We start from the raw sequence: 47,054 nt of genomic DNA on the forward strand, positions 1-47,054 counted from the left end.
AGGTTGTCCATGAACAGCACCGAGCCGAACACCGTGGCCGGAACGCCCGAGCGAAACAGCGCGTTGATGCCCGCCGTGTTGCCGGCATAGGTGAAGGCATCGCCCGGCTTGTCCGGGATCCAGCTCGACGTGTTCCAGACGAAGCGCTTGGCGTCGACTTCCTTCGCCGCCTCGCCGATCCAGCCGGCGAGTTCGGCGCGCGAATCCCGCAGTTGCAGCGGGTGGTTGTAGAACACCGCGTCCGAACCCTCGAGCGCCTTGGTGTAGGTCGACCGGTCATAGAGATCGATCACCCGCGTCTCGATATCGGCGTTGGTCGGCCCGAGATCGGGCTTCTCGTTGCGCGAAAGTGCGCGGACCTGATGACCTGCGGCGACAAGCTGGCGCACCTGCGCCAGTCCCTGCCGGCCGGTTGCGCCCACGACGGATACCAGAGCCATTTCGCATCTCTCCTCTTTGGGTAGAAGCTGCCCGGCTCTCTGGCCCGGTGCAGCCGGAATTTCTGGGCCTAGCTGCGGATTGCGCTGGCCCCGTCGACGTTGAGGTCGGTCCCGCTGGTGAAACTCGAATCCTCGCAGGACAGGAACAGGATCGCGCGGGCCACTTCGTCCGGCTCGCCCACGCGGCCCATCGGGTGCGCGGAGGCCATCACGGCCTCGATCTGCTCAGGGGTCGCGCCGCCGGCGTTGAGGTAGCGGTTGTACATCGGCGTGCGGATCGCGCCGGGATGCACGGTGTTGGCGCGGATCTTCAGCCCCCGCTCGGCGCAATCGAGCGCCACTGTCTTCGTAAGGTGCGTCACCCCAGCCTTGGACGCGCAATAGGCCGCCATGCCCCCCGCTGCGCGGTGCGCGAGCATTGAGCCGATGTTGACGATGGTGGCAGGTTCATCGGATGCCGCAAGCGCCGGGAGCGCGGCACGGCAGCCGTAGAAGCTGCCCGTGAGGTTGATATCAATATGGCGGTGCCAGCTGTCGAGATCGACATCGACAGTGTTCCCCGGCTCGGAAATCCCTGCGATATTGCACAGCGTCGTCAGCTTGCCGAAGCGCGCCAAGGTTGCCGCCACGGCAGCTTCCCATTGCCCCAGATCGCGCACATCAAGCTGCACCGCATCGGCATTGGGGCCGAGCGTCGCGGCATGGGCCTTCGCCTTGTCGAGCTGCAGGTCGCCCAGCATCACGCTGCCGCCCTCGGCCACGAAGAGCGCCGCAACCGTGCCGCCAATGCCTTCCGCGCCGCCCGAAATCAGGGCGACCTTGCCAGTCATCTTCCCCATGCGTCAGCGCTCCAGGATGCAGACACCGGACAGGCCGGGTGCGCCGTAGACATGGCTGTAGGCGGCCTTCGGATTGTTCGGCACCTGCCGCCCGCCGCCACGTCCGCGCAGCTGCACGGTGTTTTCATAGACCTGACGCAGGCCCGAAGCGCCGATGGGTTCACCGCAGGCAAGGCAGCCGCCGTCGGTGTTGACCGGCAGGGTGCCGGTCACCTCGGTGCGGCCCTCGCGCAGCCACTGCTCCTGATCGCCATCCTTGCAGAAGCCGTTCTCGGCCATGTGCATGATCTCGGCGCCGGATTCCGTATCCTGCAGCTGGGCGACCGAAATATCCTCCGGCCCGATGCCCGCCTGCTCGAACGCCGCCTTGGACGCGAGGATCGTGGGCTTGCCGCCGTTCTCGATATCGACCGAGGGCGCAAACACCTCGAACGAACCCGGTGGGCGCGTGCGGACGGCAACGCTGGCGATTTTCACCGCATCGGCGCCCAGTTCGCGCACCTTCTTGCCGCTCGCGAGGATCAGCGCCACCGCGCCTTCTGCGGGCGCGCAGAACATGTATTTGGTCAGCGGGTCATTCACCATCGGCGAATTGAGGATCGTCTCCAGATCGACCGGCGAACGGCGCCAGGCGTGATCGGCATGGACGCCGTTGCGGAACGCCTTTTCGGCCACGCGGCCCAGCGTTTCGCGGCTGATCCCGTAGAGCTGCATGTAGCGCTGGATCTTGAGCGCGAAGAACTGCGTCGTCAGCATCATGCCGGTCTGGCCGTACCATTCGGGCAGGCCGTAATCGCGCGGCTTGGCATTGAACGCGCCGCGCGGGTGCTTGTCGAAGCCCACCGCGAGCGCCACGTCGAACTCGCCCGCAGCAATCGCATTGCGGGCCGAAGCCAGCGCGCTGCCGCCCGTTGCGCAGCCATTCGCCACGTTGATGAAGGGCAGGCCCGTCAGCCCAAGCTCGTTGACCATGATATCCGCGCTGCCCGCTGCGGCCGAACCGCCATAGGCGCAGCCCACGTCGGTCCATTCGATCCCGGCATCGGCCATCGCCTGCCGCACGGCAAAAACGCCCTGATCGCGCCCCGAACGACCATCAGTGCGGCCGAAGGGGTGAATGCCAGCCCCGATGATATAGACGTCTTCCATCACGCTTTCTCCGGACGAAACGCATAAGTTGCGCGGGTCGCGTCAAACGGCGCGACCACGAATTCCATCGGCATGCCGAGCTTCAGGTCCTCGAGCACGCAATCGACGATGCGGGTCTCGACGATCACCTCGCCGGGCAATTCGACATAGCCGAGGAGGTAGGGCTGGAACGGTTCCGGACCCTCAAAGGGTTCCTTGGGCTGGAAATCCTGCCGGGTCCACGACCACAGCGTGCCCTTGCGCGAAAGCCGCCAGGGCTCCACGCCCTCTGCCGCATCGCCACTGGGATAGGGAAACACGATCTTGCCCGAAGGCAGCCGTCCGCCGATCAGCGCGGGTTCCGCCTCGTTGGTCCACAAGTTTTCCGCAATGGGCTCAAGCTGCACTATATTGCCTTTCCCGCTGGGTCGGACCGGTTGTCCCAAGGTCCCGTTGTTGCGAGCATCGTGGCACCAAATCCCGGCACCTACGATCATTGAAAATGGTAGGCAGGCCCCACGCCCCTCCCCCTTTGTGTTAGTCGCCCCCGGCCCCGCGAATGCCTAGCCCTGTTGCAAAGAAGGAGCGGGCGTCTTGGGAGAGCATCGCCACTACCGCCATTTCGTGCTCGCCGTGATCACCTTCGGCGGCATGCTCAACATCGCCGACCGGCTGATCCTTTCGATCATGCTCGAAGACATCAAGCATGCCTTCACGCTGACGGACACGCAAATCGGCCTGATCACCGGCTTCGCCTTCACCGTGCTCTACGTCGTCTGCGGGCTCCCCATCGCCTGGCTGGCGGACCGGATGAGCCGGCCGCTGATCATCGCGGTGTCGATCGCCTCGTGGAGCCTGATGACTGCGCTGTGCGGCGCCGCTACCGGCTTCTGGACCTTCTTCCTCGCGCGGATGGGCGTGGGCATCGGCGAATCAGGCAGCGGCCCCGCCGGCACCTCGCTCCTCACGCAGACCTTCAAGGGCCACGAGCTTGGCCGCGCGATGGGTATCTATTTCCTCGGCCCCACACTCGGAACCGCCGCCGGGCTGATCCTCGGCGGCGTGCTGGCCCATGCGGTCGGCTGGCGGATGACCTTCATGCTGCTCGGCATCCCCGGCATCCTCTTCGCGCTGTTCGTCTTCTTCACGGTCAAGGAACCCGGCGGCCGCCCGATCCCGCCCAAGGTCGGCCTTGCCGAGGGGCTGGCCGCGTGGTCAACCGGAGTGCGCGAACTCCTTGCCAACCGGGTCTTCCTTGCCGCCTCGCTCGCCTTTGGCTGCATGATCGTGACGGGCTATGTCTTCGCCACTTGGCTCGCCGCGATCATGCTGCGGGGGTTTCCGGTCTCCACTGCCGATGTCGGGTTCTATCTCGGTCTGGCCTTCGTGCTGGGCGGCATTCCCGGCCCGGTGCTGGGCGGCTACCTGACCGACTGGCTGGTGAGGCGCGATGCCCGCTGGCGCGCCTGGCTCCCGGCGATCGCCACGCTGGGCTGCCTGCCGTTCTACCTCGCGGCGCTCATGAGCACGCAGTTCTGGGCCTTCCTTGGCCTGTTTTCCTGCGGCTATCTCGTGTTCCTCGTTGCCCAGGCACCCACCGTCTCGCTGATCCAGCTTGCCGTGCGCCCGGATGAGCGCGCGATGGCGATGGCGGTCGCGATGATCTTCAACAACCTCATCGGACAAGCGCTCGGCCTCTTCCTCGTCGGATTTGCCAGCACCAGCCTCACCCCCATGTTCGGCACCAAGGCACTCACCTGGGCGGTGATCGGCGTGAGCACCGCCTTCGCCATCCCTGCTGTGCTGTTCTATCTCATCGCCGCTGGCGGCATTGCGCGGAGTCCCCTCAAAATGATCAATGGCCCCGACTCCCCGCAAGCGTAGACTGACGCCCAAGTCCAAGGGAGAGCGGACAAATGGTTGAAACCAAGACCGGACACGACCGCACCGCCGGCGTGACCTACAACGATGTGATCAAGGCGGACACCGTTCCGCCGCCAGCCGTCTACCTGGAAGATTCGCCCTATCCCGGCGGCGTCACCAAGGTCCCCACGCACCGCTACTGGACCAAGGAAGAGCACGAACGCGAAGTCGAGCGGTTGTGGAAGCGCGTGTGGCAGATGGCCTGCCATGAGGACGACCTCCCAAATGTCGGCGATACCTATGTCTACGAGATCGCCGGCCTCTCCTTCATCCTCGTGCGCAATGCTCCGGGTGACGGCCCCGGCGCGGTCAAGGCCTTCCCCAACGCCTGCCTCCACCGCGGGCGCCAATTGTGTGAGGCGCACAAGAAGGGCCTCAAGGTCCTGCGCTGCCCGTTCCACGGCTGGTCGTGGCATCTCGATGGCCAGCTCAAGGAAGTGCCCAGCCACTGGGATTTCCCCTCGGTCACCGAAGAGGAATACTCGCTCCCCGCGATCTCTGTCGGCCACTGGGGCGGCTTCGTGTTCATCAATCCGGATCCGAACGCCGAACCGCTCGCCGATTTCCTCGGCGATATCGACCGCCACTTCTCGCTCCCGTTCAAGCGCCGCTACAAGGCCGCGCACATGGTCAAGCGTCTGCCGTGCAACTGGAAAGTGGCGCAGGAAGCCTTCATGGAATCCTACCACGTCGTCGGCACGCACCCGGAACTGCTGCCGATGTTCCTCGATACCGGCTCGAAGTACGATGTGTGGCCCAATATCTCGCGCGCCATGTCCGCCTCGGGCCCGCCGAGCGCGCACACCGATCTCGATGCGCCCGATCCATCCGCCTTCCCGGAGGGCCAGGCGTTCACCAGCTTCCGCCATCCCCTCAGCGGCCACGTCTACCGCCGCATCGAGGAAAACCGGGTCGAAGTGACCCGCCCGGATGGCAAGACCGGCCTGTTCGACATGACCGGCGCCCACGTCGAAGGCGAAGTCGTCAGCGCCGACGCGCACATGTGCAACTGGATCGGCGGCAAGATCGCGCCGGGTGACGAAAACATGCCCACCCGCTTCGCCTCGGCCTCGACCGAGGACTTCCGCGCCGATGCCGCGCGCGACCGGCGCGAGCTGATGCGCCCGCAATGGGGCGATGCGATCGATCAGTTCAGCGATGCCGACATGATCGACGCGATCTTCTATTCGGTCTTCCCCAACCTCCACCCCTGGGCGGATTTCAACCCGATCTTCTACCGCTTCCGGCCGGATGGCGACAATCCCGAGCAGTCGCTGCACGAGGTGATGTACATGGTGCAGGTGCCCGAGGGCGCCGAGCGACCGGCACCCGCCAAATGCACCTTCCTCGATCTGGAGGACGACTACACCAAGGCCACCGAGTTCGGCAGCTACCTCAACAAGATCTTCAACCAGGACGGGCTCAACCATGCTGCGGTGCAGAAGGGCCTGCACAATCATCCCAAGGGCGAAGTGATTTTCGCGAGCTATCAGGAAAGCAAGATCCGCGATTTCCACAACAAGCTCAATCTCTGGCTCGACAGCGAAACTCCGCCCAGAAGCCGATAAAAACTAAGCCGGGGTCTCCTCCTTTTGCACGGAGGAGACCCGATTGTGCGCCTGGCCTGAGCGCCGAAAAAGCGGTTCGCCGAGGTCATTCAAATCCTGCCTGACCCTACGGAATCCCTGCGTTTTTGCGGTCACACCGCGCACAAAAAGCAACACTTCGTCACCCTTTTTGATAGTTGCTGTTCGCCCCCCGCACCCTAGCCTAGCATTTGGGATTGTGGGCGCAAAATCACGCAATAACAGCACGATAAACGCCTACTGAAAGTTGGGAGGATTGCTATGGGGTTGAGGACAAACGCGTCGCTGTTTCGCGTCGCGCTTTTTGCAGGTGTTGCGGCGACGTCGCTGACGCTGCCAGGACTGGCGCACGCCGCGGATGCTGCGGCGGCAGAAGCAACGGGCGGTGCCACCGTCGATGATGGCAACGCGATCACGGTTATCGCGCGCAAGTCCACGGAAACGCTGCAGAACGTGCCGGTGACGATCACCGCGATTACCGCCGATGCGATCAACCGCGATCAGGCGACCAAGGCCGAAGCGCTCGGCACGCATGTCCCCACGCTCAACATCTACTCGGGCGGCTCGGGTTCGGGCGGCTCGATCGCGCTGCGCGGCGTCGGCTCCTCGGCAATTTCCGCCGCTTTCGACTCTGCCGTCGCGCTCGATATGGACGGCATCCAGCTCTCCTCGATGCGCCTTCTCCAGGCCGGCTTCTTCGACATCAAGCAGGTCGACGTGATGAAGGGGCCGCAGACGCTCTACTTCGGCAAGAGCGCCACGGCGGGCGTGCTCGGCTTGCGTTCGAACGATCCCACCAAGCAGTGGGAAGTGGGCGGCAAGGCCAGCTATGAATTCGTCGAGGACGGCTATGTCATCGGCGGCTACATTTCCGGTCCGATCACGCCGACCCTCGGCATCCGCGTCGCGGCGCAGTACAACGATATCTCGAAGTACACCCAGATCCAGCCGGGCATTCCGGCCAAGATCCGCAACCGCGGCATGCGCGATTTCAACAGCCGGTTGACGCTGCAATGGGATCCCTCGAGTGCGTTCACCGCGAACCTCAAGGTGAACTACATCACCAACCGCAACGATGGCGCCATCGGCCACCAGGATATCGACTGCGGCAAGAATGGCCGTGCTGACGAAGTCGTGCTGCTGGGCGGCGCTGTCGCAATCCCATCGGGCGCGAACTGCAACATCGGCGACCGCTACTATGCGATCAGCGATCCCTCGCCCACGCAGGCCGGCGGCTATCCCACCGGCAGCGCTGCGGGTGACGGCCGGTATCCGGGCCACCCGTTTGGCCAGACCGATATCTGGCTCACGCGCCTGCGCATGGACCTTGATGTGACCGACAACCTCAAGCTGAGCTCGGTGACCGGCTACTTCGATATCAACTCGGTCGATTCCGATACCTACAGCTCGGTCGGCGTCGGTCCCGCGTTCAATCCGAACGGCGTTCCGCTCAATCTGATCGCGCCGCGCCTTGCCGCCGTGAACACCCCGGGCTCGGCCCAGGGCTTCGGTTCGAGCGACCCGCTCAACGCCACCAAGCAGTGGACCCAGGAAATCCGCCTGACCAGCAGCTTCGACGGTCCGTTCAACTTCATGGTCGGCGGTTTCTACGAACACCGCAACATCGATTTCAACACCTCGCAGCAGGGTGTGAACATCTCGATCATCGCGGCTGATCCGATCACCGGCAGCTCGTTTGACTGGTACAAGAAGCACCACACCACCACGAAGGCTTACTCGCTCTTCGCCAGCGGCAACTACAAGCTGACCGAACAGCTCGAACTTTCGGGCGGCGTGCGCTGGACCAAGGAAGACAAGGTCAACACGATCTCCGTGCCCTATGTCCATGCCTTCCTTTCGGCGACCCCGGCGTTCATCAGCAGCGGCTTCTTCTCGGGCCCGATCCCGTTCAAGGATCACAACGTCTCACCGGAAGTCACGCTGCGCTACAAGGCGAGCGACGACCTCAACATCTATGCCGCCTACAAGACCGGCTACAAGTCGGGCGGCATCGACAACAGCGCGCTGCCTTCGAACAGCCTGCTCGGCTTCAACAACCCGGCCACCCGTGATGCCGTGGCGCAGGGCCTGATCTTCAGGTCGGAGCGCGCCAAGGGCGGCGAGCTTGGCGTGAAGTCGCAGATGGCGGGCCGCACGATCACTCTCAACGGCTCGCTGTTCTACTATGTGTTCAGCGATATCCAGCTGCAGGTGTTCGATGCGACCAAGGTCCAGTTCAAGACGTTCAACGCCTCGGAACTGACCACCAAGGGTGTCGATATCGACTTCTCGTGGCGGACCCCGGTCGAGGGGCTGCGCTTGAACGGTGCGCTCGCCTACACCAAGGCGACCTTCACCAAGCCGCTGGCTTCGGCGATCGACGGATCGCCGCTCCAGGGCCGTGCAGCTTCGCGCGCGCCGGAATGGGCAGGCAACGTCGGGTTCGACTATAACGTGCCGGTCAGCGACTCGCTCCAGATCGGCACCCACTCGAACCTCGCGTTCTCGAGCAGCTACTACACCGACACGACAAGCGTGAACGATCCGATCCAGAAGGGCTGGGCGACCATCGACGGCAGCATCTCGATCGGCGATCCGGACGGCAAGTGGAAGCTGTCGCTGGTGGGCATCAACATCACCGACAAGCGCTTCGTCCAGTCGAGCGGCGCGCGTCCGTTCCTCGCCGGCCCTGGCGGGCTCGGCACTCCGGGTTCGGCAACCTACGTGCCGCAGGGCGACGACCGCAACGTGCTGCTTAACCGCGGCCGCCAGGTCTTCGTGGAAGCCAGCTTCAAGTTCTGATTTCCACACATCGGAACGAAAAGAGGAAAGGCCGTCCCGGGAAACCGGGGCGGCCTTTTTCTGTTTGGGATTGGCCGGGTCAGCGCGATGGGGCTCTGAATTCCCGCCTTCGCGGGAATGACGAGAATTATGTCAAAGTCAGTTCGTCATCCCCGCGCAGGCGGGGATCCAGAGCGGCAAACGCGGCGTTAAAATGCCGTCAGGCAGCCACCACCCGCACCGGGATCGCACTCTGCAGCACCATGCCGGTGATCGGATCGGCATCTTCGGCATCATCGATCAGGCGGTTGGTCGAAGCGCCAACCGTCATCACGTCGTCCTTGCCGGAATCATCGTTGCCCCAGGCGTGCGACATCGAGATCACCCCGCGCCGCACTTTGTCGCTGGCGCTGGCCACCGCGTGGATCGAGGCAACGCGCGAGGCAATCTCGATCACCGCACCATCCTCGACGCCAAGCTCGGCCAAGTCCTCCGGATTGAAGTAGGCCGGGTTGGTCGGCATCTTCTTCTTGAGGAATTCGGAGATGTGCCCGTTGCTGTTGTAGCGGTGCTTGGACCGGCGCGAGATCAGGCGGAAATCGAAGCCGTCCGCCTCTGGCCGCTGCGCCGCATAACCTGCAAACGCCGCCGGCATTTCACCTGCGCCCAGCTGGAACCGGTTTGCTGCATCGGGATCAGCTGGTTCGATCACCGCATGCGCCTCGGGATAGAACATCGCCCCGCCCGGGGTTGCGCTCGCCAGCGAATCCGCGCGCGCCTTGCTCGGCTTGACGAGGCAGCCGTGCGAGATGAGGTCGAGCATGGTCATCTTGTCGGGCACCGCGTCCATCGAGCAGGGACCGCCCGGCAGCTTGAGTTCCAGCCCCAGATGCTTGGCGAGCCACCACAGCATCTCGTACTCGTCCATCGTGTCGCCCGGCGCCGGCACCATCGCCTCGCCGTAATGCGCATAAGGCTCCTCGCAGAACGGCTGCGAGACATTGTTGATATCCTCACGCTCAAGGCACATCGAAGGCGCCAGGATGACGTCGGCGCGCTTGGCGCTGGCCGACATATAGGGATCCACCTGGACAAACATCTCCAGCGTTTCGAGCGCCTTGCGCACCTTGCGCTGGTTGGGGAAGGCGATCTCCGGATTGCCGCCGATCGAGATCAGCACCTTGATCTGGCCTTCGCCGGGAGTGAGGATCTCGTCCGCCAGCACCGGGCAGGGCATTTCCTGCCCCAGCTTGCCGATGCCGCGAATGCGCGACTGGGCAAAGCCTTCGCCGAACATCGGCATCGGCGGCGCGACTTGCGCCTTCTTCGGCCCAGCGGCAAACGGCATGAACACCATCGGGTTCGCCACTTTGTCCCCCGCCTGGTTGAACCGCGCGCAAACCACATTCAGCGCAGTCACGAGGTACTCAGTCAGCGTGCCGCGCCCGGCCATCTCCGGCCCCGTCCCCGTCACCACCCGGCCCTTGGCGGCACGGGCGAACATGCGGGCTGCCGCCACGATCTGCTCCGCCGGAACCCCGGCGCGCGTTTCGGCGAGCTCGGGCGTGAAGTCCTTCACAGCGTCCGCCAGCGCGTCGAACCCGTCGACGTGCGCCGCCACGAAGTTGCGGTCGTAGAGCCCTTCCTTGATGATCACGTGCAGCATGCCGCCCAGCAGCGCCGGGTCTTCGCCCGGCTTCACCTGCAGGTAGAGATCGGCGAGGTTGCCGGTGTCGCTCTGGCGCGGATCGGCCACGATCACCTTCATCCCCCGCGCCTTGGCATCGCGAAGACGGCGTGAGGGCGAGAACGGCGGCACGCCGCCGCCGGGCGTGTAATGCGAGACCAGCGGGTTGTTGCCGACGAACATCACGACGTCGGACTCTTCGAAGTTGTTGCCCCCGCCCATCCACTGGCCGTAGCGCGCCGTGGTGAAGACCTTCGCGGGCTGATCAACCGTCACGCTGGTATAGTAGTTGCGCGTGCCGATCGCCTCGGCCAGCGCGTAGGACGTGCCGAGTACCGCGCTGTTCTGGAACGCATTGGTGCCGCAATAGAGCGCGACGCTGTGCGGCCCATGCTCGGCGATCACGGCGCGGATCTTGTCGGCCACCAGCTTGAGCGCCTCGGCGGTCGAAGTCTCCACGAACTCCCCGCCCTTGACGCCGTCCTTGCGCACCAATGGCCGCAGGTGCCGCTCGGGCAGGTTGTGCATTTCGGGCATCTGGCGGCCCTTCACGCACGTATAGCCATTGAACAGCGGGTTCTCGGGATCGCCCCGCACCGCCGTGACCTTGTCGCCTTCGACATCGACCAGCATGGCGCAGCTGGCATGGCAGAAGCGGCAGAAGGTACGCAGGGTCTTATCGGCCAAGACACGTCTCCCAGTATTTTGAGTGCGGAGGCTATCGGCATTCCTGCCCCCGGCCCACTGATGAAAGAGAGGGGGCCAAAGAACAGATGCGCCGCTCATTTCCGCCAGTGGCCTTGGGGGCGAAAGGCGGGCTTGATGCACGGCAGCCCCAGCCGAAGGACACCGAATGAGCACCGCAAACCGCCACTGGATCCTCGCCCACCGCCCTGTCGGCAATGCTTATGCCGAAGCCTTCGCGCTGGAGACCGAAACGCTGCCCGCGCTTGGCGAGGGCCAGATTCTCGTCGCGAACAAGGTGCTCTCAATGGACAGCGGCACCCGCATGTACATGACCGACCGCGAGGATAGCTACCAGCCCGGCACGCCGCTTGGCGCCAAGCTGATCGGCACGGTGCTGGGCGTGGTCGTGGACAGCCGCCACCCCGAGTACAAGGCGGGAGACCGCGTGCGCTGCTACGGCCAATGGGCGGACTTTTCGGTGGTTGAGCCCGATACGACTTACTGCACGCGGCTGGACGACGCGCATTCCGATCTGAAAGAATACGTCGGCATCTATGGTGCGAATGGCTGGACGGCTTGGGTCGGCGTGGTTGAAACTGGCGCAGTGAAGGCGGGCGAGACTTTCGTGGTCTCAGCTGCGGCGGGCTGCACCGGGCTCATGGCCGGCCAGATCGCCAAGGCGCACGGCTGCCGCGTGATCGGCATCGCCGGGGGCGCGGCCAAGTGCGACCTGCTGACGGAGGAATACGGCTTCGACGGCGCGATCGACTACAAGTCGGCCAATGTCGAAACCGAACTCGCGCGGCTCTGCCCGGATGGCATCGACGTCTATTTCGACAATGTCGGCGGCGAAATCCTCGATGCGGCGCTCGCCAATATGGCGCTGTTCGGCCGCGTCGCGGTCTGCGGGCTCATCACCAACTATATCGCACAAGGCCCCGTGCCCGGTCCCTACCGCTTCGATCAGGTGTTGATGAAGCGCCTGCGCATCGAAGGCTTCTTCTCGCCGGACTTCTACGCCCGCGAGCCCGAATTCAATCCGCAGCTCGCCCGCCTAGCCGCCGCCGGCCAGCTGCGCCTGCCCTTCGAGGTGAGCACGGGCCTAGAGGAAACGCCCGCGGCTTTCACCAAGCTCTTTACCGGGGCGAATGTGGGCAAGGTGGTGGTGGAGCTTTAGCCCAAACCTTCGTCATTGCGAGCGCAGCGAAGCAATCCAGAGCGCAATGCAAGCTGCTCTGGATTGCTTCGCTGCGCTCGCAATGACGAAAGAAGGAGTGCCGGTGCTTCCCTACTGCGCCGTCCACCCGCCATCGACGACAAGTTCCGCACCCGTCACGTAGCTCGCATCGTCCGACGCGAGAAAGGCGATGGCGGGCGCGATCTCCTCCGGTTCGGCGATGCGGCCCATCGGCGTGCTCGCGCCCAGACCCTCCATCAGCGCCTCGACCGAAGTGCCCATGCCTTTTTCCACCCACCCCGCCATGCCTTCCTCAAGCAGCCGCGTGCGCACGAAGCCGGGGTGCACGGAGTTGACGCGGATCGGCATGCGCTTCTGCGCAAACTCGATCGCCACCGCCTTGCAGAACAGACGCACCGCGCCCTTGGAGGTGTTGTAGGCCGAGGCATCGGCAATTCCGACGATCCCCATGATCGAACTGATCGCGATGACCGAAGCACCGCCGCGCGTGGCCCGCCCGGTCTCTTCCATCAGCGCCGCGCAGTGCTTCACGCCGAGGAACAGCCCATCAACATTGACCGCCATGACGCGGTGCCAATCGGCTAGGCTGATCTCCTCGACCCGCGAAGTGCAGTCAGTCCCGGCGTTGGCGACCAGCACATCGAGCCGGCCATGATCGGCACGAACCTGCGCCGCGACCGCCTGCCAGTCCGCCTCCTGCGCAACATTGAGCGGCAGATAATGCGCAGATGGCCCCAACCGGCCGAGCACGGCGACAACTTCCGTCGCGCCGGGATCGGGAAGGTCGGTTAGAACCACTGACGCCCCTTCGGCCAGCAGCCGCTCCACCGCCGCAAGGCCAATGCCGCGCAGCGCGCCCGTCACGAGCGCGACGCGCCCTTCCAGCCTTTGCATCACGCCGTCTTGGGCAGTTCGCCGGAAATGTACTTGTCCATGGTCTTGTGGAACTGGCGGATGCGGGTTTCCTGATAGTGGCCGAGCTCCAGCCGCTTGTTCTTGCTTGCCTTCATGCCCGCCTGCACGTGCGGCAGGTTTTCCATGTCCTGATCGAACACCCCGGCCAGCGCCGCACCGATGAGGTGCGAGGCATAGGTGAAGGGCTCGCCATCCGGGATCATGAACATCTCGGGGCCGCGGCCCGGCTTCTCGCCCTTCTGCGCGCGCATCAGGATGCGCACTTCCATCAGGCAGTGATCGGCATCCTTCCACGGCCGCCAGCGATAGACGATGTTCGGCACGAAGCCGCCCCAAGGCGACCAGTTGGGGAAGATGTTATAGGTCAGGTTGTCGAGCATCTCGCTGTCCGAAGCCTGAGAGTAGTCATGCCCGTTCATCGCCGCGAAGCCTTCGCGGTTGGCCTGCGCCAGCACCTTGCGCGCCAGCAGCGGATCATCCGCATCGAAGCCCATGAGGTCGGTCGGTTCGGCCGCATTGCGCCGACCGCGCCCATCGCCCGCGCCAAGGAACTCGGCCAGCTTGTTGATCACATAAAGCTGATCCTTGCCCTTGAGGTGGGGCGAAAGCGTGCCATTGGGCGTGATCGCCCGGTTCATGTGATCGCCGTAGAGATCGTAGCGCGTGTTGGCGTCCGCCGTGAACGGCAGAATCTGCGGATGCGTGACGACCGAGTGCCACGCTTCCATGAACGCTTCGGAAACGGCCTTCCAGTTCGCTGGCACCACCTTGGCCACCCAAGCACCGGTGGTGCATTCGTCGAGCCGCCAGTTGTCGTAATGCTCGACACCGGGGCCGATCCAGTCGCGGAAGTTGGGCAGATCCTGGTTCTCGGTCACGAGGATGAAGCCCTGCCAGCGCTCGACCTTCAGTTCGGGGAGCGAGAGGTCCTTGTCCTCAAGGTGCTTGAAATCCCACGCGCAGGGGATTTCCTTGAGGCTGCCGTCGTTGTTCCAGGTGAAGCCGTGGAACGGGCAGCGCAGGTTGATCGCGCGCCCGCTTTCCAGCCGCAGCTTGCGCCCGCGGTGGAGGCACACGTTATAGAACGCGCGCACGCCGCCGTCAGGCTGCCGGATCAGCAGGAACGACTTGTCGCCGATCTCGTAGACCACCGTGTCGCCGGGTTCGGGCATGTCCTCCTCGCGCGCGGCGAACTGCCACACGTTGGGCCACATCTTCTCGTCTTCCAGCGCCATGAAGGCGGGGCTGGTGTAGCGATCCGGATCGAGCGGTTCGTCGCCCAGTTCCTGCGTCGATTCCATCACGAGGTAATCGGGCGCGGGCCGCGTATCGACGGCCAGCATGTCGGTATAGGTGATCCCCGGGCAGCGGTCGGAGCGGTCGATCTGGGGGTCAATATCAGCCATGACGTGTCCTGGTTTTGAAGCGCGTCAAGTGGGCGGGTCGAGCATCACGAGACGCAAAGATTTAGCACGACAAACATATTGCCATGCTGACGCCCTCCAACAAGCTGGCGCATTGAATAGGAGCGCAAAAAAGCCCCCATCCGCCGCGTGTTTGCGCGGGACGGATGGAAAATCTGCGCGCCCGACCTATTGCTTTTCGAGCAGCGCCGCGCCTTCGGGAAGCGTCACCCAGTTCTGCTTGCTCGCCGTCCAGAAATGGACGGTGGGCGACAGCTCGTCGGGATTGTCCAGCGTGCCCGCCTTGATGAAGATCATCCCCTGCGCCATCCCGTCCGGCGTTTCGCTGAATACGGGCGAGCCGCATGTGCCGCAGAACTTGCGCATCACCGGGTTGCCGGATTCGCTGCCGTCCTCATAAGTGGTAAGCTCGCCCGAACGCTCCAGCGCGGCGAACGGCACGGCGACGAGGACCGAAAACGCCGTGCCCGCCTGCTTCTGGCAATGGCGGCAGTGGCACACACCCGTCAGCAGTGGCGGCCAGGCGGTTTCATAGCGCACCGCTCCGCACAGGCATCCGCCCGAACGCCGTTCGCCTGTCGTTTCTGCCTCGCTCATCATCCCGTCTCCCCAATTCCTGTCATACCCATCGCACAGCCTTCAGCCCGCGCCATCTCACGTTTCTGCCAGCCCGGAAGCCGTCAGCATGGCCTTGAGCTCCTTCTTCAGGATCTTGCCGTTGGCATTGCGCGGCAGGGTCTCAGCCGTGAAGGCGATCCGCACCGGAACCTTGAACCCGGCCAGCCGTGCTGCCACGAAAGCCTTGAGTTCGTCCTCGCTCGCTGCCGCTCCCGGCGCGAGATAGACGACGGCTGCCGGTTCCTCGCCCAAGGTGCGGTGCGGAATGCCGACCAGCGCCGCGTCGGTCACGGCGGGATGCTCGTAGAGCACGTTCTCGACCTCGATCGAGTAGATGTTCTCGCCGCCCCGGATGATCACGTCCTTGGCGCGGTCGACGATCGTGCAGAAGCCCTCGTCATCCAGCTTCGCAAGGTCGCCAGTGCGCACCCAGCCATCAACGAAGGTCTGCGCTGTCGCCTCGGGCCGGTTCCAGTAGCCCGCCACGATCATCGGCCCGCTCGCCCAGAGTTCACCCACGCTGTCCGGCGGCAGGACCGTCGCCCCGTCGTCGGCGCGGATTTCGAGGCTGGCGACCGGCGCCGGCGGGCCGCAACTGGAGGGCCGGTTGAGGTAGTCCTCAGCCATGTGGTGGGTCACCGTGGCGCTGGTCTCGGTCATGCCCCAGCCGTTGCCGGGAAGCGCGCCGAAGGTCTGCCAGATCGCGGAGACAAGCTCGGGAGCGGAAGGCGCGCCGCCATAGGAAATCGCCTCAAGGGTGGAGAGGTCGAACTTATGGCGTTCTGGATGCTCGATCAGCTGCCAGGCGATAAACGGTACGCCGCCGGTCATCGAAACGCGCTCCTTTTCGATCAGGCGCATCGCCTCCAGCGTATCCCACTTGTGGAGCAGCACGAGGCGGCTGCCGCCCGCGAGCGAGCCCATCAAGGTCGCCGAAAAGGCCGTGGCGTGGAAGAAGGGCACCGCCAGCAGGATCACGCGTGAGCGCGGTTCGGGCAATCCCTCGCCGCGCCGCCTTGCCGATTGCGCGGCGCTCCACGCGCTCGTCATGATATTGGTCGTGAGGTTGCGATGCGTACCAAGCGCGCCCTTGGGCCGGCCGGTCGTGCCGCTGGTATAGAAGATGCCGGCGGGATCATCGCTGGCGATCTCAGCTGGGGGCAGTTCTGCATCAGGCAGCGCGGACCAACTGCCAGGCGCGCCAATCATGTCCTCCAGCCGCTCGGCGCCTTCGCCAGCCCCGCGCGATACGACCACATTCTGCAGCGGCAGTCCCTCGGCGTGGGGAGCGATCCGCGCCCAGCGATCGGCATCGGCGATCAGCAGCTGCGCGCCACTATCCTCCAGCGCAAAGGCCAGTTCCTCGCCCGTCCACCACGCGTTGAGCGGGACGATGATCGCACCGAGTGCGCAGACAGCCATGAACGCCACCGGCCATTCCGGCAGATTGCGCATGGCCAGCGCCACCCGGTCGCCCTTGCCCACGCCGCGCGCAGCCAGCGCCGACATGAGCACCGCGACTGCGCGGTGAAAGGCATCGAAGCTCACGCGTTCTTCGCCGTAGACAAGGAAATCGGCCGGGCCATGCGTGCGCGCCGCCGCCATGACGCCGCGCAGATCGGGCAGCGCATTCTTCCATACCCGCGTCGGCACGCCCCGGATCGTGACGGTTTCCATCTCGAACGGCATGCCCGACGCGCAGAGTTCGGCGCGGATTTCCGGCAGCGTATGCACGGGCCAGCCGGCGGGAATCGCGGGAAGTGCGCCTGTTGGTTCTGGGCTCGGTTCGGTCATGGCATCCTCATGGGCACCGCTCGTATCGGCGGCACCTGCTTGCGGCGAGACTAGAGCCGCGCCCGGTTTGCAGCAAGTGCCCCGAAAGGCCCGGATGCCGTAACGGAAGGCACCGAATCCGGCGGAATTGCTGCATTTTTTCGCCTACGGGCCCCGCGCAAAGCGCTTCCCTGATCCCTCTCGATGACCTAATCCCGCCGCATAAGCAGATTCGTGGGAAGGACGCAGATTTGCCGGAAGCCGAGCACCCGGATGCTGTCACCAATGGCTCTGCCGAAGCGGATATGAGCTTCGGCGCGCTGGCGTCACGGCTCGAACCGCTGGGCAGCGGGCGCTTCAAGCTGGATGGCGCGGCAGGCTGGATGCAGGGCCGCACGATGTATGGCGGCACCGCCGCGTTCATCGCCTATTCCGCCGCGAAGCTGGCATTCCCCGATCTGCCACCGCTGCGCGCCGCGCAAGTCGGGTTTGTCGCGCCGGTGGGCGAGCATCTTGAAGTCGAGGTGGTGATGCTCCGGCAGGGGAAGAGCGTCGCGCAGGTGGAAACCTCGCTCACCTGCGAAGGCGCATTGGCGCAGCGCACGCTCTGGCTGTTCGGCGCTGGCCGGACAAGCAACGGGACCGTCGCGGCCGCCGTGTTGCCGAACCTGATCCCGCCAGAAGATTCCCCCCGCCTCACGTCCAACGACATGGCCCCCGCCTTCACGGCGCGGATGGACATGCGCCGCGCCGATCCGCCCGGCGGTTCGCCTCCGGGCACGATCCGCCGCTGGGTGCGTCTCAAGGATCGCTCCGGCCTCGATCCACAAGCCGAGCTCGTTGGGATCGGCGATGCGCTGCCGCCCGGTTCGGCGCGCGCGATGGAGCGGATGGGGCCGATCAGCTCGATCACCTGGGCGCTGACCATCCTCGGCGAAGTGCCGGAAACGCGCGATGGCTGGTGGCTGCTCGAAACCAGCTCGAACCATATGGCCGACGGCTTCAGCAGCGAAACACTGCGCCTGTGGAACAGCGAAGGCGTGGAAGTGATGCACGGCCTGCAATCGGTCGCGGTGTTCGGCTGATGGAAATTGCCGATCCCGCAGCCCATGGCTTCGATGCCGCCCGCCTCGCCCGCATCGGTGCGTTTCTTGAGGAGCGCTACGTCGCCCCCGGCCTGCTCCCGAATGCCGATCTGCTGATCGCGCGGGATGGCCAGCCCTTCCACCGCGTGACACTCGGCGAAGCCCGCGCGGACGGCACTCCGCTGGCAGGCGACGCGATCTTCCGCATCGCCTCGATGACCAAGCCGCTCACCAGCCTGGCGTTCATGATGCTGCTGGAAGAAGGCAAGGTTGCGCTCGATGATCCAGTCACCAAGGTGATCCCCGAATTTGCCGGGCTCGGCATCTACAATGGCGGCGGCGGCGATGCGCCGTTCTTTCCCACGCGCGCTGCGACCAACCCGATGCGGATGGTGGACCTGCTCACCCACATGTCGGGCCTGACCTACGGCATCCAGAACCGCACCAATGTCGATGCCGCCTATCGCAAGGGCCGGCTCGACGGGCATGCCTCGCTTCCCGGCAACGGCCACTTCATCGCCGAACTCGCCAAGCTCCCGCTGGAATTCGATCCGGGCACGAGCTGGAACTACTCGGTCAGCACCGATGTGCTCGGCGTGATTGTGGCGCGCCTCTCCGGCATGAGCCTCGGCGAATTCTTCGCGAGCCGCATTTTCGCGCCGCTCGGCATGGTCGATACCGGCTTCCACTGCCCGCCCGAAAAGGCGCATCGCCTCACCGACAGCTGGGCGTGGAACCCGCTGGGCGCACCCACGCTGATCGATCATGCGGACAAGTCGAACACGCTGCGCCCGCCCCGCTTCGAAAGCGGCGGTGGCGGCCTTCTGTCGACAACCGCGGACTACCACCGCTTCTGCGCCGTCCTGGTGAGCGGCGGTGTCCCGCTGATCTCGCCCAAGACGCTCGCGCTGATGACCGCGAACCACCTCCCCGGCGGTGCAGACCTGACCACGCTTTCCAAAGCGCTGTTCAGCGAATCCGGCAACGCGGGCGTCGGCTTTGGCCTCGGCTTCGGCGTGGTCGTCGATCCCGCGAAGACGCTGATCCCGGGCACCAAGGGCGAATTCCACTGGGGCGGCATCCATTCCACCGCCTTCTTCATCGATCCGGTGGAAAAGCTGCACATGGTCTTCATGACCCAGCTCTTTCCGTCCTCCAGCTATCCCATCCGCCGCCAGCTCAAGACGCTGGTCTATTCGGCGATGACGCACAGTTACGCCTGATCGCATCCAAGGAGACAACGAAATGTCCGATCCCATCCCCGGCGCCAAGGACCACATCGACGCCGCGCGCAAACTCGCCGCGACGATCGACGATATCCCCTCAGACACCGCTCTGCTGCCCATCAACAAGGTCGGCGTGATCGGGGCCGGCACGATGGGCGGCGGCATCACGATGAACTTCCTGACGGCGGGCATCCCCGTCACCATCGTCGAAATGACGCAGGAAGCGCTCGATCGCGGCGTCGCCACGATGCGCAAGAACTACGAGAACACCGTCAAGCGCGGCAAGATGGACGCCGCCCTCGCCGAAGCCGCGATGGGGCGCCTCACCCCCTCGCTCGATTTCGGTGCGCTGGCCGATGCCGATCTGGTGATCGAGGCGGTCTACGAAAGCATGGACGTCAAGAAGGAGGTCTTCGGCAAGCTTGACGGTATCGTAAAGCAGGGCGCGATCCTCGCCAGCAACACCAGCTACCTCGACGTGAACGAGATCGCCGCCAGCACGAAGCGCCCCGAAGCGGTGCTCGGCATGCACTTCTTCTCGCCCGCGAACGTGATGAAGCTGCTCGAAGTGGTGCGCGGTTCCGCCACTGCCAAGGATGTGCTCGGCACGGTGATGGCGCTCTCGGTGAAGATCGGGAAGGTCCCGGTGGTCTCGGGCGTGTGCCACGGCTTTATCGGCAATCGCATGCTCGGCAAGCGGCAGGAACAGGCCAATGCCCTCATCATGGAAGGCGCGGACTTCGCCGAAGTCGACAACGCGCTCCTCGAATTCGGCTTCCCTATGGGCCCGTTCCAGATGGCGGACCTTGCGGGCCTCGACATCGGCTGGCACCGCGACCCGAACCGCATCGAAACCCTGCGCGAGGCGCTCTGTGCGCTTGGCCGCTGGGGCCAGAAGACCGGCAAGGGGTTCTACGACTACGATGCAAACCGCCAGCGCACCCCCAGCGACGTTACGCGCGGCCTGATCGCCGAATGGGCGGCCAAGGCCGGCAAGCCCCAGCGCAGCATTGATGCGCAGGAGATCCTTGAACGCCTGCTCTATCCCATGATCAGCGAAGGTGCCCTCATCCTCGAAGAAGGCATTTCGCAGCGCGCGTCCGATATCGATACCGTCTGGCTCAACGGCTATGGCTGGCCGGCCTGGACCGGCGGCCCGATGTATTGGGCGAGCCATATCGGCCTTGCCACTGTCGTCGCGGGTCTGGAAAAGCACGGCCTCCCGGTCGCCCCGCTGCTGGCAAAGAAAGCCGCTGCGGGCGAAGCCTTCGACTAAGGGCAGCACCGGCCATGCGCATCGAGGATATCGTCGAAGCCCCGTTCATCCCGCTGAGCGTGATCCTGCGCGCCCATGCGGCCCGGCGGGGAGAGGCCATCGCGCTGGCGGATGAAACTTCGCGCCTGTCGTGGGCCGAACTCGATGCGATGCTCGACCGCGTGGCCGCTGCGCTCCAGCGCGAAGGGGTTGAGGCGAACGAGCCCGTCGCCATTGCGGCGAGCAATTCGGTGAACACCGCGCTAGCCTTCCTCGGCGCCCTGCGCGCCGGGGCCGTCGCCGCGCCGCTCACCTCCACCGCCGCGCCGCCGACGGTGCTCGCCATGCTGGCAGACAGCACCAGCCGCGTGCTGCTGCTCGACAAGGCCATGGCCGAGGGGCTCGCAGACCTGCCCTTCCCGGATCACGTCAAGCGCATCGCGCTCGACGATAGCGATGCGGGCATCCCCTTTTCGGAGTGGATCGCCCCGAACGGCGCGAAGCCGGAAGAGCGCCTCCCTGCGCCGGAAGACCCGTTCAACATCATCTATTCCTCCGGAACCACCGGAGTGCCCAAGGGCATCGTCCAATCGCACCAGATGCGTTATGAATATGCCCGGCGCACGATCATCGGCGGTTATGACGACGATACGGTAACGATCAACTCGACCCCGCTCTATTCAAACACCACACTCGTCAGCTTCCTCCCCACGCTCACCGCGGCGGGCAAGGTCGTGCTGATGAAGAAGTTCGATGCGCGCACCTTCCTTGCCCTCAGCGAGCGAGAGCGCGTCACCAATGCCATGCTCGTGCCGGTGCAATACCGCCGGATCATGGAGCTGCCGGACTTCGACAGCTTCGATCTATCGGCCTACCGGCTGAAGGGCTGCACCTCAGCGCCATTCCCGGCCTGGCTCAAGGCCGATGTGCTGAAGCGCTGGCCCGGCGGCCTTGTCGAAGGCTACGGCCTCACCGAAGGCGGGGCTACGACCACGCTCATTGCGCACAAGTTCCCGGACAAGCTCCACACCGTCGGCCAGCCCTCGCCCGGCCACGTGATGAAGATCATCGACGAGGACGGCAACGAACTGCCGCCGGGCGAAACGGGCGAGATCGTCGGCCGCTCCCCCATCATGATGAACGGCTACCACGGCCAGCCCGCCAAGACGCGCGAGATGGATTGGTTCGACAAGGACGGCGTGCGCTACATTCGCCACGGCGATATCGGCAAGTTCGACGAGGACGGCTTCCTCATCCTGATGGACCGCGCCAAGGACATGATCATCTCGGGCGGGTTCAACATCTTCCCCACCGATCTTGAAGCCGAACTCACCCGCCAGCCTGCCGTGAAGGAAGCCGCCGTCGTCGGCGTGCCCAGCGATCAGTGGGGCGAAACCCCGCTTGCCGTGATCGTGCTAGCCGATACTTCCGCCGATCCCGAAGCAATCCGGCTTGAAGCCAACCGCGCACTCGGCAAGACGCAGCGCATTGCCCGCATCGAAGTGGTCGATGAATTGCCGCGCAGCCCGATCGGCAAAGTGCTGAAGCGCGAGCTGCGCGATCACTTCGGCGGTAACCCGATTGCCCAGAACCCCGTACCCGCATCCGATTCCAAGGAGACCAACCATGCGTGATGCCGTTATCGTTGCCGCCGCCCGCACCCCCATCGGGCGCGCCTACAAGGGCGCGTTCAACGCCACCGCCGGCGCCACGCTCGGCGCGCTTTCGCTGGAGGCCGCGGTCGCCCGCGCCGGGATCGAGGGCGGCGAGATTGACGACGTGCTGTGGGGCTCGGCGCTCCAGCAGGGCGCGCAGGCCGGCAATATCGCGCGCCAGGTTGCGCTGCGTGCGGGGCTTCCCGTCACCGTTTCTGGCATGAGCATGGACCGCCAGTGCTCCTCGGGCCTGATGACCATCGCCACCGCCGCCAAGCAGATCATCGTCGACCGCATGGATGTGGTCGCTGCGGGCGGGCAGGAATCGATCAGCCTCGTCCAGACCAAGGACATGCGCGTCGCCCCTGATCGCAGCCTCATCGCTATGCACAACGCCGTCTACATGCCGATGCTGCAGACCGCCGAGACGGTGGGCAAGCGCTACAGCATCAGCCGCGAGTCTTGCGACGAATACGCGCTGCAATCGCAGCAGCGCACCGCCGCCGCGCAGGCCGCCGGCAAGTTCGATGCCGAAATCGTGCCGACCACCAGCTCGATGGGCGTGCAGAACAAGGAAACCGGCGAGATCACGATGCACGACGTGACGCTCACCAAGGACGAAGGCAACCGCCCCTCGACCACGCTGGAGAACCTGCAGGCGCTCAAGCCCGTGATCGAGGGCGGCATCGTGACGGCAGGCAACGCCAGCCAGCTTTCGGATGGCTCCGCCGCTGTCGTGCTGATGGAAGCTGCCGTCGCCGCGAAGAAGGGCCTCGCGCCGCTGGGCCGCTATGTCGGCATGGCGGCTGCGGGCACCGAGCCTGACGAAATGGGCATCGGCCCGGTCTTCGCAGTCCCCGCGCTGCTGAAGCGCTTCGGCCTCAAGATGGATGACATCGGCCTGTGGGAGCTGAACGAAGCCTTCGCGGTGCAGGTGCTCTATTGCCGCGACAAGCTGGGCATTCCGAACGAGCTGCTCAACGTCAACGGCGGCGCGATTTCCATCGGCCACCCCTATGGCATGACTGGCGCGCGCGGGGTCATGCATGCCCTGATCGAAGGCAAGCGCCGGGGTGCGAAGTACGTCGTCGTGACGATGTGCGTGGGCGGCGGCATGGGTGCGGCGGGGCTGTTCGAGGTTCTCTAGGCCCACCCCCAACCCCTCCCGCAAGCGGGAGGGGAGGAGAAGACCTTGCGCCCTCCCGCTTGCGGGAGGGCGCAAGACTTGGCGAACGCAGTGAGCCTGGTCGCAGCGGGGTGGGTTGCCCGAAGCGCACACCCCGCCTACCCTTAAAACCATGACCGAAGACACTCGCCCCTGGCCGCAGGAAGGCCGCGAACGCCTGATCTACCCTTCGCCCGTCGGCTGGAAGGGCACCGAATTCGTCGACAACGAGGGCGAACTGCTAAAGCGCCTGAACCCGAAGACGGTGTTCATGATGGGCGACAATCCCGCCCTCCCGCGCATGCCCGAACGCCCGCGTCTCATGGATTTCTTCCGCTGCCGCTTCGGCGATATCACCGTGCGGCACCTCCTCGTCAGCGCCAAGCGCGCGCTTGATGACGGGCTGCCGGAAAAGGTCGTGATGGCCTGCCTGCTGCACGATATCTCCAACGGCTGCCTGATCCGCTGCGACCACGGCTACTGGAGCGCGCAGCTGGTCGAGCCCTACGTCGATCCCGAAGTGGCCTTCGCGGTGAAGTACCACCAAGCGCTGCGCTACGTGCCCGATGAAGCGGCGGGCTACGCCTACCCCGAAAGCTACCACGCCTTCTTCGGCCCAGACTATCAGGTGCCGGCCTACCTGCTGCGCGATGCAGAATATGCGATGGGCCACAAGTGGTACGGCACGGCGCGGCAGATGACGCTCTACGACACCTACTTCTTCGACGATTTCCCGGTGGTGGTGCCCGAGGAACTGGAGGACGTGATCGGGCGGAATTTCAAGGAGCCGGCGGAAGGGCTCGGCTTCGATGGCTCACCCACGGCGCACATGTGGCGGACGATGATCTGGCCGAACAACTTCCTTTAGGCCACCCCCGCCTCAACCTTTCCCGCATGCCCGGCGAAGCCCTGCATGCCAAGCCACCACTGCAGCGCAATCACGCCGCCCTTGGCGGGGCGCAGGATGGCGGCGATCAGCGCGGCGGCCATGGTCAGTGCGATCAGCATCATCGCCCACTCCGGCAGGCTCTCGATCTTGCCGAGGCCGATGATCACCGGCGCCATCAGGTGCCCGGTGAGGAGGATCGCGATATAGGGCGGGAAATCGTCCGCCGCGTGCAGCGTCCAGTTTTGCCCGCACATCCGGCAGCGTTCGACAGGCTTGAGCCCGCCAGCGAACAGATGCGTGCCGCCGCAGCGCGGGCACGTGCCGCGCATGCCGCGCAGGATCGCGCTGCTCACAGTGTGCGGCAGGATCGCGGGGTCTAGCGGCAGGGCAGCATTGGGCATGGTGGAACCTCAAAGGTCGAAACAAACGTCGGCTCAAAACATCACTTGTCACCCTGAACTCGTTTCAGGGTCCATCTTTCCGCGCGCAAGGTCAGCGTTCAAAACGCAACGACGCCGCGCCGTGCCCCACCGAATGCACCGTGCTTTAGGGCGCGATGGACCCTGAAACAAGTTCAGGGTGACGAAGTGGGAATACCTGGGAGACTTGGCTACTTCTTCGCGAACGGGTTGGTCGGGCTACGCAAGGTCAGCCGGATCGGCACCGCATCGAAACCCAGTTCGCGGCGGATGCCGTTCACCAGATAGCGCCGATAGCTTTCGGGAAGCTGATCGAGCCGCGTGCCGAACATCACGAAGCTCGGCGGCCGGATGCGCGCCTGCGTGATGTAGCGCAGCTTGATGCGCTTTCCGCCCGGTGCCGGCGGCGGATTGGCGGCGAGCGCATCGTCGAACCAGCGGTTGAGCGCCGAGGTCGGCACGCGCTTCGACCAAGCCGCGCGGATATCGAAGGCGGCGGTCAGCATCTGGTCGAGCCCCTTGCCCGTGCGCGCCGAAACCGCCAGCAGCGGCACCCCGCGTACTTGCGCAAGGCCTTCCTCAAGTGCGGCGCGGATCCCATTGAACAGGCCGGAGGGGTCCTCCGCCACGTCCCACTTGTTGATCGCGATCATCAGCGCGCGGCCTTCCTCCAGCACCATCGAGGCGATCTTGAGGTCCTGATGTTCCAGCCCGCGCGTCGCATCGAGCAGCAGCACGACCACTTCGGCAAAGTCGATGGCGCGGCGCGCATCGGCGACGGACATCTTCTCCAGCTTTTCGACGACTTGCGCCTTCTTGCGCATCCCCGCCGTGTCAATCAGCCGCACCGGGCGGTAGGCGTCGCTCGTCGGATCGAACCACTGCCAGTCAATCGCGATCGAATCGCGTGTGATCCCCGCCTCCGGCCCCGTCAGCAGCCGGTTTTCGCCGAGCAGCTTGTTGATCAAGGTGGACTTGCCCGCATTGGGGCGCCCGACGATGGCAAGCTTGAGGACCGATTCGGGATCGAACTCCTCTTCGTCTTCGATCTCGGCGTCAGGCCCGGCATCGCCTTCGCCGTCCGTGCCTTCGATATGCGGGCGCAGCGCCTCGAACAGATCGGCGAGGCCCTGCCCATGCTCGGCGGAAAACGCCACCGGCTCGCCAAAGCCCAGTGCGAAGGCATCGTAGAGCCCCGGATCGCCCGCGCGCCCTTCGGCCTTATTGGCCATGAGCACGATGGGAATGCGGCTTGAGCGCAGATATCGCGAGATTTCCTCGTCGAGCGGGGTCACGCCCGCGCGCGCATCGATCACGAAAAGCGCGACGTCCGCGCCCACCAGCGAAGCTTCGGTCTGCTGGCGCATGCGGCCCGGCAGGGTCTCGGGATCGAGATCTTCCCAGCCTGCCGTATCGACGATGGTGAACTTCAGGCCGAGCAGATCCGCATCGCCAAAGCGGCGGTCGCGCGTCACGCCGGGCTGGTCGTCGACGAGCGCGAGCTTCTTGCCGACAAGCCGATTGAACAGAGTCGACTTGCCGACATTGGGGCGGCCGATGATGATAACCTGGGGCAACATGGCCCTCCCGTGGCCCCAACGCGCCCGGAACGCAAGCGCAGCGTGGACTCGCCGCGCGCGCCTCGAGGCCGAAATGGTTCGTTAACCAGCTTCGCTTGAGCAGCTTTAACCACGCCGCGGGCAAAGCTGCCTGCATGATCCCGGTACCCCTGCGACTCGCACTCCTCTTTCTGCTCGCAGCAGTGCCGCCCCAGGCGCAGGCACGGCCGATCGCGCCGGATCCAGCCGGTGCGAGCGACGATAACGCCGAAGATATCGGCCGAGATTTCGCCCTGCCCTACATCCAGTGCGTGCCCTATGCGCGCAAGGTCACCGGCATCCAGCTCTATGGTGACGCCCACACCTGGTGGAATCAGGCCGACGGCCACTATGCGCGCGGCTCCCTACCCAAGGTCGGCGCGGTCATGGCCTTTCGCCCTTACGGAGCGATGCAACTCGGCCATGTCGCCGCCGTCAGCCGCATCCTCGATTCGCGCACCATCCTGCTGCGCCACGCCAACTGGTCTCCCATCGAGGGGCGCCGTGGCCAGATGGAAGACAATGTCCGCGCGGTGGATGTCTCACCCGCGAACGACTGGAGCGAAGTGCGCGTGTGGTATGCACCGCTTGGCGGGCTCGGCACGACGCACTGGCCGGTCGAGGGCTTTATCTACAACCGCAAGCCGGCAAAGACCCTCGGACCCAATGAACGGCTGACTGTGCTTGCTTCGGCTGACGCACCCAAGGCCGCCTACACCTCACGCATCGGGCCCGACTTCCTCAAGGGCATCGTTCCCGAAACGAGCCGCACGCCCGCGCGGCGCCCGCTGGCTGCGCGGGAAACGGTGAAGGTCCCGGTCAAGGAAGACCGCACCCTTGCGGTCTCCCCCAACCTGGCCCGCGATCCCATCGGCCGCATCATCGCCAGCCGCGTGCGCTGAGCAGGCCTTCAGACCCACCTTCTCCGGGTGGAGGCCATCAAAGCGTCTTGATGATCGCCGAGAAATCGAGCCCGCCGTTGCCCGCATCGGCAAACGCCGCATAAAGCTCCGCCGCGCGCGCACCCATCGGCACGTCAGCCCCGGCACCCTTGGCCGCTTCCATCGCGAGCTTCAGGTCCTTGAGCATCAGCGCGGTGGCAAAGCCGCCCTGATAGCCATTGTCCGCCGGAGTCGTCGGGCCAACACCCGGCACCGGGCAATAGCTCGTCATCGACCAGCATTGGCCCGAAGCCTTGCTGGAGATGTCGAAGAACGTCTGCAGGTCGAGCCCCAGCTTCTCGGCCATGGCAAAGGTCTCGCAAGTCGCAATCATCGAGGCGCCGAGCAGCATGTTGTTGCAGATCTTCGCCGCCTGCCCTGCACCGCTGTCACCCGCATGGATCACCGCCTTGCCCATCGCGGCCAGGATCGGCTCACCGCGCGCGAAGGCGTCCGCGCTGCCGCCGACCATGAAGGTCAGCGTGCCGCCATTGGCCGCCGCGATCCCGCCCGAAACCGGCGCATCGACCATGGCGTAGCCCGCGTCTGCCGCCAGCGCGGCAACTTCGCGCGCGGTGGCAACGTCGATGGTTGAACAATCAAGCAGCAGTGCGGAAGTCGGCGCATGGCCGATCACATCGGCGGTGTAGACCGCCTTCACGATGGCGCCGTTGGGCAGCATCGAGACGACGGCATCGGCGCCCTGCACCGCCTCCTTCACCGAGGTGTACGTGGCGCAGCCGCTTTCCTTCGCGCGCGCCAGCGCCGCTTCCGCCAGATCGAACGCGTGGACGTCATGCCCCGCCTTGACGAGATTTGCGGCCATGCCGCCGCCCATGTTGCCGAGGCCGATAAATGCGATTTTCATGGCCTTACTTCCCCTTCCACACGCCGGGGCGCTTTTCGATGAAGGCGGCCATGCCTTCCGCCTTGTCTTCGGTCGCGGTGAGGATCTGGAACACGCGGCGTTCGAACAGCAGGCCCTGATCGAGCGTCAGTTCGAACGCGGCATTGACCATTTCCTTGTTGGCGATCACGGCCACCGGCGGCATCGCGGCGATGGCTTCGGCGGCGGCGACCGCTTCGTCGATCAGCGAGGCCAGCGGCACGACGCGGCTGACGAGGCCCGAACGCTCGGCTTCCACCGCGTCCATCATCCGGCTGGTGAGGCACATGTCCATCGCCTTGGCCTTACCCACCGCGCGGGTCAGGCGCTGCGAGCCGCCCATGCCGGGGGCGACACCGAGCTTGATCTCGGGCTGGCCGAACTTTGCGTTTTCCGAAGCGATGATGAAGTCCGCCATCATGGCAAGCTCGCACCCGCCGCCGAGCGCGAAGCCGTTCACTGCCGCGATCCACGGCTTGCGCGTGGTCTTTACCAGGTGGCTGGTCCAGCGCGAGAAGAAGTCGCCGGTGTAGAAATCGGTCGCGGCCTTGTCGGCCATTTCCTTGATGTCCGCGCCGGCGGCAAATGCCTTCTCGCCCGAGCCGGTGAGCACGGCGCAGCGCTGCGCCGGGTCGGCCTCATAGGCCGCAAACGCCGTGATCAGCTCCTCGAGCACCTGCGAATTGAGGGCATTCAAGGACTTGGGGCGGTTGAGCGTGATCAGCGTGACGGCGCCGCGCTGTTCGACCAGAATCGTTTCATACGTCATAGGGGGCTCCATTCTGCGCTATCAGTCAGGGGCGCGAAGATCGCGTCCAGCATGTCTTCGGTCACGCCTTCGGGCGTCGCCGGGTTCCACTTGGGGGCATTGTCCTTGTCCACGATCACCGCGCGCACGCCCTCGGCAAAATCGGGGCGCACCAGCACGCGGCTGCAGATGCGGTATTCCATCACCATGTTTGCGGCGAAATCGGGCAGGGTCAGGCTGGTCGCCAGCTGGCGCAGCGCGACCTTGCATGTCTGCGGGCTCTTGGTGTGCAGTGTCGCGAGTGTCGCAGCGGCAAATTCGCTGCCATCGGCTTCGAGCGCGGCGAGAATGTCTTCGTAGCGGTCCGAAGCGAACAGCCGCGCGATATCGTCCGCCTGCGCCGCGATCTTGGGTTCGGGCGGCACGGCGGCGAAGCTGTGCAGGATCGCTGGAATATCGTCCGGGTTCGCCGCGATCTTGGCCTTCACCTCGGCCAACGCGGCAGACGGCAGGTAATGCGTGGCCGAACCCGCCCAGAGGCATTCGGCCCCGTCCATCCGGGCGCCGGTGAGCGCGAGGTACTGGCCCAGCCGCCCCTTCATGCGCGAAAGGAACCAGCCGCCGCCCACATCGGGAAACAGGCCGATGCCGGTCTCGGGCATGGCGAGGCGTGTGTTTTCGGTCGCAGCGCGATAGCGCGCCGGATCGGCGATGCCCACGCCGCCGCCCATGGTGATCCCGTCCATGAACGCCACGATGGGCTTTTCATAGGTCATGATCAGGTGGTTGAGCCGATACTCGTCGAAGAAGAACTTGCGGCCCGAAACGCCCTCGTCAGTCAGCGCGGAATTGCGCAGAAACGCGATATCCCCACCCGCGCAGAAGCCGCGCCCTTCGGAATGGTCGATGATCACCGCGCCGATCGCGGGATCATCGCGCCACGCTAGCAGCGCGGCGGTCATGCCGTCCACCATCGCCCGGTTGAGCGCGTGGATCGCCTTGGGGCGATTGAGCGAAAGCACGCCCATGCCCCCTTCGGTGCGGACCAGAATATCGTCTGTCATGCAGCCTTCCCCATTTCAAGCGGGACCAGAGCTTCAATAAGATCCCAGCGGTTGCCGAAGGGATCGCGGAACACCAGCACCGCGCCATAGCTTTCGCGCCGCACGGGCGCCTCGATTGTCACGCCTCGCGCACGCAGCGCCGCCTCGCTTGCGGCAAGATCGGAGGTGTGAAGGAAGAAGCCCACGCGCCCGCCCGCCTGTCGCCCGATTGCGGCGGCCTGCGTTTCATCGGCAGCCCGCGCCAGCAGAAGGTTCGCACCCTCACCGATGGAGACGACCACCCAGCGCTTGCCTGCGCCAAGATCGGTGTCTTCGGCCAGATCAAAGCCCAGCGTCCCCACAAAGAACGCCAGCCCCGCGTCGTAATCGGGCACGACAATCGTCACCATGGCGAGGCTGTGCGCAATCATTGGCGCAGCAAATCCCGGCCCACGATCATCTTCATCACCTCGTTGGTGCCCTCCAGAATGCGGTGCACGCGCAAGTCGCGCCAGAAGCGCTCGATCGGATAGTCCTTGAGATAGCCATACCCGCCAAACACCTGCAATGCGCGGTCGACCACCGAAGAGCCGGTATCGGTCGCCAGCTTCTTGGCCATCGCCGAAAAGCGCGTCTTGTCAGGCGCATTGCTCGTCACCTTGGCGGCCGCGAGATAGAGCAGCGCGCGCGCGGCCTCAAGCTCGATTGCCATATCCGCCAACTGGAACTGGGTGTTCTGGAAATCGGCGATTGGCTGGCCGAACTGGCTGCGTTCCTTGGCATACTTGATCGCTTCATCAAGGCAGCGCTGCGCTCCGCCAAGCGAGCAGGCGCCGATATTGAGCCGCCCGCCATCCAGCCCGGCCATGGCAAAGCGGAAGCCGTCGCCTTCCGCGCCGACGCGGTTGGCCACGGGCACTTTCACGTTCTCGAAAATCACTTGCGCAGTGGGCGAGGCGTTCCAGCCCAGCTTGCGTTCCGGCGCGCCGAAGCTGAGCCCCGGCGTGCCCTTGTCGATCACCAGGCACGAGATACCCTTCGGTCCCGCCTCGCCTGTGCGAACCATCGTCACGTAAATGTCGCTCACCCCGCCGCCCGAGATGAACTGCTTGGTGCCGTTCACGACATAATGGTCGCCTTCCAGCCGAGCCGTGGTGCGCAGCGCTGCCGCATCGGAACCCGAGCCGGGCTCGGTCAGGCAATAGCTCGCGATCTTGTCCATCGTGATCAGCGAGGGCAAATAGCGGCCCTTGATTTCCTCCCCACCGAAGCGGTCGATCATCCACGAGGCCATGTTGTGGATCGAGATGAACGCGCTGGTCGTGGGGCAGCCATAAGCCATGGCTTCCATGATCAGCGCCGATTCCAGCCGCCCGAGCCCAATTCCGCCGCTTTCCTCGCTCACATAGATCGAGGCGAAGCCGAGTTCCGCCGCCGCCTTGATCGTATCCAGCGGGAAGCTGTGCTCCTCGTCCCACTGCGCGGCAAACGGCGTGATCGCATCGGCGGTAAAGCGGCGCGCCATTTCCTGAATGGCGATCTGGTCGTCGGTGAGCTGGAATTGGTCGGTCATGCTCTGGCCTTGCATTGCAGGAAGGGTAAAACGGGGAGCCGGCGCGCGGCCTCTGTCGGTCCTAGCCGAAGCGCCGGGGCAGGCAAGGTTTGGCGCAAGCCAGCGCCGCGAACGGTGCGCTCAGCCCGCGAAGGGCGCCCCCGTTTCCGGCTTCGGATGCGGCCAGCATCACGCCTCCATCACCTCGGCTTCGATCTCGACCTTCCATTCCGGACGGACGAAACCCGATACGATGAGCGTTGTCGTCGCGGGCCGCGCCGCGCCAAACCACTTGCCATGGACCCGGGCCACGGCATCGAAATCGGCCCGGTCGGTGAGGTAGATGCAGGTCCGCACCGTGTCAGCGATATCGCCGCCAAGGTCGGCAATCGCCCGCGCCACGATCGCGCAGCAGCGCTCCATCTGCGCCGCCGCGTCGCCGGTCGTGGTCGATCCATCCGGCTCGATCGGCGCCGTTCCAGCCACCATGATCTGCTTTCCCGTGCGGATTGCCCGGGAAAAGCCGATCACCGGTTCGAGCGGCGAACCGCTGGAAACGCGCGACTTGGACAAGGTTTACGCCATCGTCGGGATAACAAAGGCATTGCCGCTATCGGGCAGCCCGTCCGGCCAACGCTGCGTTACGGTCTTGACCTTGGTCCAGAACTTCACGCCTTCCATGCCGTGCTGGTTGGTGTCACCGAAGGCCGACCGCTTCCAGCCGCCGAAGGTGTGATAGGCAACCGGCACGGGGATCGGCACGTTTATGCCGACCATGCCGACATTGACCCGCGCTGCAAATTCGCGCGCCGCGTTGCCGCTGCGGGTGAACAGCGCCACGCCGTTGCCATACTGGTGCTTCGAAGGCAGCGCGAGCGCTTCCTCGAAGTCCTTCGCGCGCACGATCTGCAGCACGGGGCCGAAGATCTCGTTCTGGTAGCTTTCCATGTCGGCCGTGACGTGGTCGATCAGCGTCGGGCCGACGAAGAAGCCGTTCTCATGGCCCTGCAAGGTGAAGCCGCGCCCGTCGATCACGATCTCGCCGCCCTCCGCCTCGCAGCGGTCGATCCAGCGCTCGATGTTCGCCTTGTGCGCGGCGGTGACGACCGGTCCGTAGTGGCAATCGGCATCTGTTGAAATGCCGACGCGCAGCTTCTCGATCGCCGGGATCAGCTTGGCCTTGAGCCGCTCGGCGGTTTCCTCACCAACAGGCACGACCACCGGCAGCGCCATGCAGCGCTCGCCCGCCGAGCCGAACGCAGCACCCGCCAGATCGTTGACGACCTGATCGAGATCGGCGTCCGGCATCACGATGCCGTGGTTCTTGGCCCCGCCCATCGCCTGCACGCGCTTGCCGGCGGCGACGCCGCGATTGTAGACATAGTGCGCGATATCGGACGAACCGACGAAGCTCACCGCGCCGATCGCCGGATGGTCGAGGATCGCGTCGACCATTTCCTTGTCGCCATGGACGACCTGGCAGATGCCTTCGGGCAGACCTGCCTCAAGGAACAGCTCGGCAAAGCGCACCGGCACCGAAGGATCGCGCTCGGAAGGCTTGATGATGAAGGCATTGCCGGTGGCGATGGCGACGCCTGCCATCCACAGCGGGATCATGCCGGGGAAGTTGAACGGGGTGATGCCTGCGCCGATACCGATGGGCTGGCGCATCGAATAGATGTCGATGCCCGGCCCGGCGCCTTGCGTGTATTCGCCCTTCAGCACATGCGGAATGCCGCAGCAGAACTCGATCACCTCGAGCCCGCGCTGGATATCGCCCTTCGAATCGGCGATCACCTTGCCGTGCTCGGAAGAGAGCAGGCGCGCCAGTTCGTCGATATTTGCCTCGACCAGCCGCTTGAATTCGAACATGACGCGGGCACGGCGCTGCGGGTTGACCGCGGCCCAGGCTGGCTGCGCCGCCAGCGCGGCCTGCACAGCGCGTTCCAGCGTATCAGACGTGCCCAGCGCCACTTCAGCCTGCACCGCGCCGGTGTTGGGATCGAACACCGGGCCCTTGCGTGCCGGAGCCCCGCCCGAACCGCCGACAATGAAATGATCGATCTGGCGCATGCTGCATCCTTTCCTGACGAATTAGTCCGTGGACCTTGGGCAGCTCCCTGCACCCCCGACGATTTGCAAGCAAGGTGAGAAAATGCGAGGGATACCTGCAATGATGCAGGCCCCAGACTGGAGCGATTTCCAGACCTTTCTCGCTATCGCCCGTGCCGGGCAGCTCGCCCGCGCGGCGCAGGCCATCGGCGTCGATGCCACGACCATGGGCCGCCGCCTGCGCCGCCTCGAAACCCGCATCGGCGCCACCCTGTTCGAACAGACGCGCGAGGGCCAGGTGCTCACCGAAGCGGGCGAGGCTATGCTGGTCGAAGTCGAAGCCATGGAGCGCGCCGCGAGCCGCATTGCGGAACATGGCGGCGGCGGCCCGGCGGGCCTGCTGCGCGTCAGCCTTTCCGAAGGTTTTGCCAGCTGGATCGTCGCCCCTGCGCTAGGCAGCTTTACTGCTGCACATCCAAGGCTGGTGATCGACCTGGTGGCGAACTCCGGCTTCCTCAGCCCTTCGAAGCGCGAGGCGGACCTTGCCGTCACCCTCTCGCGCCCGCGTGCTGGCCCCGTCATCGCGGGCAAGCTGTCAGACTACCACCTCAGGCTCTACGCCTGCCCGGATTACCTTTCCGGCCACGCCCCGCTGCGCCGCCCGTCAGACCTCGCCAAGGGCCACGCCCTCGTCGGCTATGTCCCCGATCTGCTCTACGCACCCGAACTGCGCTACCTTGCGGAGATCGAACCCGGCCTCGCCGCCACGGTCCGCTCGTCCTCGATCAACGCGCAGCACCGCCTGATCGCCGCAGGCGCGGGCATCGGGGTGCTGCCCTGCTTCATCGGTGATGCGGACCCCAGCCTCGTGCCCGTGCTGCCCGAGCGGCGCATCACCAGATCGTTCTGGCTCGTCATGCACAAGGATACGCACGCGCTCGCACGCGTTCAGGCGTTCAAGACGTGGCTCACCGGACTAGTGGAGCGCGAAAGGGGCAGGCTACTGCCCCATTAGGGCCTTCCCATTTTTGCGAAGCACAAATGGGAAGGTGGCCTGCCGCAGGCAGGTCGGAGGGGGTTTTCTCTACAGCTTCGCCACTGGCGCGTCTTCGCCCAGATCCTCGTACCACGCCTCGACCGGCCCTGAGAGCTTCAGCGTCAGCGGGTTGCCCTTGCGGTCCATGGTCTTGCCCGCCTGCACGCGCACCCAGCCTTCGGAGATGCAATACTCCTCGACATTGCGGCGCACCGTGCCCTTGAAGCGGATGCCGATGCCCCTGCGCAGCTTCTCCGCATCGAAGAACGGGCTGCGCGGATTGATCGCGAGGTGATCGGGGGGCACATCCGGTCCGGCGGTGGTGGCGGGAACGGCAGATTCGGGAGCTGAAGCTTCTTCGGTCATGGGGGCCGCAAATATCTTGATCCCCCCACTTGTCAATCAAGCCCCGTCATGGCAGAGGCCCGCCCCTGTCCGGCTGCCATGCCATGCGCGTGGCCCCGCCGCGCGGGCGCGTAGCTCAGTGGTAGAGCACACCCTTCACACGGGTGGGGTCGCAGGTTCAATCCCTGCCGCGCCCACCACCGGCCCGGCCGGTGGCCCAAGCCCTAGCTTGTCACTGGCATTTCCCTCGGCCCCGGCGGCGCATCGGGCACTTCCACCGCGATCCGGCCGCCTTCCACGCGCACCGCAAAAGTGCGCAAATCGGGATAGGCCGCGCCGAGGCACTTGCCCGTCAACACCTCGAACCGCGCGCCGTGGAGCGGGCACATCACCGCGCCGCGCCGCACGCGGCCTCCGGAAAGCTGCGCTGCCTGATGCGTGCAGCGGTCGTTGACAGCGCGAAAGCTGCCGTCGTCCGCGCGCAGCACCAGCACGTGCCAGCCGGCCACCCGCGCCGCGAGCTTGCCCTCGGCCGGGAAGTCGGCCTCGGGCAGCAGATCATGCCAGGTCGTGCTCATTGCCCCACTCACTCCGTCGCCGCCCACCATTCTTCCATCATCGGCGTGATCGCCCGCGCCACCAGTTCGATCACCGGGCTGCCGGGACGCGAGAGATAGGCGATCGCGCCGTGGCCCTGATCCGCCGGTGCGCCGCCCAGCACGAGTTCCCAGCCGTCTGCCAGCATCGCCGCCGCGCTGTCCGCCACCGAATCGACCCACACGCCAAGGTGTGAGGGGCCCAGCGCGCGCATCGCGTCATAGGCCGAGCCCGGCACGCTTTCGATGAGCTCCATCCGCAGCGGCCCCTGATGCGAATAGACCACCCGCAGCTTCGCCACGAGCTGCTCGCCCGCCGCGTTCCACACCGGCATCGGATCGAACGTGCGCACCGGGGTCCAGGTGCAGCCCATCGTCGCGCTGAACCGGGCCATGGCCGCTTCCAGATCGTCGACGATCACGCCATGGTGAAAGATACCCGCCAAAATCTCCATTCGCTTCACTCCCGCATTGCCCGCCATACCTAGGCAAGCCTATGTTTTATAGATTAAAAAATGACCAAATCAGACCTCTAAACCATCGCTTTACAAGCATACATGAATGTTTTTAAACTGCAAACGGAGCGCCGGCGTACTCGGGCGTTCCGGGAGAGCAACCGATGTCCGAAGCCCTGACCGCCAAGCCCCCCTTCGCATCGCCGCCTGCCGACGATCTCGCACGCATGACCTGGGAACGCGAGCGCAATGGCCCGCCGGTCGATTTCCCTGCGCTCCCCTCGATCCCCGGCGGCCGCTATGTCGATCCCGCCTTCCTTGAACTCGAGGAAAAGGGGATGTGGCAGCGCTCGTGGCTCTATACGGGGCATGTGGACCAGCTTCCCGAACCCGGTTCATGGTTCCTCTGCCGCAACACCGGCTCCCCTGTCATCGTCACCCGCACGCTCGCGGGGGACATCCGCGCATACTACAACACGTGCCAGCACCGCGGCGCACCTCTCGTAAAGGAGGAGAGCGGCACTTCGCGCGGATTCGTCTGCGGCTATCACGGTTGGTCCTATACATTGGAAGGCAAGCTCACCGCCGTGCGCGACCGGCGCGATTTTGCAGAGGGCTTCGATTTTTCCTGCCACTCGCTTAGCCAGGTGCGCTGCGAGCTGCTCGGCAGCCTGATCTTCCTCAACGCCGATCCGGATGCCGAGCCGCTGCTCCAGCATATCGGCCCGATGGCGGCGGAGCTCGAACAGCTTCAACTTGAAACGCTGCGCCTCGTCGATAGCCGCACCTATGAGACCGAGTGCAACGTCAAGGTGCTGCTCGACGCGTTCCTTGAAGTCTATCACCTCAAGTCGATCCACGAGAACACGGTCGACCGCTTCCTCGATCACCGCGCCATGATCGTCACGCTCTGGCCCAATGGCCATAGCCGCATGGCAACGCCCAACCGCCGTGAAGGCTGGATCGATCCCGGCACCAAGGGCATGCCCGAAATCCCGACGATCTCGGAGTTCGTGGCGAAGAACAACGTCAGCTATTCGATCTACCCCAACTTCATCATGCCGCCCGCGCCGACCGGCATTCCGCTACTGCAATTCTGGCCGATGGGACCCAAGCGCACCCGCGTCGTCTCGACCTGGCTCGCGCCGGAGCATGATGCCGCCAATCCCCACCCGTTGTGGGAGATGCGCATCAAGAACTGGGAGCGCATTCTCTACGAAGACCTGCAGTTCGCCCCGCAGATTCAGGAATCGGTCGAGGGTCCGGGCTTCAAGGGCATGTCGCTCAATTATCAGGAGCGGCGCATCTACAACTGGCACGAAGAGCTCGACCGCCGGATCGGCGTTGAGAACGTGCCGGAGAACCTGCGCGTGAAGCCGGTGCTCGCGCCCTTCATCGTCCGCGAATGACGGATACGCTATCGCCGCTCGGCACGCCCTGGCGGACCTTCGAGGACTTGCGCGTGGGTGAAACGAAACTCTCGCCCATACGCACCGTCACCGAGGCGGAAATCGTCGAATTCGCCCGCGTGCATGATCCGCAGTGGTTTCACACCGATCCCGAAGCCGCGCGCGCCTCGGTGTTCGGGCAAGTGGTCGCGAGCGGCATCCATGTGCTGGCGATCTGGCGGCAGATGGACCACGCGATCAATGGCGATATCGATTTCGTCTGCGGTGTGGGCTGGGATCGGCTGCGCCTCAAACGCGCGGTCCGTGCAGGCGATACCCTGCGCGTCTCCAGCGAAATCCTGAGTCTGGAGCCATCACGCAGCGGCAAACCGCGCGGCACCGCTGTCACGCGCTATGTCGTGAGCCTTGAAGACGGCACAGAATGCGTGACCTTCGAGAGCACCAACCTCGTCTACACGCGCGATGCGCGCGACAGGTCCGCCACCAGCGCTTCCGCCGAAGCATAAGCCTCGTCCATCGCGGCCTCGACCGCTTCGGGCGGGCCGTAGGTCGGCCGCAAGTGGACCACATGCACGTCGGTGATCCCGATAAAACCAAGCCAAGTCTGCATGAAGCGCACCTGATGATCCAGCTCCGCGCCGGGAGCGCCGGGCCGGATATCGAGCGCACCCGAGGCCACCAGAATGGCCCGCTTGCCCGCGCCCAGCCCTTCCACACCCGCTTCCGAAACGCGGAAGGCCATGCCAGGCTGGGTGATCGTGTCGATGTACTGCTTGAGCTGCCAGGGAATGCCGAAGTTCCACATCGGCACGCTGAACACGACGCAATCGAACGAGAGGAAATGCGCCACCGCCGCGCCGATCCGCGCCCAAGCAGCGCGCACTTCGTCCGCCACTTCGCGGCCCTCGATCAGCGCATAGCGCCCCTCGATCACCGGGCCGGTCAGTGCGGGTAGATCGGCTTGGCAGACATTCAGCGTCTCGACCGCCGCGCCGGGGCTCGCCGCGACCAGCCCTGCGATCAGCCGCTCGGCCACCTTTACCGAACGCGAGCGATCCCCGCGCGGGCTACCGATCACATGGAGGATACGCTCGCTCACAAGTCACCCGCCTGCTTGCCGCCCGGCCCATAGATGTAATCGTCGAGCACCTTGTGGAAATGGCGGATACGCAGTTCCTGCTCGCCGATCCACAGGCCCGGAAAACCGCTGCTCTTCATCCCGGCCTGCACCGTGGGCAGGTTGTAGGCATCCTGATCGAGCACTTGCCCGATGCTGCGGTCGCCATGCTTGAAGCGGCGATGCTTGGCGCGCTCGGGCCAAGGCTCGCCCTCCGGCACCAGTTCGAACACCCACACGTCATAGAGCATCTTGTTCGGATCGGTCGCGTGCGGGCGCTGGCGGAACATCATGATGTCGTCCGCATGCACATTGAGCGCCACGTTCGGAAAGATCATGTAGTGGTAATCATCGGTCAGCTGATCGTCGTTCAGCGCCGAATAGTCCTTGCCCTGCGCCTTGCCGTTGGCCCGCTTGAACAGCTGCACATCGCGGCGAATGTCGCTCACGCGGCCCTCATACTCCGCCGGGTCCATGCCGGCGTGGCGCATGATCTCATCAATCGCGGGCGGGATCGTGCTCGGCATGGCAACGCGCGGAGAGATCGCGGCGAACGGGATCAGGTAGCGGTTGTGCCGTTCGTAGCAGTCGATCTGCACGTTCACGTCATCGAGATACCACAGCAGCTGCGGATGGATGCCCTGCACGTGATAGGTCTCGTTGAAGGCATCGACCGAGGCCTTCCAGTTGCAGTCCCACTCCACCGTCACATCGCGCTTCCACGCCATGCGCTCGGGGTGATAGGGTTCGAGATGATCCTTCAGCGGCGCGATGAACTGATCAAACGGCTCGACATCCGGGTTCAGCGAGAACCACACGAAAGCGTTCCACTCGGTCACCGGGAAGCTCGGCAGGGTCATCCCCGGAGGACCACCCTGCGGGAAGGTGCACAAGTCCGGCAGCCGCTCGATCTTGCCGTCGAGCCCGTAGGTCCAGTGGTGATACATGCAGCGAAACTGTTGCGCATTGCCGATGCCTTCGGGCCGCAGCCGGTTGCCGCGGTGGAGGCAGACATTGGGGAAGCAGCGCAATGATCCATCGTGCTGGCGCACGATCAGCACGCTTTCCTTGCCGATCTCGGTGCAGATGTAGTCGCCCGGATTCGGGATGTCGTCCGCCCGGCCGCCCAGCAGCCAGACTTTGGTCCACACCCGCTCCCATTCGAGCTTCATGAATGCTTCGGAGTAATAGCGCTCCGCCGGGATCAGATCATGCCCCAACTGCGGATCGGGCGCCTTGTCCACCGGCGTACGGCTGGGATTGTCGTCGGGCGAAACGCGGATCACATCGACGACGCGCTTAACGTCCATCTTCGACGTATCCCACGTGACAGGCCGGTGGGGCACGGACTCGCCCATCTCAGAAGTGCGTCCGGTTGGTGAAGGCGCCGTCGACCACCAGATGCGAACCGCTGCACCAGCTTGCCGCTTCGCTGGCGAGGAACACGATAGCGCGCGCCACCTCTTCGGGCTTCCCCAGCCGCCCCATCGGCTGCTGGCGCAGCTGCGACTGATAGAACTTCTCCATCGTGCCCTTGATCATGTCCCAGTTGCCGCCCTCGAACTCGACCGGCCCGGGCGAGACGACGTTGACGCGGATGCCATCCTTGCCATGCGCCAGCGCGAGCTGCTTGCCATAGGTGATCAGCGAGGCCTTCATCGCGTTGTAGGCCTGCGGGCCGCCCATCGCTTCGAGCGCACTGGTGGTGGCGACCAGCACGATGGAACCACCCTTGCGCTGCGTCATCACCGGGATCACCGCCTCGATCGCGCGGACCGGGCCCATCACATCGGTCTCGAACGCGTTGTGCCAATACTTCTCGCTGCCCATGCCGCCGCCGGCCGAGCTGAGCGGCACGAGCACGTCGACGCCTTCCAGCGCTTCGATGGCCCATTCGAGCCATGCCTTGTAGTCGTCAGCCTTCTTCACGTTGACCGGCTTGCCGACAACCTTGGTGCCATAGCGCGAGAGCGCCGCAACCGCGTCCTTCACGCTATCCTCGCCGCGCGCGCTGATCGCGACATCGGCGCCCTCGCGCGTCAGGATCTCGGCCACCGCAAAGCCGATGCCGCGCGCACCGCCGACGACGATCGCCTTCTTGCCCTGAAGTCCCAGATCCATGCCTTGTCCTTTCCTGCGGCGGGACTACCATCGGCGCTTACGCGCATGGCTCGAAATGCCCGCTCCTCTTGTTGCCGCGCACTCTATGGAGACGGGGCGCACCCGCCAAGAAAAAAACATGCTTGAATGCTTTTTTATGGTCCTTCATAGCGAACTCAGCCGCCGCCGGACGGCAAGAAGAAACGGGAGAATCATGGGGCATTCACGGCTCATCAGCAGCACCGGATTCAGGGCATGAGCGGGCGCGGCAAAGGCCCGCTGGCAGGCGTGCGCGTGCTCGATCTCACAGCCGTGCTGATGGGCCCCTACGCCACGCAGATCTTCGCCGACTTGGGCGCCGATGTGATCAAGATCGAAGGCCCCGCCGGCGATACCACGCGCTTCATCCCGCCCGGCCCCGATCCCACGCGCGGCGCGATGTTCCTCAACGTCAACCGCGGCAAGCGCAGCCTTGCGCTCGATTTGAAGCAGCAGGCCGCGCGCGAGGCGGTGCTGCGCCTCGCCAAGGATGCGGACGTCTTCATCCATTCGATGCGCGCGCAGGCCATCGCCCGGCTGGGGCTGGATTATGCCGCGCTCAAGGCAGCCAACCCGAAGATCATCTACGCCAATCTCTATGGCTATGGCCGCACCGGCCCCTACCGCGACTACCCGGCCTACGACGACATCGTGCAGGCCGCCTCGGGCATCGTCGATCTGCAGGCGAAGCTTTCGAATGGCGAGCCGACCTACAGCGCCACCGTCATCGCCGACAAGGTGGCGGGCCTCACCGGAGCCTATGCCGTGATCGCTGCGCTCTATGCGCGCGAGAAGACCGGCGAGGGGCAGGAAATCGAAGTCCCGATGTTCGAGACGCTGGTCTCGTTCGCCGCGACCGAGCACATCTGCGGCTCGCTGTTTGATCCGCCGCTGGGGCCGCCGGTATACCCGCGCGCCACCTCGCCCTCGCGGCGGCCTTACAAGACGGCGGACGGCCATGTCGGCGTGATGATCTACAACGACAAGCAGTGGCAGGCCTTCTTCCGCGAGCTCGGCAATCCGGCGTGGTCGGACGATCCCATGTTCGCCTCAATGCGCAGCCGCAGCGAGAATATCTCGGCGGTCCTCGCTGAGGTCGAAAAGGTCATGGTCACGCGCACCACAGAAGCGTGGATGGAGCTGTTCCGCCGCGCCGAAATCCCCGCAACCCCCATCGCCTCGCTGCAAGACCTGCTCCACGATCCGCATCTGGTCGAGACGGGCTTCTGGCACAGCGCCGAAACGGAGCTTGGCACCTTGCGCTACCCCGGCATCCCCACGAACTTTTCCGGCACGCCCGGCGCCATCGGCGATCCCGGGCCAACGCTGGGTGCAGACAACAGCGCGGTGCTCGGCGAGGCAGGCTTCGCGGAAGACGAGATCGCGGCCATGGTCGCCAGCGGCGCGGTGCTGCCATGAGCGGCCCGTCTGCCGAATGGGATGCCGCCCTTGCCGAGGGCCGCTTCCTCCTCCAGCGCCCGGTTGACGGCGGCGCCACGGTGTTCCCCCCGCGCGCCTTCGCGCCCGGCACCGGCGCAGAGCTCGAATGGTTCGAGGCCTCGGGCCTCGGCACCGTCTATTCCGCTACCTGGATCCAGCGCAAACCGCCCGAGCCGCCTTACAACGTCGTCCTCGTCGATCTGGCGGAAGGCGCGCGGATGATGGGCTGCGTCGAGGGGGTGACGCCCGAAACGCTCCAGATCGGCATGACGGTCAAGGCGCGCATTGTCGGCGGAGAGACCCCCAAGATTGTCTTCGATCCAGTGGAGCAGGCCCATGGGTGACATTTTCCCGCGCGGCCGTGTTTCGGTGGCAGGCGCTTCCACTTTCGGCGTGGGCGAAATGCCCGGCCACTCGACGATCGAAATGGCGGGCAAGGCGGTCCAGCTCGCGCTGGCGGATGCTGCGATTGGCCTCTCGGAAGTCGATGGCCTTTTCATCGCTCTGCCCGATGATCTCTTCGCCGGCCTGAGCCTCGCGCAGTATCTCGGTCTGCACCCGCGCTTTACCGACAACAACCGCGCGGGCGGTGCCTCGTTCATGAGCCACCTCGTCACCGCTTGCATGATGCTCGACGCCGGGTACCTCGATTGCGCGGTAATCGCCTATGGCGCCAACCAGCGTTCGAGCGGCGGCAAACTCTCCACCCCAGCACGGCCCGACCGGTGGGACGCGCCCTACAATCCGATGTACCCGCTTTCGTTCTACGCGCTCGCCGCCGCGCGCCATATGCACCAGTACGGCACGACGCGTGAGGAATTGGCGAGCGTGGCGGTTGCCGCGCGCCTCTGGGCCAACACCAATCCCGAAGCCTTTGCCAAGGGACCGCTTTCGGTCGAGGACGTCATCGCCTCGCGCCTCATCAGCAGCCCGATCCGCGCGCGCGATTGCTGTCTGGTGACCGACGGCGCCGCCGCGCTCGTCCTCACCCGCACCGACCGCGCCAAGCATGGTCCCCAGCCGCTCGTCCCCGTGCTCGGCGCCGCTGCCGCGACCTGGTACAACTCGGTCACGCAGGCCGACGACATCACGATCACCGCCGCTGCCGAATCCGGCCCGCGCGCGATGGCCATGGCCGGGCTCACGCCGGGCCAGATCGATACCGTCCAACTCTACGACGCCTTCACCATCAACACGATCCTGTTCCTCGAAGACCTCGGCTTCTGCGCCAAGGGCGAGGGCGGCAAGTTCGTGGCGAGCGGCGCGATTTCGCCGGGCGGTTCGCTGCCGGTCAATACCAACGGCGGCGGCCTCTCGTGCTGCCACCCCGGCATGTACGGCATGTTCGCAATGGTCGAAGCGGTGCGCCAGATGCGCGGGACGGCGGCCAACCAGATCGCCGGCGCGAAAACCGCCCTCGCGCATGGCAACGGCGGCACGCTTTCGGCGCAGGCGACGGTGATTTTCGGGAACGCCGAGACGGCTTGAGAGGCCAGCGAATCAATCCAGAGCGTCCTGCAAAGCGCTCTGGCTTCCCGCCTGCGCGGGAATGACGAGAGTGGGGTATCCTCCCTCGTCCTGAACTTCGCCCTCTCTGCGCCCTATTCGTCATCCCCGCGCAGGCGGGGATCCAGAGCGGTCAGGCTCGAAACTCACCCCAGCCCAAGTTCCTCAATCAGCTGGCCACGCAGCTTGAACTTCTGGATCTTCGAAGTCGACATCGGCCACTCGCTGACCATTCGCACATGGCGCGGGATCTTGAAGCCCGCGAGCTTGCCCTTGCAATGCGCGATCAGCTCCGCCTCGTCGGTCGAAGCACCCTCGGCCAATTCCACAAAGGCCGCCGCCACTTCGACATAGCGGTCATCGGGGATTCCCACGACTTGCGCCAGCTTCACCGCCGGATGGGTCTGCAGCATGGATTCGATTTCTGCCGCCGCGACATTCTCCCCGCCGACCTTGAGCATGTCCTTGGTGCGGCCATGGAACATCACGTTCCCGCCCGTATCCACCGAGCCGACGTCGCCGGTATAGAACCAGCCATCCCGAAGCGCCTCGGCGGACTTTTCCGGTGCGTTGTAATAGCCCTTCAGCATATGCGGCCCGCGCAGCACGATCTCGCCGCGCTCGCCAGCACCGCAGTCACGCCCGGTTTCGGGATCGACGATGCGCATCTCCCAGTCCTCGAGCGGGAAGCCGCAACGCCCCGTGCGCACCTCGAAGCTGTCGTCCAGCCGGCTCGTCGAAACCGTCCCCGCCGCTTCGGTCAGGCCATAAGTGCCCACCTGGATCGTGTGCGGCATCGCGGCGACCACGGCATCCTTGATCCACGCGGGCTGCACCGCGAAGTTGGAATTCATCACGCGCAGGTTCGAAAGATCGGTGGTCTTGAACGTGGGGTGATTGATCAGGTCCTGCATGATCGTCACGAAGCTGGGGTACGCAATCGTCGCCCCTTCCGCGCCCAGCATCGCCAGCGCCTGCCCCGCCTCGAAATGCGGCACGGTCATGTAGACCCCGCCCAGATCGAGGATCATCGTCATCGGCAGGATGCCGGCGATGTGGAAGATCGGCAGCGGCGACCACACCTTGTCTTCGGCCGTGCAGAGGTAGCGCTTGCCGAGATTGCGGCTGTTGCCCACTTGCGCACGGTGCGAGATCAGCGCGCCCTTGGGGTTCGCCGTCGTCCCGCTGGTATAGAGGATCATCGCGATGTCCTCTGCATCGACATCGTCGATCCGCCGGTCGATCAGCGCCGCTTCGGTGCCCTCGCCCAGCGCCAGCGCCTCGTCCACCGGCAGCATCCCGTCCGCGCCTGCGGCATCGAGCGAGATGATCGTGTGGAGCATCGGCGCTTCATCCAGGCTCAACCCCCGCGCCGCGTCCGCCTCAGCCAGCGATGGCAGTGCCGCACGCACCCGGTCGCGGTAGTCCAGCCCCTCGGCCACATGCCCTGCCGTCACCAGCACAACCAGATCGGCATCGCGCACCAGATAGGCGAGCTCGTGCGATTGATACCGGGCATTGATCGGCACGGCGACCGCACCAGCCATCGCAATGCCATAGAAAGCCTCGATAAATTGCGGGCATGTCGGCATGAACAGGCCGACGTGCTGGCCCGGCTGCACGCCCAGCGCGATCATCGCCGCCGCCCAGGCCCTGGCAGCAGCATCAAGGTCTGCATAGCTGATGCGCCGATCGGGGAAGACCACTGCCTCGCGTTCGGCAAAGGCCTGCGCCGAAGCGCGGATCATGCCGCCCATGGTAAGCACAGGTGCAGTGGCGATTGGCTGCGCGTCGGTCATGCATCCCCCGGCCTGACAGGCCCCTTATTGGTCTTGATGCGGAGATACACAGGATGCTGAAAAAGACAATCATATCTGTCTTTTTCTGCGCGATGCGTTACGCCTTGAACCAGCACGGCACGGAAGTGCAGTGCGGCTGATTCGATGTCTATCATGCCATCGGCAACCAGCCGCCGCGATGCGGGCCGGGGTACTTGTCCCCGAACCGGTCGAGGCAGCGGTTTTACGAGGCATGAAAACGCATTAAGGGTGTTTTCAAGGCGTACCGGACCCGGTGCGCAACGGTTCAGGCAAGTAAAACGCATGGCTCTATCACGCACGCGGGCGGCACGGCCCGCCCCTCGGCCCGTACGCCCGGCGGCTGATCGCACGCGCACTCTGCAGGCAGCCAAGGCGGCCCAGACGCGTGCCCGCCTGATCGACGCAACGGTGCGCTGCCTCGTCAAATACGGTTATGCCAACACGACTACGCCCAAAGTGGCGGAAGAAGCCGGCCTTTCACGCGGGGCGATGGTCCACCACTTCGAAAACGGGTCAGCCCTGATCAAGGCGGCGATCACCGAGCTGCACGAAAAGCGCCTGCGCGCCTTCCGCCGCGCGGCTGACCGGCCCGAGCACGAGGTCACCGATCTCGTCGAAACCTACTGGCGCCAGCTTCAGAAGCCCGCGTTCATCGCGTTCCACGAGCTTGCGGTCGCCGCACGCACCGATGCCGATCTCGCCTCGATCCTTTCGCCCCTGCAGGACGAATTCCGTGAGAAGTTCAACGCGCAGGCGGAAGCGCTTTTCCCCGAATGGCTCGGCTCGCCCAACTTTGCCCTCGCGATGACGCTCTCGCAGACGATCCTCGAAGGCATGGCGATCTCGCTGCAGACCGGCGGCATGGAACCGGCGCAAGTCGAGCCGATGCTGCGCCATCTCGAAGCCCAGATCCGCGCGCTCGCTCCTGCCGCCAAGGACTGATTGGCGGCACTTTTGCGGGAGTGGCAGAGCCCCCGCCAAGTCCCGCGCACGTTGTGCAAATCGGGGTCGCGGGGCACAAATCAAAATCAAACCTGTTTGTTTTTTCTGTGCGGGTGTTCTAGCTATGCGAGAACGAACGAATGGGGGATGAACCGTTGAACGCGCCCGATATACATACCCCGCGCATCTTCCGTCCCGAACCCGGCGATCCCGGCCGCCCCAGGCGCGGGCTTGATGAAGAGGCGCTGCGCACGCAGCAGACGATCTTCCGCGAGGACCTGCTCGACGGGCACACCATCCTGATCTCCGGCGCGGGTAGCGGCATGGGCAAGGCCGCCGCGTTTCTCGCCGCAAAGCTTGGCGCGAATGTCGCGATCTGCGGCCGCACGCGTGAAAAGCTCGATACCACCGCTGCGCTGATCCGCGAGGAAACCGGGCGCGAGATTCTCTGCCTCGAGGCCAATATCCGCGATCCCGAAGCGGTTGAGGCGATGATCGGCGCGGTGCATGATCACTTCGGCGGCCTCGATACGCTGGTCAACAACGCAGGCGGGCAGTTCCCGCAGGACGCGATCGATTTCAGCCGCAAGGGCTGGCTCGCGGTGATCGACACCAACCTCAACGGCACCTGGTGGATGATGCAGGAAGCCGCCAAGCGCTGGCGCGCGGATGGCAAGCCCGGCCATGTCATCAACATCGTCGCCAATGTCGAGCGCGGCATGCCGCAGGCCGCGCA

Annotated in this window: 44 protein-coding genes and 1 tRNA gene; 20 read left to right on the forward strand and 25 right to left on the reverse strand. The window is 65.1% G+C overall.

The features are described 5' to 3' along the window. The 4 genes from Q0071_RS19460 to Q0071_RS19475 all read right to left on the reverse strand — a co-directional run. A partial coding sequence (locus Q0071_RS19460; RefSeq protein WP_298173653.1) for an NAD(P)H-binding protein occupies positions 1–440 on the reverse strand: 440 nt, incomplete at its 3' end. A 68-nt stretch (positions 441–508) separates the two neighbouring features. Continuing rightward, entirely contained in the window at positions 509–1,279 is a 771-nt protein-coding gene (locus Q0071_RS19465; protein ID WP_298173656.1) for an SDR family oxidoreductase, read from the reverse strand. A 3-nt stretch (positions 1,280–1,282) separates the two neighbouring features. Continuing rightward, complete coding sequence (locus Q0071_RS19470) at positions 1,283–2,431, reverse strand: thiolase family protein (RefSeq protein ID WP_298173658.1); 1,149 nt, start codon at positions 2,429–2,431, stop codon at positions 1,283–1,285. Continuing rightward, positions 2,428–2,814: an OB-fold domain-containing protein gene (locus Q0071_RS19475; RefSeq protein ID WP_298173661.1), complete on the reverse strand. Its 387-nt coding sequence runs from the start codon at positions 2,812–2,814 to the stop codon at positions 2,428–2,430. The genes Q0071_RS19470 and Q0071_RS19475 overlap by 4 nt, the downstream gene beginning before the upstream one ends. A gap of 187 nt (positions 2,815–3,001) precedes the next feature. Here Q0071_RS19475 and Q0071_RS19480 point away from each other — a divergent pair, with 187 nt between their 5' ends. The 3 genes from Q0071_RS19480 (at position 3,002) to Q0071_RS19490 (ending at position 8,718) form a co-directional block, all read left to right on the forward strand. Continuing rightward, positions 3,002–4,291: an MFS transporter gene (locus Q0071_RS19480; protein ID WP_298173664.1), complete on the forward strand. Its 1,290-nt coding sequence runs from the start codon at positions 3,002–3,004 to the stop codon at positions 4,289–4,291. Between the two features lie 32 nt (positions 4,292–4,323). Then, complete coding sequence (locus Q0071_RS19485; RefSeq protein WP_298173667.1) at positions 4,324–5,898, forward strand: aromatic ring-hydroxylating dioxygenase subunit alpha; 1,575 nt, start codon at positions 4,324–4,326, stop codon at positions 5,896–5,898. 279 nt (positions 5,899–6,177) lie between these two features. Beyond that, positions 6,178–8,718, forward strand: coding sequence for a TonB-dependent receptor (locus tag Q0071_RS19490; RefSeq protein WP_298173669.1), 2,541 nt, complete (start codon positions 6,178–6,180; stop codon positions 8,716–8,718). 199 nt (positions 8,719–8,917) lie between these two features. On the opposite strand, the gene Q0071_RS19495 is transcribed toward Q0071_RS19490, so the two are convergent. Continuing rightward, the gene (locus Q0071_RS19495; protein ID WP_298173672.1) at positions 8,918–11,071 is read right to left on the reverse strand and encodes a molybdopterin-dependent oxidoreductase; all 2,154 of its coding nucleotides are present in this window, start codon (positions 11,069–11,071) and stop codon (positions 8,918–8,920) included. A 166-nt stretch (positions 11,072–11,237) separates the two neighbouring features. On the opposite strand from Q0071_RS19495, the gene Q0071_RS19500 reads away from it, so the two are divergent. Next, complete coding sequence (locus Q0071_RS19500; protein WP_298173675.1) at positions 11,238–12,248, forward strand: NADP-dependent oxidoreductase; 1,011 nt, start codon at positions 11,238–11,240, stop codon at positions 12,246–12,248. A 111-nt stretch (positions 12,249–12,359) separates the two neighbouring features. Here Q0071_RS19500 and Q0071_RS19505 read toward each other — a convergent pair whose 3' ends face one another. From Q0071_RS19505 to Q0071_RS19520, 4 genes are all read right to left on the reverse strand, one after another. Beyond that, the gene (locus Q0071_RS19505; protein WP_298173771.1) at positions 12,360–13,163 is read right to left on the reverse strand and encodes a glucose 1-dehydrogenase; all 804 of its coding nucleotides are present in this window, start codon (positions 13,161–13,163) and stop codon (positions 12,360–12,362) included. Next, positions 13,163–14,590, reverse strand: coding sequence for an aromatic ring-hydroxylating dioxygenase subunit alpha (locus tag Q0071_RS19510; protein WP_298173678.1), 1,428 nt, complete (start codon positions 14,588–14,590; stop codon positions 13,163–13,165). Before Q0071_RS19510 ends, Q0071_RS19505 begins: the two co-directional genes overlap by 1 nt. Positions 14,591–14,776: 186 nt before the next feature. Then, positions 14,777–15,205: a GFA family protein gene (locus Q0071_RS19515; RefSeq protein ID WP_298173681.1), complete on the reverse strand. Its 429-nt coding sequence runs from the start codon at positions 15,203–15,205 to the stop codon at positions 14,777–14,779. Positions 15,206–15,262: 57 nt separating this feature from the next. Continuing rightward, complete coding sequence (locus Q0071_RS19520) at positions 15,263–17,020, reverse strand: class I adenylate-forming enzyme family protein (RefSeq protein WP_298173683.1); 1,758 nt, start codon at positions 17,018–17,020, stop codon at positions 15,263–15,265. Between the two features lie 230 nt (positions 17,021–17,250). Between Q0071_RS19520 and Q0071_RS19525 the strand changes: the two genes are divergently transcribed. The 6 genes from Q0071_RS19525 (at position 17,251) to Q0071_RS19550 (ending at position 24,253) form a co-directional block, all read left to right on the forward strand. Beyond that, a complete protein-coding gene (locus Q0071_RS19525) occupies positions 17,251–18,084 on the forward strand; it encodes a thioesterase family protein (RefSeq protein ID WP_298173685.1) in 834 nt (277 codons plus the stop codon). Next, complete coding sequence (locus Q0071_RS19530) at positions 18,084–19,307, forward strand: serine hydrolase domain-containing protein (RefSeq protein ID WP_298173687.1); 1,224 nt, start codon at positions 18,084–18,086, stop codon at positions 19,305–19,307. The genes Q0071_RS19525 and Q0071_RS19530 overlap by 1 nt, the downstream gene beginning before the upstream one ends. 22 nt (positions 19,308–19,329) lie before the next feature. Beyond that, positions 19,330–20,586 (forward strand): 3-hydroxyacyl-CoA dehydrogenase NAD-binding domain-containing protein, encoded by a 1,257-nt coding sequence (locus tag Q0071_RS19535; protein ID WP_366886824.1) that lies wholly within the window; start codon positions 19,330–19,332, stop codon positions 20,584–20,586. A 14-nt stretch (positions 20,587–20,600) separates the two neighbouring features. Beyond that, complete coding sequence (locus tag Q0071_RS19540) at positions 20,601–22,199, forward strand: class I adenylate-forming enzyme family protein (protein ID WP_298173690.1); 1,599 nt, start codon at positions 20,601–20,603, stop codon at positions 22,197–22,199. Continuing rightward, entirely contained in the window at positions 22,192–23,367 is a 1,176-nt protein-coding gene (locus Q0071_RS19545) for an acetyl-CoA C-acyltransferase (RefSeq protein ID WP_298173693.1), read from the forward strand. Before Q0071_RS19540 ends, Q0071_RS19545 begins: the two co-directional genes overlap by 8 nt. 151 nt (positions 23,368–23,518) lie before the next feature. Then, positions 23,519–24,253 (forward strand): hypothetical protein, encoded by a 735-nt coding sequence (locus tag Q0071_RS19550; RefSeq protein ID WP_298173696.1) that lies wholly within the window; start codon positions 23,519–23,521, stop codon positions 24,251–24,253. Here Q0071_RS19550 and Q0071_RS19555 read toward each other — a convergent pair. Then, complete coding sequence (locus tag Q0071_RS19555) at positions 24,250–24,675, reverse strand: DUF983 domain-containing protein (protein WP_298173699.1); 426 nt, start codon at positions 24,673–24,675, stop codon at positions 24,250–24,252. The two genes, Q0071_RS19550 and Q0071_RS19555, sit on opposite strands and share 4 nt — an antisense overlap. A 209-nt stretch (positions 24,676–24,884) precedes the next feature. Further along, the gene (gene der / locus Q0071_RS19560) at positions 24,885–26,273 is read right to left on the reverse strand and encodes a ribosome biogenesis GTPase Der (protein WP_298173702.1); all 1,389 of its coding nucleotides are present in this window, start codon (positions 26,271–26,273) and stop codon (positions 24,885–24,887) included. Between the two features lie 134 nt (positions 26,274–26,407). Here der and Q0071_RS19565 point away from each other — a divergent pair, with 134 nt between their 5' ends. Beyond that, on the forward strand, positions 26,408–27,193 hold the full coding sequence (locus Q0071_RS19565) for a CHAP domain-containing protein (protein ID WP_298173705.1): 786 nt from the start codon (positions 26,408–26,410) through the stop codon (positions 27,191–27,193). Positions 27,194–27,230: 37 nt separating this feature from the next. Here Q0071_RS19565 and mmsB read toward each other — a convergent pair whose 3' ends face one another. The 7 genes from mmsB to Q0071_RS19600 form a co-directional block, all read right to left on the reverse strand. Further along, the gene (mmsB, locus tag Q0071_RS19570) at positions 27,231–28,220 is read right to left on the reverse strand and encodes a 3-hydroxyisobutyrate dehydrogenase (protein ID WP_298173774.1); all 990 of its coding nucleotides are present in this window, start codon (positions 28,218–28,220) and stop codon (positions 27,231–27,233) included. After that, on the reverse strand, positions 28,105–28,887 hold the full coding sequence (locus tag Q0071_RS19575; protein ID WP_298173708.1) for an enoyl-CoA hydratase-related protein: 783 nt from the start codon (positions 28,885–28,887) through the stop codon (positions 28,105–28,107). Before Q0071_RS19575 ends, mmsB begins: the two co-directional genes overlap by 116 nt. Further along, positions 28,884–29,930: an enoyl-CoA hydratase/isomerase family protein gene (locus tag Q0071_RS19580; protein ID WP_298173711.1), complete on the reverse strand. Its 1,047-nt coding sequence runs from the start codon at positions 29,928–29,930 to the stop codon at positions 28,884–28,886. Before Q0071_RS19580 ends, Q0071_RS19575 begins: the two co-directional genes overlap by 4 nt. Then, a complete protein-coding gene (locus tag Q0071_RS19585; protein ID WP_298173714.1) occupies positions 29,927–30,340 on the reverse strand; it encodes a VOC family protein in 414 nt (137 codons plus the stop codon). Before Q0071_RS19585 ends, Q0071_RS19580 begins: the two co-directional genes overlap by 4 nt. Further along, positions 30,337–31,482, reverse strand: a complete 1,146-nt coding sequence (locus Q0071_RS19590) for an acyl-CoA dehydrogenase family protein (RefSeq protein ID WP_298173717.1) — start codon at positions 31,480–31,482, stop codon at positions 30,337–30,339. Before Q0071_RS19590 ends, Q0071_RS19585 begins: the two co-directional genes overlap by 4 nt. Before the next feature lie 168 nt (positions 31,483–31,650). After that, positions 31,651–32,034 (reverse strand): RidA family protein, encoded by a 384-nt coding sequence (locus Q0071_RS19595; protein ID WP_298173720.1) that lies wholly within the window; start codon positions 32,032–32,034, stop codon positions 31,651–31,653. Positions 32,035–32,037: 3 nt separating this feature from the next. Beyond that, positions 32,038–33,534, reverse strand: a complete 1,497-nt coding sequence (locus Q0071_RS19600; RefSeq protein WP_298173723.1) for a CoA-acylating methylmalonate-semialdehyde dehydrogenase — start codon at positions 33,532–33,534, stop codon at positions 32,038–32,040. A gap of 103 nt (positions 33,535–33,637) precedes the next feature. Here Q0071_RS19600 and Q0071_RS19605 point away from each other — a divergent pair, with 103 nt between their 5' ends. After that, complete coding sequence (locus Q0071_RS19605) at positions 33,638–34,528, forward strand: LysR family transcriptional regulator (protein WP_298173777.1); 891 nt, start codon at positions 33,638–33,640, stop codon at positions 34,526–34,528. A 69-nt stretch (positions 34,529–34,597) separates the two neighbouring features. On the opposite strand, the gene Q0071_RS19610 is transcribed toward Q0071_RS19605, so the two are convergent. Further along, entirely contained in the window at positions 34,598–34,915 is a 318-nt protein-coding gene (locus Q0071_RS19610) for a DUF3297 family protein (protein ID WP_298173726.1), read from the reverse strand. Between the two features lie 104 nt (positions 34,916–35,019). Here Q0071_RS19610 and Q0071_RS19615 point away from each other — a divergent pair. Beyond that, a tRNA-Val gene (locus tag Q0071_RS19615) sits at positions 35,020–35,094 on the forward strand. Positions 35,095–35,118: 24 nt separating this feature from the next. Here Q0071_RS19615 and Q0071_RS19620 read toward each other — a convergent pair. Together Q0071_RS19620 and Q0071_RS19625 are read right to left on the reverse strand one after the other, a co-directional pair. Continuing rightward, positions 35,119–35,472, reverse strand: coding sequence for a Rieske (2Fe-2S) protein (locus Q0071_RS19620; RefSeq protein ID WP_298173729.1), 354 nt, complete (start codon positions 35,470–35,472; stop codon positions 35,119–35,121). 8 nt (positions 35,473–35,480) lie between these two features. After that, positions 35,481–35,945 carry a VOC family protein gene (locus Q0071_RS19625; protein ID WP_298173732.1) on the reverse strand — a complete coding sequence of 155 codons (465 nt, stop codon included), beginning with the start codon at positions 35,943–35,945 and terminating at the stop codon, positions 35,481–35,483. Between the two features lie 164 nt (positions 35,946–36,109). Here Q0071_RS19625 and Q0071_RS19630 point away from each other — a divergent pair, with 164 nt between their 5' ends. Then, positions 36,110–37,354: an aromatic ring-hydroxylating dioxygenase subunit alpha gene (locus tag Q0071_RS19630; protein ID WP_298173734.1), complete on the forward strand. Its 1,245-nt coding sequence runs from the start codon at positions 36,110–36,112 to the stop codon at positions 37,352–37,354. Further along, positions 37,351–37,860: a MaoC/PaaZ C-terminal domain-containing protein gene (locus Q0071_RS19635; protein ID WP_298173737.1), complete on the forward strand. Its 510-nt coding sequence runs from the start codon at positions 37,351–37,353 to the stop codon at positions 37,858–37,860. Before Q0071_RS19630 ends, Q0071_RS19635 begins: the two co-directional genes overlap by 4 nt. Here Q0071_RS19635 and Q0071_RS19640 read toward each other — a convergent pair. From Q0071_RS19640 to Q0071_RS19650, 3 genes are read right to left on the reverse strand one after another with little or no spacing between them, the layout of a single operon-like run. Then, complete coding sequence (locus tag Q0071_RS19640) at positions 37,806–38,453, reverse strand: NAD(P)H-dependent oxidoreductase (RefSeq protein ID WP_298173740.1); 648 nt, start codon at positions 38,451–38,453, stop codon at positions 37,806–37,808. The genes Q0071_RS19635 and Q0071_RS19640 overlap by 55 nt on opposite strands. Further along, positions 38,450–39,781, reverse strand: a complete 1,332-nt coding sequence (locus Q0071_RS19645; RefSeq protein WP_298173744.1) for an aromatic ring-hydroxylating dioxygenase subunit alpha — start codon at positions 39,779–39,781, stop codon at positions 38,450–38,452. The genes Q0071_RS19640 and Q0071_RS19645 overlap by 4 nt, the downstream gene beginning before the upstream one ends. 49 nt (positions 39,782–39,830) lie before the next feature. Then, positions 39,831–40,592 (reverse strand): SDR family oxidoreductase, encoded by a 762-nt coding sequence (locus Q0071_RS19650; RefSeq protein WP_298173749.1) that lies wholly within the window; start codon positions 40,590–40,592, stop codon positions 39,831–39,833. A 234-nt stretch (positions 40,593–40,826) separates the two neighbouring features. On the opposite strand from Q0071_RS19650, the gene Q0071_RS19655 reads away from it, so the two are divergent. From Q0071_RS19655 to Q0071_RS19665, 3 genes are read left to right on the forward strand one after another with little or no spacing between them, the layout of a single operon-like run. After that, positions 40,827–42,029, forward strand: a complete 1,203-nt coding sequence (locus tag Q0071_RS19655; protein ID WP_298173752.1) for a CoA transferase — start codon at positions 40,827–40,829, stop codon at positions 42,027–42,029. Continuing rightward, positions 42,026–42,394, forward strand: a complete 369-nt coding sequence (locus tag Q0071_RS19660) for an OB-fold domain-containing protein (protein ID WP_298173755.1) — start codon at positions 42,026–42,028, stop codon at positions 42,392–42,394. The genes Q0071_RS19655 and Q0071_RS19660 overlap by 4 nt, the downstream gene beginning before the upstream one ends. Continuing rightward, entirely contained in the window at positions 42,387–43,538 is a 1,152-nt protein-coding gene (locus tag Q0071_RS19665; RefSeq protein ID WP_298173758.1) for an acetyl-CoA acetyltransferase, read from the forward strand. The genes Q0071_RS19660 and Q0071_RS19665 overlap by 8 nt, the downstream gene beginning before the upstream one ends. Before the next feature lie 164 nt (positions 43,539–43,702). Here the strand turns inward: Q0071_RS19665 and Q0071_RS19670 are convergent, their stop codons facing one another. Next, positions 43,703–45,355, reverse strand: a complete 1,653-nt coding sequence (locus Q0071_RS19670; RefSeq protein WP_298173761.1) for an AMP-binding protein — start codon at positions 45,353–45,355, stop codon at positions 43,703–43,705. 303 nt (positions 45,356–45,658) lie between these two features. On the opposite strand from Q0071_RS19670, the gene Q0071_RS19675 reads away from it, so the two are divergent. Then, positions 45,659–46,318 carry a TetR/AcrR family transcriptional regulator gene (locus Q0071_RS19675; RefSeq protein WP_298173765.1) on the forward strand — a complete coding sequence of 220 codons (660 nt, stop codon included), beginning with the start codon at positions 45,659–45,661 and terminating at the stop codon, positions 46,316–46,318. A 155-nt stretch (positions 46,319–46,473) separates the two neighbouring features. Then, positions 46,474–47,054: SDR family NAD(P)-dependent oxidoreductase (locus Q0071_RS19680; protein ID WP_298173768.1), on the forward strand; the 581-nt coding region annotated here is incomplete at its 3' end.

The sequence above is a fragment of the Novosphingobium sp. genome, from assembly GCF_027486195.1.
Taxonomy (GTDB): domain Bacteria; phylum Pseudomonadota; class Alphaproteobacteria; order Sphingomonadales; family Sphingomonadaceae; genus Novosphingobium.

Coding starts and splice junctions, on each gene's coding strand:
- Q0071_RS19465 (WP_298173656.1), bottom strand. CDS start 1,279: ATGGGGAAGATGACTGGCAAGGTCGCCCTGATTTCGGGCGGCGCGGAA.
- Q0071_RS19485 (WP_298173667.1), top strand. CDS start 4,324: ATGGTTGAAACCAAGACCGGACACGACCGCACCGCCGGCGTGACCTAC.
- Q0071_RS19490 (WP_298173669.1), top strand. CDS start 6,178: ATGGGGTTGAGGACAAACGCGTCGCTGTTTCGCGTCGCGCTTTTTGCA.
- Q0071_RS19500 (WP_298173675.1), top strand. CDS start 11,238: ATGAGCACCGCAAACCGCCACTGGATCCTCGCCCACCGCCCTGTCGGC.
- Q0071_RS19505 (WP_298173771.1), bottom strand. CDS start 13,163: ATGCAAAGGCTGGAAGGGCGCGTCGCGCTCGTGACGGGCGCGCTGCGC.
- Q0071_RS19510 (WP_298173678.1), bottom strand. CDS start 14,590: ATGGCTGATATTGACCCCCAGATCGACCGCTCCGACCGCTGCCCGGGG.
- Q0071_RS19515 (WP_298173681.1), bottom strand. CDS start 15,205: ATGAGCGAGGCAGAAACGACAGGCGAACGGCGTTCGGGCGGATGCCTG.
- Q0071_RS19520 (WP_298173683.1), bottom strand. CDS start 17,020: ATGACCGAACCGAGCCCAGAACCAACAGGCGCACTTCCCGCGATTCCC.
- Q0071_RS19530 (WP_298173687.1), top strand. CDS start 18,084: ATGGAAATTGCCGATCCCGCAGCCCATGGCTTCGATGCCGCCCGCCTC.
- Q0071_RS19535 (WP_366886824.1), top strand. CDS start 19,330: ATGTCCGATCCCATCCCCGGCGCCAAGGACCACATCGACGCCGCGCGC.
- Q0071_RS19540 (WP_298173690.1), top strand. CDS start 20,601: ATGCGCATCGAGGATATCGTCGAAGCCCCGTTCATCCCGCTGAGCGTG.
- Q0071_RS19545 (WP_298173693.1), top strand. CDS start 22,192: ATGCGTGATGCCGTTATCGTTGCCGCCGCCCGCACCCCCATCGGGCGC.
- Q0071_RS19550 (WP_298173696.1), top strand. CDS start 23,519: ATGACCGAAGACACTCGCCCCTGGCCGCAGGAAGGCCGCGAACGCCTG.
- Q0071_RS19555 (WP_298173699.1), bottom strand. CDS start 24,675: ATGCCCAATGCTGCCCTGCCGCTAGACCCCGCGATCCTGCCGCACACT.
- der (WP_298173702.1), bottom strand. CDS start 26,273: ATGTTGCCCCAGGTTATCATCATCGGCCGCCCCAATGTCGGCAAGTCG.
- Q0071_RS19565 (WP_298173705.1), top strand. CDS start 26,408: ATGATCCCGGTACCCCTGCGACTCGCACTCCTCTTTCTGCTCGCAGCA.
- Q0071_RS19575 (WP_298173708.1), bottom strand. CDS start 28,887: ATGACGTATGAAACGATTCTGGTCGAACAGCGCGGCGCCGTCACGCTG.
- Q0071_RS19580 (WP_298173711.1), bottom strand. CDS start 29,930: ATGACAGACGATATTCTGGTCCGCACCGAAGGGGGCATGGGCGTGCTT.
- Q0071_RS19585 (WP_298173714.1), bottom strand. CDS start 30,340: ATGATTGCGCACAGCCTCGCCATGGTGACGATTGTCGTGCCCGATTAC.
- Q0071_RS19590 (WP_298173717.1), bottom strand. CDS start 31,482: ATGACCGACCAATTCCAGCTCACCGACGACCAGATCGCCATTCAGGAA.
- Q0071_RS19600 (WP_298173723.1), bottom strand. CDS start 33,534: ATGCGCCAGATCGATCATTTCATTGTCGGCGGTTCGGGCGGGGCTCCG.
- Q0071_RS19605 (WP_298173777.1), top strand. CDS start 33,638: ATGCAGGCCCCAGACTGGAGCGATTTCCAGACCTTTCTCGCTATCGCC.
- Q0071_RS19610 (WP_298173726.1), bottom strand. CDS start 34,915: ATGACCGAAGAAGCTTCAGCTCCCGAATCTGCCGTTCCCGCCACCACC.
- Q0071_RS19620 (WP_298173729.1), bottom strand. CDS start 35,472: ATGAGCACGACCTGGCATGATCTGCTGCCCGAGGCCGACTTCCCGGCC.
- Q0071_RS19625 (WP_298173732.1), bottom strand. CDS start 35,945: ATGGAGATTTTGGCGGGTATCTTTCACCATGGCGTGATCGTCGACGAT.
- Q0071_RS19630 (WP_298173734.1), top strand. CDS start 36,110: ATGTCCGAAGCCCTGACCGCCAAGCCCCCCTTCGCATCGCCGCCTGCC.
- Q0071_RS19635 (WP_298173737.1), top strand. CDS start 37,351: ATGACGGATACGCTATCGCCGCTCGGCACGCCCTGGCGGACCTTCGAG.
- Q0071_RS19645 (WP_298173744.1), bottom strand. CDS start 39,781: ATGGACGTTAAGCGCGTCGTCGATGTGATCCGCGTTTCGCCCGACGAC.
- Q0071_RS19650 (WP_298173749.1), bottom strand. CDS start 40,592: ATGGATCTGGGACTTCAGGGCAAGAAGGCGATCGTCGTCGGCGGTGCG.
- Q0071_RS19655 (WP_298173752.1), top strand. CDS start 40,827: ATGAGCGGGCGCGGCAAAGGCCCGCTGGCAGGCGTGCGCGTGCTCGAT.
- Q0071_RS19660 (WP_298173755.1), top strand. CDS start 42,026: ATGAGCGGCCCGTCTGCCGAATGGGATGCCGCCCTTGCCGAGGGCCGC.
- Q0071_RS19665 (WP_298173758.1), top strand. CDS start 42,387: ATGGGTGACATTTTCCCGCGCGGCCGTGTTTCGGTGGCAGGCGCTTCC.
- Q0071_RS19670 (WP_298173761.1), bottom strand. CDS start 45,355: ATGACCGACGCGCAGCCAATCGCCACTGCACCTGTGCTTACCATGGGC.
- Q0071_RS19675 (WP_298173765.1), top strand. CDS start 45,659: ATGGCTCTATCACGCACGCGGGCGGCACGGCCCGCCCCTCGGCCCGTA.